General features: G+C 72.1%; 53 protein-coding genes and 2 pseudogenes (1 of these 55 cut by a window edge). 22 read left to right on the plus strand and 33 right to left on the minus strand.

Annotated features, from left to right (window positions below; all coding sequences use genetic code 11):
* Positions 1-332 precede the first annotated feature (332 nt).
* The 3 genes and pseudogenes from IH09_RS40870 to IH09_RS22055 form a co-directional block, all read right to left on the minus strand.
* Positions 333-803, minus strand: a pseudogene (locus tag IH09_RS40870) (hypothetical protein); the annotation flags it as partial.
* Positions 804-1,293: 490 nt separating this feature from the next.
* The gene (locus IH09_RS22050; protein ID WP_052859060.1) at positions 1,294-1,968 is read right to left on the minus strand and encodes an NUDIX domain-containing protein; all 675 of its coding nucleotides are present in this window, start codon (positions 1,966-1,968) and stop codon (positions 1,294-1,296) included.
* Positions 1,965-2,348, minus strand: a complete 384-nt coding sequence (locus IH09_RS22055; RefSeq protein WP_052859063.1) for an NUDIX hydrolase — start codon at positions 2,346-2,348, stop codon at positions 1,965-1,967. The genes IH09_RS22050 and IH09_RS22055 overlap by 4 nt, the downstream gene beginning before the upstream one ends.
* 48 nt (positions 2,349-2,396) lie before the next feature.
* On the opposite strand from IH09_RS22055, the gene IH09_RS22060 reads away from it, so the two are divergent.
* Positions 2,397-3,155 (plus strand): DeoR/GlpR family DNA-binding transcription regulator, encoded by a 759-nt coding sequence (locus tag IH09_RS22060; protein WP_052859065.1) that lies wholly within the window; start codon positions 2,397-2,399, stop codon positions 3,153-3,155.
* Positions 3,156-3,544: 389 nt separating this feature from the next.
* Here the strand turns inward: IH09_RS22060 and IH09_RS22065 are convergent, their stop codons facing one another.
* A complete protein-coding gene (locus IH09_RS22065) occupies positions 3,545-4,459 on the minus strand; it encodes an MmyB family transcriptional regulator (RefSeq protein WP_052859067.1) in 915 nt (304 codons plus the stop codon).
* 86 nt (positions 4,460-4,545) lie between these two features.
* On the opposite strand from IH09_RS22065, the gene IH09_RS22070 reads away from it, so the two are divergent.
* On the plus strand, positions 4,546-5,337 hold the full coding sequence (locus IH09_RS22070; protein WP_190233375.1) for an SDR family NAD(P)-dependent oxidoreductase: 792 nt from the start codon (positions 4,546-4,548) through the stop codon (positions 5,335-5,337).
* A 64-nt stretch (positions 5,338-5,401) separates the two neighbouring features.
* Here the strand turns inward: IH09_RS22070 and IH09_RS22075 are convergent, their stop codons facing one another.
* The gene (locus IH09_RS22075) at positions 5,402-5,986 is read right to left on the minus strand and encodes a short chain dehydrogenase (RefSeq protein ID WP_052859194.1); all 585 of its coding nucleotides are present in this window, start codon (positions 5,984-5,986) and stop codon (positions 5,402-5,404) included.
* Between the two features lie 404 nt (positions 5,987-6,390).
* Between IH09_RS22075 and IH09_RS22080 the strand changes: the two genes are divergently transcribed.
* A complete protein-coding gene (locus IH09_RS22080; protein WP_052859071.1) occupies positions 6,391-7,071 on the plus strand; it encodes a DUF4232 domain-containing protein in 681 nt (226 codons plus the stop codon).
* Positions 7,072-7,198: 127 nt separating this feature from the next.
* Here IH09_RS22080 and IH09_RS40080 read toward each other — a convergent pair whose 3' ends face one another.
* Positions 7,199-7,603, minus strand: coding sequence for a hypothetical protein (locus IH09_RS40080; RefSeq protein WP_205379264.1), 405 nt, complete (start codon positions 7,601-7,603; stop codon positions 7,199-7,201).
* Positions 7,604-7,943: 340 nt separating this feature from the next.
* On the opposite strand from IH09_RS40080, the gene IH09_RS22090 reads away from it, so the two are divergent.
* Entirely contained in the window at positions 7,944-8,399 is a 456-nt protein-coding gene (locus IH09_RS22090) for an SRPBCC family protein (protein ID WP_052859074.1), read from the plus strand.
* 34 nt (positions 8,400-8,433) lie between these two features.
* On the opposite strand, the gene IH09_RS22095 is transcribed toward IH09_RS22090, so the two are convergent.
* On the minus strand, positions 8,434-9,609 hold the full coding sequence (locus tag IH09_RS22095; protein ID WP_052859076.1) for a methyltransferase domain-containing protein: 1,176 nt from the start codon (positions 9,607-9,609) through the stop codon (positions 8,434-8,436).
* 136 nt (positions 9,610-9,745) lie between these two features.
* Between IH09_RS22095 and IH09_RS22100 the strand changes: the two genes are divergently transcribed.
* Complete coding sequence (locus IH09_RS22100; protein ID WP_052859077.1) at positions 9,746-10,540, plus strand: MBL fold metallo-hydrolase; 795 nt, start codon at positions 9,746-9,748, stop codon at positions 10,538-10,540.
* Between the two features lie 106 nt (positions 10,541-10,646).
* Here IH09_RS22100 and IH09_RS37695 read toward each other — a convergent pair whose 3' ends face one another.
* Together IH09_RS37695 and IH09_RS22110 are read right to left on the minus strand one after the other, a co-directional pair.
* Positions 10,647-11,105 (minus strand): DUF397 domain-containing protein, encoded by a 459-nt coding sequence (locus IH09_RS37695; protein ID WP_172450457.1) that lies wholly within the window; start codon positions 11,103-11,105, stop codon positions 10,647-10,649.
* Positions 11,095-11,928, minus strand: a complete 834-nt coding sequence (locus IH09_RS22110) for a helix-turn-helix domain-containing protein (RefSeq protein WP_052859079.1) — start codon at positions 11,926-11,928, stop codon at positions 11,095-11,097. The genes IH09_RS37695 and IH09_RS22110 overlap by 11 nt, the downstream gene beginning before the upstream one ends.
* A gap of 101 nt (positions 11,929-12,029) precedes the next feature.
* Here IH09_RS22110 and IH09_RS40085 point away from each other — a divergent pair, with 101 nt between their 5' ends.
* Positions 12,030-12,458: a hypothetical protein gene (locus IH09_RS40085; RefSeq protein ID WP_240150509.1), complete on the plus strand. Its 429-nt coding sequence runs from the start codon at positions 12,030-12,032 to the stop codon at positions 12,456-12,458.
* Between the two features lie 23 nt (positions 12,459-12,481).
* The gene (locus IH09_RS22120) at positions 12,482-12,664 is read left to right on the plus strand and encodes a hypothetical protein (RefSeq protein ID WP_052859081.1); all 183 of its coding nucleotides are present in this window, start codon (positions 12,482-12,484) and stop codon (positions 12,662-12,664) included.
* Positions 12,665-12,768: 104 nt separating this feature from the next.
* On the opposite strand, the gene IH09_RS22125 is transcribed toward IH09_RS22120, so the two are convergent.
* The 3 genes from IH09_RS22125 to IH09_RS22135 form a co-directional block, all read right to left on the minus strand.
* Positions 12,769-14,382, minus strand: coding sequence for a PTS transporter subunit EIIC (locus IH09_RS22125; protein WP_052859084.1), 1,614 nt, complete (start codon positions 14,380-14,382; stop codon positions 12,769-12,771).
* Between the two features lie 40 nt (positions 14,383-14,422).
* The gene (gene murQ, locus IH09_RS22130; RefSeq protein WP_052859086.1) at positions 14,423-15,361 is read right to left on the minus strand and encodes an N-acetylmuramic acid 6-phosphate etherase; all 939 of its coding nucleotides are present in this window, start codon (positions 15,359-15,361) and stop codon (positions 14,423-14,425) included.
* A gap of 140 nt (positions 15,362-15,501) precedes the next feature.
* Complete coding sequence (locus tag IH09_RS22135; protein ID WP_052859089.1) at positions 15,502-16,446, minus strand: MurR/RpiR family transcriptional regulator; 945 nt, start codon at positions 16,444-16,446, stop codon at positions 15,502-15,504.
* 129 nt (positions 16,447-16,575) lie between these two features.
* Between IH09_RS22135 and IH09_RS22140 the strand changes: the two genes are divergently transcribed.
* A complete protein-coding gene (locus IH09_RS22140; RefSeq protein ID WP_052859090.1) occupies positions 16,576-16,938 on the plus strand; it encodes a hypothetical protein in 363 nt (120 codons plus the stop codon).
* 65 nt (positions 16,939-17,003) lie between these two features.
* Complete coding sequence (locus IH09_RS22145) at positions 17,004-17,279, plus strand: DUF4031 domain-containing protein (RefSeq protein ID WP_052859092.1); 276 nt, start codon at positions 17,004-17,006, stop codon at positions 17,277-17,279.
* Positions 17,280-17,473: 194 nt separating this feature from the next.
* Here IH09_RS22145 and IH09_RS22150 read toward each other — a convergent pair whose 3' ends face one another.
* The 6 genes from IH09_RS22150 to IH09_RS22175 form a co-directional block, all read right to left on the minus strand.
* Positions 17,474-18,157: an FMN-dependent NADH-azoreductase gene (locus IH09_RS22150; RefSeq protein ID WP_052859094.1), complete on the minus strand. Its 684-nt coding sequence runs from the start codon at positions 18,155-18,157 to the stop codon at positions 17,474-17,476.
* A gap of 239 nt (positions 18,158-18,396) precedes the next feature.
* Positions 18,397-19,644: a Cmx/CmrA family chloramphenicol efflux MFS transporter gene (locus IH09_RS22155; RefSeq protein WP_052859097.1), complete on the minus strand. Its 1,248-nt coding sequence runs from the start codon at positions 19,642-19,644 to the stop codon at positions 18,397-18,399.
* A 157-nt stretch (positions 19,645-19,801) separates the two neighbouring features.
* Positions 19,802-20,473: an HD domain-containing protein gene (locus IH09_RS22160; protein ID WP_094793062.1), complete on the minus strand. Its 672-nt coding sequence runs from the start codon at positions 20,471-20,473 to the stop codon at positions 19,802-19,804.
* A 94-nt stretch (positions 20,474-20,567) separates the two neighbouring features.
* On the minus strand, positions 20,568-21,398 hold the full coding sequence (locus tag IH09_RS22165; RefSeq protein WP_318279517.1) for a transporter substrate-binding domain-containing protein: 831 nt from the start codon (positions 21,396-21,398) through the stop codon (positions 20,568-20,570).
* A gap of 233 nt (positions 21,399-21,631) precedes the next feature.
* Complete coding sequence (locus IH09_RS22170) at positions 21,632-22,360, minus strand: hypothetical protein (RefSeq protein WP_052859104.1); 729 nt, start codon at positions 22,358-22,360, stop codon at positions 21,632-21,634.
* Positions 22,357-22,857, minus strand: coding sequence for a hypothetical protein (locus IH09_RS22175; protein ID WP_052859106.1), 501 nt, complete (start codon positions 22,855-22,857; stop codon positions 22,357-22,359). The genes IH09_RS22170 and IH09_RS22175 overlap by 4 nt, the downstream gene beginning before the upstream one ends.
* A gap of 307 nt (positions 22,858-23,164) precedes the next feature.
* Here IH09_RS22175 and IH09_RS22180 point away from each other — a divergent pair, with 307 nt between their 5' ends.
* Both IH09_RS22180 and IH09_RS22185 read left to right on the plus strand, forming a co-directional pair.
* A complete protein-coding gene (locus tag IH09_RS22180) occupies positions 23,165-23,932 on the plus strand; it encodes a copper homeostasis protein CutC (RefSeq protein WP_052859108.1) in 768 nt (255 codons plus the stop codon).
* A 267-nt stretch (positions 23,933-24,199) separates the two neighbouring features.
* The gene (locus IH09_RS22185; RefSeq protein ID WP_052859200.1) at positions 24,200-25,198 is read left to right on the plus strand and encodes an AraC-like ligand-binding domain-containing protein; all 999 of its coding nucleotides are present in this window, start codon (positions 24,200-24,202) and stop codon (positions 25,196-25,198) included.
* 322 nt (positions 25,199-25,520) lie between these two features.
* On the opposite strand, the gene IH09_RS22190 is transcribed toward IH09_RS22185, so the two are convergent.
* Positions 25,521-26,819 carry an MFS transporter gene (locus tag IH09_RS22190; protein WP_244933851.1) on the minus strand — a complete coding sequence of 433 codons (1,299 nt, stop codon included), beginning with the start codon at positions 26,817-26,819 and terminating at the stop codon, positions 25,521-25,523.
* Between the two features lie 205 nt (positions 26,820-27,024).
* Between IH09_RS22190 and IH09_RS22195 the strand changes: the two genes are divergently transcribed.
* A complete protein-coding gene (locus tag IH09_RS22195; RefSeq protein WP_094791356.1) occupies positions 27,025-27,405 on the plus strand; it encodes an ArsR/SmtB family transcription factor in 381 nt (126 codons plus the stop codon).
* A gap of 111 nt (positions 27,406-27,516) precedes the next feature.
* Here the strand turns inward: IH09_RS22195 and IH09_RS22200 are convergent, their stop codons facing one another.
* Entirely contained in the window at positions 27,517-29,766 is a 2,250-nt protein-coding gene (locus IH09_RS22200) for a HelD family protein (RefSeq protein WP_052859219.1), read from the minus strand.
* A gap of 449 nt (positions 29,767-30,215) precedes the next feature.
* On the opposite strand from IH09_RS22200, the gene IH09_RS22205 reads away from it, so the two are divergent.
* Both IH09_RS22205 and IH09_RS22210 read left to right on the plus strand, forming a co-directional pair.
* Positions 30,216-30,434 (plus strand): hypothetical protein, encoded by a 219-nt coding sequence (locus IH09_RS22205; RefSeq protein ID WP_110952501.1) that lies wholly within the window; start codon positions 30,216-30,218, stop codon positions 30,432-30,434.
* A gap of 240 nt (positions 30,435-30,674) precedes the next feature.
* Positions 30,675-31,961, plus strand: a complete 1,287-nt coding sequence (locus IH09_RS22210; protein WP_052859112.1) for a glycosyltransferase 87 family protein — start codon at positions 30,675-30,677, stop codon at positions 31,959-31,961.
* A 404-nt stretch (positions 31,962-32,365) separates the two neighbouring features.
* Here the strand turns inward: IH09_RS22210 and IH09_RS22215 are convergent, their stop codons facing one another.
* The 4 genes from IH09_RS22215 to IH09_RS22230 all read right to left on the minus strand — a co-directional run bounded on the left by IH09_RS22215 (position 32,366) and on the right by IH09_RS22230 (position 36,637).
* Positions 32,366-34,051 carry a DNA repair helicase XPB gene (locus IH09_RS22215; protein WP_052859114.1) on the minus strand — a complete coding sequence of 562 codons (1,686 nt, stop codon included), beginning with the start codon at positions 34,049-34,051 and terminating at the stop codon, positions 32,366-32,368.
* 447 nt (positions 34,052-34,498) lie between these two features.
* Positions 34,499-35,044, minus strand: a complete 546-nt coding sequence (locus tag IH09_RS22220) for a GNAT family N-acetyltransferase (RefSeq protein WP_190233376.1) — start codon at positions 35,042-35,044, stop codon at positions 34,499-34,501.
* Between the two features lie 305 nt (positions 35,045-35,349).
* Positions 35,350-35,994 (minus strand): LysE family translocator, encoded by a 645-nt coding sequence (locus tag IH09_RS22225; protein ID WP_052859118.1) that lies wholly within the window; start codon positions 35,992-35,994, stop codon positions 35,350-35,352.
* A gap of 244 nt (positions 35,995-36,238) precedes the next feature.
* Entirely contained in the window at positions 36,239-36,637 is a 399-nt protein-coding gene (locus IH09_RS22230) for an ArsR/SmtB family transcription factor (protein WP_052859120.1), read from the minus strand.
* 94 nt (positions 36,638-36,731) lie between these two features.
* Here IH09_RS22230 and IH09_RS22235 point away from each other — a divergent pair, with 94 nt between their 5' ends.
* Complete coding sequence (locus tag IH09_RS22235) at positions 36,732-38,726, plus strand: heavy metal translocating P-type ATPase (RefSeq protein WP_052859122.1); 1,995 nt, start codon at positions 36,732-36,734, stop codon at positions 38,724-38,726.
* Between the two features lie 146 nt (positions 38,727-38,872).
* Here IH09_RS22235 and IH09_RS22240 read toward each other — a convergent pair whose 3' ends face one another.
* Positions 38,873-41,404 (minus strand): helicase C-terminal domain-containing protein, encoded by a 2,532-nt coding sequence (locus IH09_RS22240; protein WP_052859124.1) that lies wholly within the window; start codon positions 41,402-41,404, stop codon positions 38,873-38,875.
* A 175-nt stretch (positions 41,405-41,579) separates the two neighbouring features.
* Between IH09_RS22240 and IH09_RS22245 the strand changes: the two genes are divergently transcribed.
* Complete coding sequence (locus tag IH09_RS22245) at positions 41,580-42,899, plus strand: hypothetical protein (RefSeq protein WP_052859126.1); 1,320 nt, start codon at positions 41,580-41,582, stop codon at positions 42,897-42,899.
* Positions 42,900-42,980: 81 nt separating this feature from the next.
* On the opposite strand, the pseudogene IH09_RS40685 reads toward IH09_RS22245, so the two are convergent.
* Positions 42,981-43,634: pseudogene (locus IH09_RS40685) on the minus strand (hypothetical protein); the annotation flags it as partial.
* Positions 43,635-43,907: 273 nt separating this feature from the next.
* Between IH09_RS40685 and IH09_RS39235 the strand changes: the two are divergent.
* The gene (locus IH09_RS39235) at positions 43,908-44,597 is read left to right on the plus strand and encodes a DUF4870 domain-containing protein (protein WP_190233377.1); all 690 of its coding nucleotides are present in this window, start codon (positions 43,908-43,910) and stop codon (positions 44,595-44,597) included.
* Between the two features lie 596 nt (positions 44,598-45,193).
* Here the strand turns inward: IH09_RS39235 and IH09_RS22260 are convergent.
* The 3 genes from IH09_RS22260 to IH09_RS22270 form a co-directional block, all read right to left on the minus strand.
* A complete protein-coding gene (locus tag IH09_RS22260; RefSeq protein WP_240150511.1) occupies positions 45,194-47,551 on the minus strand; it encodes an ATP-binding protein in 2,358 nt (785 codons plus the stop codon).
* A 119-nt stretch (positions 47,552-47,670) separates the two neighbouring features.
* On the minus strand, positions 47,671-48,084 hold the full coding sequence (locus tag IH09_RS22265; RefSeq protein ID WP_052859131.1) for a hypothetical protein: 414 nt from the start codon (positions 48,082-48,084) through the stop codon (positions 47,671-47,673).
* Positions 48,081-48,311 carry a hypothetical protein gene (locus IH09_RS22270; RefSeq protein WP_052859132.1) on the minus strand — a complete coding sequence of 77 codons (231 nt, stop codon included), beginning with the start codon at positions 48,309-48,311 and terminating at the stop codon, positions 48,081-48,083. The genes IH09_RS22265 and IH09_RS22270 overlap by 4 nt, the downstream gene beginning before the upstream one ends.
* Before the next feature lie 141 nt (positions 48,312-48,452).
* On the opposite strand from IH09_RS22270, the gene IH09_RS22275 reads away from it, so the two are divergent.
* The 5 genes from IH09_RS22275 to IH09_RS22295 all read left to right on the plus strand — a co-directional run bounded on the left by IH09_RS22275 (position 48,453) and on the right by IH09_RS22295 (position 52,277).
* Entirely contained in the window at positions 48,453-49,274 is an 822-nt protein-coding gene (locus IH09_RS22275; RefSeq protein ID WP_052859135.1) for a helix-turn-helix domain-containing protein, read from the plus strand.
* Entirely contained in the window at positions 49,271-49,486 is a 216-nt protein-coding gene (locus IH09_RS22280) for a DUF397 domain-containing protein (RefSeq protein WP_052859137.1), read from the plus strand. Before IH09_RS22275 ends, IH09_RS22280 begins: the two co-directional genes overlap by 4 nt.
* 250 nt (positions 49,487-49,736) lie before the next feature.
* On the plus strand, positions 49,737-50,558 hold the full coding sequence (locus IH09_RS22285; RefSeq protein ID WP_052859139.1) for a lipase family protein: 822 nt from the start codon (positions 49,737-49,739) through the stop codon (positions 50,556-50,558).
* Between the two features lie 143 nt (positions 50,559-50,701).
* Positions 50,702-51,478: a GNAT family N-acetyltransferase gene (locus tag IH09_RS22290; RefSeq protein ID WP_110952506.1), complete on the plus strand. Its 777-nt coding sequence runs from the start codon at positions 50,702-50,704 to the stop codon at positions 51,476-51,478.
* Positions 51,479-51,668: 190 nt separating this feature from the next.
* Positions 51,669-52,277 (plus strand): CatB-related O-acetyltransferase, encoded by a 609-nt coding sequence (locus tag IH09_RS22295; protein ID WP_052859141.1) that lies wholly within the window; start codon positions 51,669-51,671, stop codon positions 52,275-52,277.
* Positions 52,278-52,332: 55 nt separating this feature from the next.
* Here IH09_RS22295 and IH09_RS22300 read toward each other — a convergent pair whose 3' ends face one another.
* From IH09_RS22300 to IH09_RS22315, 4 genes are all read right to left on the minus strand, one after another.
* Positions 52,333-53,376: an ABC transporter substrate-binding protein gene (locus tag IH09_RS22300; protein WP_052859144.1), complete on the minus strand. Its 1,044-nt coding sequence runs from the start codon at positions 53,374-53,376 to the stop codon at positions 52,333-52,335.
* Positions 53,377-53,435: 59 nt separating this feature from the next.
* A complete protein-coding gene (locus IH09_RS22305; protein WP_052859224.1) occupies positions 53,436-54,209 on the minus strand; it encodes an ATP-binding cassette domain-containing protein in 774 nt (257 codons plus the stop codon).
* A gap of 128 nt (positions 54,210-54,337) precedes the next feature.
* On the minus strand, positions 54,338-55,450 hold the full coding sequence (locus IH09_RS22310; RefSeq protein ID WP_052859146.1) for a FecCD family ABC transporter permease: 1,113 nt from the start codon (positions 55,448-55,450) through the stop codon (positions 54,338-54,340).
* On the minus strand, positions 55,447-55,804 hold the final stretch of the coding sequence (locus tag IH09_RS22315) for a FecCD family ABC transporter permease (RefSeq protein WP_052859148.1). 647 nt of this gene lie beyond the right edge of the window; only the last 358 of its 1,005 coding nucleotides appear in the window; the start codon falls outside the window, past its right edge; the stop codon is at positions 55,447-55,449. The genes IH09_RS22310 and IH09_RS22315 overlap by 4 nt, the downstream gene beginning before the upstream one ends.

Here is a 55,804-nt window from a genome sequence, read left to right on the forward strand (position 1 = left end):
GTCCTGCGGGGCGGGGTGGGGCGTGGGGGCTCCGGCTCCGGCTCCGGTTCCGGCTCCGGTTCCGCCCCTGCCCCTGCCCTTGCCCCTGCTCCTGGTTCCGATCCGGGGCGAGGGCCTGGCCCCGGATCGGGCTGCGGCCCCGACTCCGGCTGCGGCTCCGATTCAGGCTCCGGACCTGATTCAGGCTCCAGCTCCGGCGCTGGTTCTGGCCCCGATTCGGGCTCCGGTTCCGGCCCTGGCCCCGGCTTCGGTCCCCGTTCCCGAATCCGTTCTGGCTCCGGCCCTGGCCCTGGCCCCGCCCCCGGCTTCAGTTCCCGTACTCGCCCCAGTACCCGCCCCCGTTCCGGCCCCCGTTCCGGCTCCGGTTCCTCGGGGACGTCACCTGCGCTGACGGCCGCCCACCAGGGATCGTCGCGCGCCGTACGGGAGAAGTACGTACGGGTCACCCAGCGCGGACTGCCGGTGCCGCCCGTGCCGCCACGGACCTCCGTGATCCGGCGCAGATGCCCGGTCTCGGAGAGGAGGCGGAGCGCCGTACGCAGCGCGCACTGGCCGTAGTCCGGCAGCACCTTGGCCAGCGTCTTGACGGCGATGTCCGCGCCCTCGGGAAGCCGGTCGAGGTACGCGGCGATGGACGCCTCACGCGTCGGAAGGTGGGCGAAATCGGCCGGGCGACGCGGGCGTTGGTCCGGGGCGCTGCGTTTGCCGTAGCCGGGAGCGGCGGCGGGATGCGCGGGTGCGGGGACGGCTGCGGCTGCGGGTGCGCCTGCGGACGGGGCAGCGCTAAGGTCTTCGGTAGCCAAGAGATCGGGCCTTTACGATCTTGAAGGTCAGACCCCGGCCGGTGTTGGTAGCACCTGTCGGGGTTGTTTATTGCTGCGCACGCTAGACCGGTGCCACGGGGTGTGGCAAGCCGGTCACGAAACGTCATCAGTGTTGACAGGCGCGGGAGTTGGGGCGGGTGGGAGGGGGGTTCCACCGTCCCACCCATTCCTTGAAAACAGGGCTCGGAGCGCGGGGCCCGAAGCTCGACGCCCGAAGTCCGATGCCCGGAGCTCGGGGCTTGAGCGCCGGACCGGAGCGGGCGGCGGGTGGGGGCCGGCTCAGGAACGCCGGCGCGCGATCACCGGAGCCTCCCTCATCGCCCTGGTCCGATCCGGCGCCAGGTTCAAGAACGGCGTCCTGGTCGAGCGGGAGGAGGCCGGCGAGGCGGCATGACGGGCCCCTGCCCCAGCGGTCGGCTGATCAACGCGGCGCAGATCGGGCGGGGCAACGCCGCGGATGGGGGCGTTTTCAGCGGTCGCTCGTTGGGGCGAAGGGCCCGTCCAGGGCCGCCCATTGCAGGAGCAGGATGGTCTTGCCGTCGGTGATGCGTCCGTCGCGGGTCATGGCGAGGGCCTGGGCGAAGGGCAGTTCGAGGACTTCGATGTCCTCGCCGTCCTCCTCAAGTCCGCCGCCGGTCCCGGTCCGGTCGGCCGGTGTGTAGGGGGCGGCGAAGAAGTGGAGGCGTTCGGTGACGGAGCCGGGGCTCATGTAGGCGTCGAGGACATGGGTGAGCGGGCCGAGGGTGACGCCGAGCTCTTCGGCGCTCTCGCGTCGGATGGCGGCGGGCGGGTCGTCCGCGTCGAGCAGGCCCGCGGCGGCTTCGATGAGCATGCCGTCGGGGTGGTCATTGACATAGGCCGGGTAGCGGAACTGGCGCGTGAGCAGGACACAACCGCGTTCGGTGTCGTAGGGCAGGACGACGGCACCGTTGCCGCGGTCGTAGGTCTCACGCTGCTGGGTTTCCCAGCGTCCGTCGCGGCGGCGGTAGTCGAAGGTGGTGCGGCGCAGGACGTGCCAGCCCTGGGAGGTGAGTTCGATGTCGCGGACCCGGATGTCGGGGTTGCGGTCCAGGCCGCGTCCGGCCTGGTCGAGGCCGGTGCGGCCGCGGTGGTCGGGGGTGTCGATGCCCGAGCGGCTGATCACGCGGCCTCCCGCGGGGTGCGGCGGGGGATCTCGGCCACGTCGTGGTAGACGGGCAGGCCGCGGCGGCGGGCGGTGGCGACGTCCTGGTCGGCCCCGGCGGAGTTGCCGGGCAGGCGCAGTACGGCGTCGCAGCGCGCGAGCAGGCGATCGGCGGTCGGGTAGAGGACCTGGTCGGCGAGGGGTTCGGTGGGACCCGCGCCGGCGGAGCGCAGGACGGGCAGGGCGATCCACTCCCCGATCACGGGCAGGTGACCGGTGGCGAAGACGGGCCAGGCGGCGGCTTCGAGGCGGGCGAGGTTGGCGGCCATGGCCTGCGGGTCGCCGTCGGTGCCGGAGCGATAGGGGCCGGCGATGAGGATGAGCATGGGCTTGTCGGGCATGCGCGCTACGGTACATGCAGAAACGTGCAAGAACAGGAGAGAATACGGATGCTGGCTGCTGAACGGCGCGACCATCTGCTCGGCCTACTGGCCCGCGAGGGCAAGATCGTCGCCAAGGACGTCGCCGCCGGCCTGGGAATCTCCGAGGACAGCGTGCGGCGCGACCTGCGCGATCTTGCCGCCGAAGGACTGTGCCAGCGGGTCTACGGCGGCGCGTTGCCTGTCTCACCGGCGGCGGTGGACTACGCCGCCCGGCAGAGCGTGGCCCCGGACGGCAAGCGGAAGGTCGCCTCTGTGGCCGCCGCTCTGGTACGGCCGGGCGGCACGCTGATCCTCGACGGCGGCACCACCGCCCTCGCCGTCGCCCACGCACTCCCGCAGGACCTGGCCTGCACCGTGATCACTCACAGCCCGACGATCGCCGCGGCCCTGCTCGACCATCCGCAGGCGGAACTCTTCCTGCTCGGAGGCCGGATCTTCAAGCACTCGGCGGTCGCCTGCGGCGCCGCCGCGGTCGAGGCCGCGCAGAACATCTCCGCCGACCTCTGCCTGCTCGGCGTCACCGGCGTGCACCCCGAAGCGGGACTGACCACCGCAGACGCAGAGGAGGCCGCGATGAAGCGCGCCCTGGCCGCACGGGCCGCGGACACCTACATTCTCGCCTCCTCCGAGAAGATCGGCACCGCTTCACGGTTCCGCGTCCTGCCCTGGGAGAAAGTTAGCGGGCTGATCACCGACGCCGACCCTCACGACGCAGTCGTCGAGCAACTCAAAGCGCTCGGCCTGGAAGTCCTGCCAGCCGGCTGACAGCTACGAGCCAACACTGGATCGCGGACCGACTGGCGCGTGCCCAGCGCACCATCCCGCCACCACCATGGCTCAGCGATCCACAGGAATTGACAATTACTCCTTGCGAAGTGGCCGCCAGCGGAACGTGGAAGTGCTGTCGGTACGTGCCTGTCCGTAAATCGCAGGCGAGGCTGCTCGTGAGATGAACCTCTGCTCCGCCACTCTTACTCCGCCACTCTCGACAAGCCGCACCTCACCTCAGCGGATCTCTGTCGTCGCCACATCGCAGCAGCAGCATCGGAGAGCGAGAGCACATGCTGAGTGACTGGACTTCCTGCGCAGACGTTGAATACGCGACACCTCAACATGTGAGCCCACCAATCCACCGGGGGCCCATACGCGGCTATTCATACGCCAGGTATTCGCCTATCGGAGAGGGGATCAGACTCTGACCCGCTGCCCAAGCCGGGCACGTCCATCCGCTGAGTGCCGACCACGGACAGCAGACGCAGTGCCTCCGCCGACGGTGAGCCGGGGGCGGCGGTGTAAATGATGAGTTGCTGGTCGCGGTCGGCGATGTCCAGGACGTCGCAGCTGACGCTGACGGGGCCGACGAGGGGGTGTTCGAAGGTCTTGCAGAGGGTGGAGCGGGCGGTCACGTCGTGGGTGGCCCAGAGGCGGGCGAACTCCTCGCTGTGGGTGCGGAGTTCCGTGACCAGACCGGTCACCTCCGGGTCGCCGGGATAGCGGGCTGCGACGGCGCGCAGGTGCTGAGCCGAGGTCCGGGCGAACTCGTCCGCGTCCGAGACGCCGTACAGCCGCCGGCCGTGCGGGTACGGGCCGAGGAAGGCGCGCCGGATGAGGTTCCGGTCCCGGCGCGGCAGGGCGGAGAAGTCCTCCATCAGGGCGGCGGCCAGGTCGTTCCAGGCGATGACCTCGTACGTCGCCGACATCACGATCGCCGCGGCGTCCGGCAGCCGCCGCAGCAGGTCGACGATGCTCTGCCGTACCTCCCGCGAGGGCCCCGGCAGCGGTCCGGGCGGGGTGCCGGCGAGGTGGTAGAGGTGATCGCGTTCGGCGTCCGGCAGGCGCAGCGCGCGGGCGAGCTGGGCCAGCACCTCGCGGGAGGGGCGTGGGGCGCGGGCCTGCTCCATCCGCGTGTAGTACTCGGTCGAGATGAACGCCAGCTGCGCCACCTCCTCACGCCGCAGCCCCGGGGTGCGGCGCCGCACCCCGGCGGGCAGCCCCACGTCGGCGGGGGTGATGCGCTCGCGCCTGCTGCGCAGGAAGTCACCGAACTCTCGTCGTACTCGTCGATCCACCTCCCCAGTGTGCGCGGGCGCCGGGACGCCAGCCAGGTACTGCCGGTGCCTGGATGCGCGGAGCGGCCGGGCGCATGCTCGTCGGCATGAACAACACACCGATCACCTCCGCCGCAGCCTCGGGCCTGCTCACCGACAAGGCCGCCTTCATCACCGGTGCGGGTCGCGGCATCGGCGCCGCAGCGGCGCGGCTGTTCGCCCGGGAGGGGGCCCGGGTACTCCTCGCGGCACGTACGGAGGCCCAGCTCATGGCGGTGACGGAGGAGATACGGGCGGCCGGCGGCACCGCGGACTACGTGGTGTGCGACCTGGCCGACCCGGCGAGCGTCCGGGCCGCCGTCAACCGGGCCGTGGAGCTGTACGGCCGGCTCGACGTGGCCTTCAACAACGGCGCGACGGGTCAGCCGCCCGGCCCGATGGACCAGCTGTCGGAGGCCGATTTCGACGACGTCTGCGCTGTCAATCTCAAGGGCCCGTGGCTGGCCATGAACGCCGAGATAGCTGCCATCCGCGCTACCGCGAAGCGCGGAGCCATCGTCAACACCTCCAGCGTCGGCAGCCTGACGGGCAACCCCCAACTGCCCGTGTACGGCGCGACGAAGCGGGCGGTCAACAGCCTCACCGAGTCGGCAGCCGTCACCTACGGCCCGGAGGGCATCCGCGTCAACGCGATCGCGCCCGGCACCACGCTCACCGAGATGCTGCACGAGTGGGACGAGAGGTCGCCCGGCACCATCGAACAGCTCAACGCCCGGACCCCGCTGGGCCGCGCCGCCGATCCGGACGAGATCGCTCAGGCCGCCGCCTGGCTCCTCAGCGACCGTTCCTCCTATGTCACCGGCACGGTCCTCCGGGTCGACGGCGGTATGTACGCCTGAGGGAGGTCTGTCATCAGGCCCGCCGTTCTCACGAACGGCGGGCCATCGGCGTCAGGTCAGCTCTTCACGGGCGGAATGTCTGTCCCTGGGCGACGCCTTCGACGGCCGTCACATATGCCTGGGCGACTTCGGCGACGGGCGTGCCGCCGGTGTCGTCCGCGCCCATGCTCCGCAGGGTCTCCTTGATCCAGCCGGGGCTGATCAGGTTGATGCGCAGATCGCGGGGGAGTTCGCTCGCCGCGTTGCGGACGAAGCCCTCCAGCCCGGTGTTGATCAGCGCACCCAGCGAACCGCCGGGCAGCGGAGCGGTGAAGGTACCTCCGGTCAGCGTGATGGAGCCACCGGGTCGCAGATGGCGTACGGCTCGCCGGGCCAGCGCGACCTGGCCCAGCAGTTTGCCCCGCATCCCCGTGGCCATCTCCTGGTCGGTCGCCGACTCCAGCGAGACCAGGGGACCGTTGGCGGCGCAGCACACCACGGCGTCGAGGTCTCGCACCGTGTCGAAGACCGCGTCCAGCGTGGACGGATCGTCCAGATCCACCCGCAGTTGACCACTGCGCGATGCGCCGACCACCTGATGCGAAGCGTTCAGTGCGCTGACGACAGCGCTCCCGATGGTTCCTGTTGCGCCTATCACTAGTACCTTCACGGTGGTGAGCATGTCATCGGCGTCAAGGGAGCGCGCATCTTTTCTACGCCCGGAATCCAGGGAGCGGGGCGCGGAATCCGGAGCCCGGAGGCCGGGGTTCGGTGCCCGGCCCGTTCCGTCCGTGTCCCAGCACGCCGTTCCAGGCGAGGCGCGTTCTCCCAGGTCAGAGGTGATGGAAGCGTTCCTGCGTCCCTGATGTCCCGGCTCTCCTTGATCGGTCTTCCCGGGGCGGGTTTTCTCTAGGGGGCCGGTCACGAGGGGCCCGGTGATGAGGGGCCCGGTCACAGCGAACCTCATCCGCCGGACACGGCCTCACCACCCCCCACCGATCACGCCCACCGATCACATCCACCGAACTCGTCATCTCCAAGCACCACTTCATTCACGTCACCACGAGGGACTCCATGAACATCAAGCGCGCCACCAAGCCTCTGCTCGCCACCGTCACCCTGATCGGCGCCCTGTCCCTCACGGCCTGCAACATCGACATCAAGGAATCCGGCGGCGCGTCGGGCTCCTCGGCGTCCAACGCCCCGGCCGACAACGGCAACAGCGGTGGCAGTGGCAACGGCTCCAACGGCGGCAGCGGCAGTGGATCCGGCGGGAGCGGCGGCTCGAACGGTGGCAAGAGCCACGCCGGTGGCGGCAAGGTCGGCATCTGCCGCACCGCCAACCTGACCGTCACCGCCTCCGACAACACGACCGACAAGGAGACGGGCGTCGTCACCGTCGGGCTCAAGAACAAGGGCGGCAGCGACTGCTCCATCAGCGGCTTTGCGGGCGTCGACCTGAAGACGGGCGATGGCGACACCATCTCCGTGGACCGCAACGGCGACCAGGTCCACCCGGACATCCTCAAGAACGGCGAGTCCGCCGCCTTCAACATCACCTTCCCGTACAACAACACGGGCGGCAGCGGCGTACGCATCGCCAAGATCATGGTGACGGCCCCGAACGACACCTCGCAGGCCATCGTCGCCTGGCCCGCGGGTTCCCTGCCCGTCGACAACCCGGATGCCCCGAACAAGGGCGTGAAGCTGACGATCAGCCCGGCCACCAAGGCCAGCGACTCCCCGCGGGGCTGACGCACCCCCGGGATCCGTGCGGGGCGCCCGCGGGCCCGGCACACACAGAGCCCCGCTCCAGGTTCACCGGAGCGGGGCTTGGTGCGTGCCGGGGTGCGTGTTGCGGTGCGTGCCGACGTCTAACGTGTCACCACCGGTCGATGCCCATCGCCTTCGCCGCGCTGTGGATCGCGTTGTAGTGCGGAATCGACATATCCGACTTCTTCTGGTTCGCCGGAAGGTGCCGGTCGGCCTGCCGGAACTCGTCGCGCGCCGCGGCCAGCAGGCTGGTTCCGTAGCTGACCGGCACATCGTCCTTGCCGTGAACGGGATGCGATTTGGCCGCCGTCTGGCTCCCGGCGTTGGCCAGGATGCTCCGTGCCTGGTTGTACGCGGCCGGTTTGATCGTCTTCGGGTTGGCCGCTACCGCGTGCGAACTGGCCACCACAGGGGCGTTCTCGGTACCGATGGCGGCGGAAGCGGGGGCGACGGCCACTGCGATGGCTCCGACCGCTGCCGCTACGGCGAGCCCGGTCCGGACGATGAGTTTCATGCGATGCCTCTCTTGTACGGCGAAAGGATTCCGGTTGTTGCGGGAGGAATCCTTCCCGTCCGGGCAAAGGAGCTTTCGGCATCGCTGTCGAATGGTCCCTCGAACTTGATTCCTCGAATTTGGTTGCTCGGACTTGATCACGGGTTGCGGCGCGGTACGCCACTCGGCAACGGCCGCAGCATCGGGCATCGTTGTCCAGTAGGCCAACTGGCCCTCGCCCTAACGGGATTACCGTGTGCCCGGCCGACCGCTATCGCGTCTCCTCGGCCGGTGACGCGGCCCGCATCCACTCACGCCCGCATCCACTCACGCCCGAATCCAGTCACAGGAGCCCTCCACCATGCACACCTACGACGTCACAGTGACCACCACCGCCTCGCCGGAAATCGTCTGGAAGCTGCTGGTCGACGCCGCGAGCTGGCCGCGGTGGTCCAAGTTGGACAGTCTGGAAACGAAACGGTCGGCCGGCCTCGACCCCGGCGGCGACGACGCCGTCGGTGCCGTCCGGGCCTTCCGGACGGGACCCGTCGTGAGCGGGGAGCGGCTGACCGAGAAGGTCGAGCGACGACTCCTGGCCTACGAAGGCGCGTTCCACCCGGCGATGCGCAACTATCACGCGCGCATCGAGCTGACGCCGACAGCGAGCTCGGGCACGGTCATCCACTGGTACGGCGAGTACGAGACGAGCTGGCTGCTGCGCTGGGTCATGCCGCGCTTCCTCCGGAAGTTCATGCGGGGCACGGCGGAAGGGCTGGCCCGCTACGCCGAGGAGCCCGAGCCCGAGCCGGACCGGTGAGGCATAGGCCGCAGCCACGCCGCCGGTCCGCCCGTCACACCGGCCAGGAGTCGGCCGGATCGTCCAGCCACGCCCGCCGGCCTTCGGGCGTCACCGTGAGGCCGAACCGGGCGTGGTCCGGTTCGCCACGGCCGCCCCACCAGCGATGGGCCGCCTCCACCTCGTCCCACAGCCGGCGGGGACCGGACTGCCAGACGCGCGCCGTGTCCCCGTCCCGGAACTGCACGCACGCCCATGAGCGGTCCGTCAGCCCGTAGAACCACACCGGCCGCGCCCCGTCCCGCTTCTCCGCGACGACCTGGCAGCAGTCGCGCACGCGGAGTCCCAGCGCGAACCGCTGGGGGGCGAACCGCTCCCCGACGAACTCCGCTTCCGTGACGGCCGTGGACGACTCGTCGCCCTCGGCCACGCTGCCCGTGACGTACTCGCCGTGCACCACGGGCGGCAGGCGCTGCGCCCGGAGCTTCATGAACTCCACCGGCCCCGTGAACCTGCCCGACGCGCTGCCCCCGTCGTCGGCGACGACCAGCCGGGCCACGGCGTCGGCGTTGCTGTAGTGCGTGCCCCACGGGGTCACGATCACCGCGCCGGGGCGGCACTGCCGGACCCAGGCGAACGGGAGGGACCGCAGCCCGCAGGTGGCGATGATCCGGTCGTACGGAGCGCCCTCGGGGTGGCCCCGGAAGCCGTCGCCGTGGATGACGCGGACCGGCAGCCCGAACCGTTCGAGGGCCGCCCGCGCGGACTCGGCGACGGTGCCGTCCACCTCCACCGTCACGACGTTCTCCGCGCCGAGCCGGTGAGCCAGCAGCGCGGCGTTCCAACCGGTCCCGGTGCCGATCTCCAGCGCCCGGTGTGCCGGCCGTACGTCCAGGTCCCGGAGCATGCGGAACACGACGCCGGGCATGGACGCGGAGGAGGTGGGCACTTCCCCCGGCTCGGTCCCGGTGTGCCGGCCGTCGTCCCACTGCGTGACGACCGGGGCGTCGGATTCGGCGTACGCCTGCCACGCCGCCGGGTCATCCGCCCTGCTGACGGCGATGCTGCGGGCGGTACCCATGTCGAACGGCCACATGAGGCCGGGCAGGAACGCGGCGCGCGGTACGGCGGCGAACGCGGGTGCCCAGTCGGGCGACAGGGCGCCGTCGGAGACGAGGGAGCGTCCCAGCTCCGTACGACTGGGGTGTGCCTTGGGCGTGTTGGTGGTCACCGGCTCACGGTCTCAGACGTCTTCGTTGGACGCCGAGCCCAAGGCCCGCGAGTTCGCGCACCCGGCGGAATACCCCGCCGCGTCCAGCGGTTGCAGCCGTCGTTCTCAGACGGCGATTCGGCACGGGACGGTACGCATGGAGATCGGTGACATCGAAGTCCTTCCGATACGGGACGGGGTGGGGGTCGAGGCCGCGGCGGACATCCTGTCCCGTCCCGGTGTGGACGACCCGTGGGCCTGTCACCACGAGCACATGGAGGCGGACGGCACCCTGCGGTTGCCGTTCGGCGGTTTCTGCGTGCGTACCGGCGACCGGACGGTACTGGTCGATGCCGGTATGGGCCCGTACGACGACGGCAAGTACTCCGGGGGAGACATGCTGTCCTCCCTGGCCGCCGAAGGGATCGCCCCGGCGGACGTGACCGATGTGGTCTTCACCCACCTGCACGACGACCACATCGGCTGGGCCACGCGGGACGGCGTCGCCGTGTTCCCCGAGGCGACCTACCGCGTGCACCAGGCCGATTGGGAGCACTTCGTCACCGGTGAGAAGGCGCCGCCCGGCACGGTCGGGAAACTGTCGCCGCTCGGCAACCGCCTGGAGCTGTTCGACGCCGATTTCACGGTGGCGCCCGGTCTCGACGCCCGCCATGTGCCCGGCCACACGCCCGGTTCCACGGTGTACGTGCTCTCCTCCGGCGGCCGCCGCGCGCTGCTGCTCGGCGATGTGGTGCACTCGGTGGTCCAGTTCAGCGAGCGCGACTGGGAGGTGGTCTGGGACGTCGACCCGGCCGCCGCCTCGGCCGTACGCAACCGCATCGCGGACGAGTCCGCCGACACGGATGACCTGCTCGTCGGGGCGCATTTCCCGGACATGCGCTTCGGCCGGATCATCGCCGCCGACGGGAACCGCCGCTTCGTCGCCGTGTAGCCGTGCGGCGGATGCGGTGACCGCAACACGCGACACGCAACACGCAACACGCAACACGCGGCCCGGGGCTCGGTGTTCGAGCCCCGGGTCGGTGGGTGAGCAGGTGTCAGACGCTCTTCAGGCTGTCGCCCTTGACGCTGTCGACGAACGCCGACCAGGCCCCGCCCTGGAACACGAGCGCCGGACCGAGCGGCTGCTTGGAGTCCCGTACGGGGACGATGCCGGGGAAGTCATCGGCGACTTCGAGGCAGTTACCGCCGCTACCGCCGCTGTGGGTGGACTTGCGCCATTGGGCGGCGCCCGGAAAGCCGTGTGCCACCTCCAGGCAGTCGCCGCCATCGCCCCCGCTGTGGGTGGATTTACGCCACTGGGCTGCACCGGGGAAGTCGTGCCCGACTTCGAGGCAGTTGCCCCCGCTGGCATCGCTGTAGGTGGACTTGCGCCACTGGGCTGCGCCCGGGAAGTCCTGTGCGACCTCCAGGCAGTCGCCTCCGCTGCCTCCGCTGTAGCTGGACTTGCGCCAGTTCGCGGCGCTCAGGACGCTCGGGTCGTACTCACTGATCATGGGCAAATGCCTCCGCCGCTGACTCGATCAGGGCCAGAGACGCTTCCGGTGACAATGCGATGGCCCCGACGAGATCGTAGGACAGTTCATATTGCGCTACCGCTGCCGGATCGTCCACCAATCGTCCAGTGCTCAGACCCTGAAGGTAAGCCAGCGGGGGCGCATCGGTGAACGTCATCAGCTTCACAGGGCCTTCTAGTGCCATGTGCGCGCCCGCCGAGAACGGCATTACCTGCACGATGATCCGGTGCCGTCGGATGAGTGAGGCGATATGCCGCAGTGCCTCCGCCATGACCGCTGGGCCGCCAACGCTCCGACGTAGTACGGCCTCGTCAATCACGGGCCAGAACAGCGGGTTTGTTGGGTTGTCGAGGATTTGCGCCCGCTCCAGTCGGGCTGATACCAGTTCGTCGATTTCCTCTTCCGGCGCCGTCGGATGGTACGCACGGAAAACTGCCCGCGCGTACGCCTCCGTCTGGAGCAGGCCAGGGATCAGCAGCGGCGTGTACTCCTTGATGGTCACCGCAACAGCCTCGGCGTCCGCCGCCTCCGCGAAGTGATCCGGATACTTCGACTTCGTCGCGGCCTTGCAGTTCCGCTCGAAGTAACCGTCTGTCTTCAGGACCTCGTCAATCCGGAGGGCGTACTCCATCCGCATCCGCCGCGTCCCCGCCTCCAACTGGCCGATGAACGACCCGCTGACGAAGAGAGGGCTGCCCAATTGTTCCTGGGACAGCCCTGCCTTCTCCCGCTGGTGGCGTAGTTCGGCCCCGAGCATTGCGCGGGGTGATGAGGACGGGTCGAGTTTCTTTGGTCGGGTCATCGCAGCAACTCCCTGTAGCACACGTGTGGTTGTTGGGTCTGCGCCTCTGTCCAGATTAGCGGGGGAGCGACCACGCTGTGTGTGCAAGGCAAACACTCAGCGTGGAAGAGCTGAGCGTGGAAGAACTCGGTGCAGGGGAATCCGGCGTGGAAGAACTCGGCGTGGACGAACTCGGTGTGGAACGTATGGAGGGTGCGGCGATGGTGCGGGCGACGACGGCACGTGAGCGGGTGCGGGTGGCGGAGGTGGCGACCAAGGAACTGGGTTCCGTACTCCGGGCGTTGGGGATCACGCTGCCGTCGCTGGGCATCGATCCGGTGTCGCTCGCGAGCAGTTCCATGGCGCCGCTGGTCGAGCTGGGGCGCTGCAATCTCGCCACCGCCCATCGGCTCGCCGAGGTGCTGGCCACCTGTGTGCCGGGCGGTCCGGGGAGCGGGGCACCCGGCGGCGCGGAGGTCCGTACGGGGATCGGCGCGCAAGGTGGTGGGCAGGACGGGCCGCAGGTCGGCCCACGGGGGCAACGGCCGTGATTCCGGAGTGCGGCAGTTACGTCATGGACGGGCGGGACGGGCGGATCGGCGTGGTCATGGGCCATGAGGGGCCGTACGTCCAGCTGCGGCCGCCCGGGGGTGGCAAGGAGTGGGACTGCCCGCCGTACGCGTTGCGCGCGGCGGCGTCGTCGGCCGTGCTGACGGCCCGGGTCAAGGAGCTGAACTGGAAGAGCCGGATGCCGTGACGGGCGTCCCGCCGGGTGGGGCGTTCCGCCGGGTGGGGGTGGCGCCGCGCATCCGGCGGCGGTGCCCCCACCCGGCGGGATCGGGCGGGCGGGTGTACGTACGGTCAGACGCCCGCGGGTTGGGAGTCCGTGCCGGGCCGGTCGGACGCCGGGGCGGGGCCGTGGCCGGTGGCGGGGTCGGGAGCGGGGGAGCCGGGCGGCGGGGTGGCGCCGGTGGGCTCGGGGGTGGCGTTGAGGTCCGTCAGCATCTGCTTGCTGAAGCCGAAGAAGTACGTGGCCAGGAAGCCGATGACGTAGCCGACGAGCAGGCCGACGGCGTAGATGGCGATCGTGGTGCCGATGGCCTGATTGCCCTTGACCAGCGGGAAGAGGGCCCAGCCGGAGGGGCCGATGGCGGTGGAGCCGACGGCGTCACCGAGCTGGTTGAACAGGCCCACGAAGCCGCCGCCGAAGGCGCCGCCCACGCAGGCGGTGATGAAGGGGCGGCCGAGGGGCAGCGAGACACCGTAGATCAGCGGTTCGCCGACGCCCAGGAAACCGGCGGGGAGCGCGGACTTGATGGTCTTGCGCACCGAGCCGTTGCGCGGCAGGCGGAGGTAGACGGCGAGGGCCGCGCCGACCTGGCCCGCGCCCGCCATGGCGAGGATGGGCAGCAGGACGGTGTAGCCCTGCTCCTGGATGAGGGTGGTGTGGATCGGGATGAGGGCCTGGTGCAGGCCCAGCATGACCAGGGGGAGGAAGAGCCCGCCGAGGACGAAGCCGGCGAAGGCGCCGCCGGTCGCGAGGAGCCAGGTGGCGAAGGTGCCGATCGCGGTGGAGACCGCGCCCGCCACGTACATCAGGCCGAAGATCGTGACCAGGCCGGAGAGCAGGACCGTGAGCGTCGGGGTGACGAGGACGTCCAGCGCCTCGGGCACCCACCTGCGGCACCACTTCTCCACCTGGACGGCGAGCAGCGCGGCGGCCAGCGCGCCGAGCACACCGCCCTGTCCGGGCGAGAGCTTCTGGCCGAAGGCGGTGATGTTGGCGACGCCCGGGAAGACGATGATCGCGGCGACCGCGCCGCCGAGGATGGCGGTACCGCCGAACTCCTTGGCGGTGTTGTAGCCGACGAAGACGGCGATCAGCGACATGAAGCCGGAGGCCATCGCGGCGAGCGCCGGGACGACCGAGGGCAGCCAGCCGAGGTTCGTCAGCAGCCCGTTGATACCGGCGACGATGCCGCAGCCGATCAGGGCCGGGATCAGCGGGACGAAGATGTTGGCGATCCGGCGCAGGAAGAGCTTGACGGGCGTGGCGTTCTTGGCCTTCCGGCGGGCCTTGAGGGCGGCGCCCTGGGCGGCGAGTTCCTCGGCGCTGGTGGCGGTGGTGTGCGGGGGAGCGGGGGAGCCTGCCGGGTGCGGGTCTGCCGGGGCGGGGCCCTCGGGGGCGGCGGCGGCCGGTTCACCGGCGGTGGCGCGCGCCTCCTCGACCAGCCGCTCGAACTCCGGGGTGACCCGGGCGACCGTCCCGGGGCCCAGCACGATCTGGTACGTGTCGTCCTCGACCACACCCATGACGGCCGGCAGCGCCTTGAGCGCTTCGTCCTGGACCATGGAGCGGTGCTTGATACCGAGGCGGAGCCGGGTCATGCAGTGGGCGATGGAGGTGACGTTACGGGCGCCGCCGACGAGGGGGAGGATCGCGGCGGCGGTGGCGCGGTTCTTGTCTTCGGACATGTGCGGTGCCTTGCTGTGCGTGCAATGAGGGGGCTGGGGATCAGGGGGTCCGGGCGGCCTGGAGGGCGGCGCGGAGGTGGCCGTGCGAGTCGGCGAGGAGGCGGGCCGCGGCGGGCCCGTCGACCTCACCGAGGAGGGTCAGGATGGCGTTCTTCACCTCCCCGTCCGTCGCGGCGAGCGCGGCCTCGATCTCGTGGTCGGGGGCGCCGGTGGCGAGCGCGACGATGCGGCGCGAGCGGGCGCGCAGCTTCTCGTTGGAGGCGCGGACGTCGACCATCAGGTTTCCGTAGGTCTTGCCCAGCCGGATCATGGTGATGGTCGAGACCATGTTGAGCACCAGCTTCTGCGCGGTGCCGGCCTTCAGCCGGGTGGAGCCGGTGAGCAGCTCGGGGCCGACGACGACCTCGATGCCGTGGTCGGCGGCCGCGGCCAGTGCCGAACCGGCGTTGCAGGACAGGCCGACCGTCAGCGCGCCTAGGGCACGGGCATGCTCGACGGCACCGATGGCGTACGGGGTGCGGCCGGAGGCGGAGATGCCGACGACGGTGTCCCGGTCGGTCAGGCCGAGCGCGGTGAGGTCCGCGGCGGCCAGCTCCTTGCTGTCCTCGGCGCCCTCGACGGCGGTGACCATCGCGGACGGGCCGCCCGCGATCAGCCCGAGCACCTCGCCGGGGTCGGTGTTGAACGTCGGCGGGCATTCGCTGGCGTCCAGCACCCCGAGCCGGCCGGCCGTACCGGCGCCCGCGTAGATCAGCCGGCCGCCGTCGGCCATGCGGGCGGCGGCGCCGTCGATGGCGGCGGCGATCTGCGGGAGCTGCTCGGCGACGGCGGCGGGGACGGTGGCGTCCTCGTCGTTCATCGTCCGGGCGATCTCCAGGGTGGAGCGCCGGTCGATCTCGGCCAGCTCGGGCCGGAACGCCTCCGTGGTGAGCGTGTCCAGCTGGGCGCGGAGCTGGGCGTAGTCGGCGGTGGAAGTCATGGCGTGGCGGGCTCTTTCCGGACTCGTACGGCGGGGTGGCTCTGTGTGGGCGGTGAGCGTCGTGGTGCGTGGTGCCGGCGGTGGTGTGTGTGAGGTGCGGCGGGCGGTCGCTGGTCGGCGGTTGGGGGCCGGCGGCCGGTTCAGCGGCCGGAGCGTGGGGCGTGGCGGTGGGCGAGGGCTTCGTAGGACGCGGAGAGGGCGGGGGCCGCGGTCTCGTACGTACGCTGCGCGACGCCTATGAACAGGCAGTCCACGACCAGGAGCTGGCTCGTCCGGGACGACATGGCGGCCGGCCGCAGCTCGCTCTCGCGGGCGGTGGAGGTGGTCAGGACGAGGTCGGCGTACGAGGCGATCTCGCCGTCCGGGCGGCCGGTGATCGCGATCGTCGTCGCGCCGTGGTCGAAGGCGACCCGCAGGGGCTCTATGACGTCGGTCGTCCGCCCGGAGTGGGTGATCGCGATGGCGACGTCGCCGGTGCGCAGCTGCACGGCGTTGGTCACGGCGAGGTGCGGGTCGGCGTGCGCGTGGGCCATCAGACCGATGCGCAGCAGCTTCTGCGCGAGGTCCTGGCCCACGAGATTGGAGGCCCCGATGCCGTACACATCGATGCGGCGGGCCGCGACGAGGGCGCCGACGGCTGCTTCGAGCTGGGTGACGTCCAGCCCGGCGGCGGTGTCGGCCAGGCACTGCTGCTCCTCCTGGGCCAGCTTCGCGATGACATCGGTGAGGGAGTCGTCGACCGCTATGTCGGCGGTCACGACGGGCGCGCCGCCGGCCGCCTGCTGCGCGGCGAGCGCGGCGAGGGCCAGGCGCAGATCGCGGTAGCCGGGGTAGCCGAGCAACCGGGAGGTGCGCACGACGGTGGCCTCGCTGGTGCCCGTGAGCTCGGCGAGACCGGTGACGGTGAGGGCGGCGCAGCCCGCAGGGTCGCCCGCGACGGCCTCGGCGACCCGCTGCATGGAGCGGGTCATGGTCGGGCCGAGGGTGCGGACCTTGGCGGCCAGCGCGGCGGGGGCGGGCGGCGCCGGGGCCGGCCGGGTCTCGATGGACACGTCCTTGAAAGTTTCCTTCACGCTGCTGCTCACGACTGAAAAGTAATTTCAGCCATGCCTTCGCGTCAATACCCTTCGCGAGACCTGTGGACAGAGCGCACTCGCCCACCTCGGCCTGTGGACAACGTCGATGCCCGGCCGCGTCCGCGAGACAATGGCGGCATGGAGCTGGAACAGGCATTGCACGCCGCGCGGGCCCTGGTGCTCGCCGACCTGGTGGCGGACGAGGTCGCCGACGCCGACATCGTCTCGCTCGTCGAGGACGCGGTGGCGCACCGCAGGTGGTGGGTGGAGCAGTGGCCTGAAGGTGCGGCATTCGTCGCGGGACTGATAGCCCAGGACGTTCAGGACGCCCTCCTGGACCGGTACGGCCGCTGGCCGCTCTGCCCGGTGTGTACCGAATCCGGCGATCCGCACGCGCTCGAAGTGGAGCCGGAGTTGGGGCCTGATCCGCACTGGGTCTGCCCGAAGACGGCGATAGCGGTGGCGCGCGTGGGCCGGCTCGGTATGCCCGTGGAGAGCTGACATGACGAGCCCCGCCACGGCGAGCCCGGCCATGACGTGCCCCGCGGCGCTTCCGGAGGGCTGACGTGGCGATCTACATCGATCCGCCCACCTGGCCGGGGCACGGCCGGATGTGGTCGCACCTGGTCAGCGACGCCTCCTTCGACGAGCTGCACCACTTCGCGGCCGGTATCGGCACACCTCAGCGGGCCTTCGAGCGCGACCACTACGACCTGCCCGCGGAGCGTTACGGCGCCGCGGTCCGGGCCGGGGCGGTGGAGATCGGCAGCAAGGAACTCGTCCGCCGCCTGACGGCCGCCGGCCTGCGCCGCCCGAAGCACCGGCCGCCGCCGGGGGTGTGACGGCGCGGGCCCGGGGCGGGACCGGTGGCGGTCCGGGGCGAGAGGCTGCGGACCGGCGCGCCCTCCGGAGGTTCAACGGCCAGGTCCCGGCCCCGGAAGCACTCGGCCGCGGTCTCCCGGGGTCGGCGGCGCCCATGTGCGGCCACCGTCGCCCCCGGGAACCGTCACCGGCCCCATGAAACGGTCCCCGCCGCCTACCGGGCGGCGGCCAGCGCGGTCACCTCGGACCGGGCCGCGGCCAGCGAGTTCGCGGCAAACGGCCGGAAGTCGGCCAGGTGCGGGACGAGGCCGGCCATGGTCATCTCGGCGTTGACGAAATGGATGTTCTCCGCCGCCACCCCCTGCCGACCGAAGTACGCCCGCAGGTAGGGGTTTTGGAAGTCGCACGCCTCCAGCGGGGTGCCGGGTCCGTACGCGCCGCCCCGCGTGCTGATCACCACCACCCGCGTACCGTCCAGCAGGCCGGTCCCGGTATCCGGGTCGGTGAACGCCCCGGGGAAGCTCACCCGGTCGATCCATGCCTTCAGCGCCGCGGATATCGAGTAGTTGTACATCGGGGCACCGATCAGCACCGTGTCGGCCGCCAGGAGGTCGGCGATCAGCGGCCGGGTCAGCGCCCACTCCCGCTCCTCGGCCGGGCTCTCGGTCAGCGCGTCCACCTCGGCCGGTGGGACGAGGCCGTTGTGCTCCAGCCGTCGGCCGAGTGAGCAGTAGGCGGTATCCAGCGGCGGTACCGGGTCGGTGACCAGGTCCCGGTACCGGTAATCGGCCGGACCGTGCACGGACCGCCAGGTGTCCGCGAACAACGCGGTCAGCTGCCTGCCGATCGACTCCCCGGAACGATTGGCACCGGAATCCAGGTGCAGCAAGGACGGCATCGGTACTCCTGTCACGTCAACTGTGTTGCGTTCGTCAAGAGGGTGACGAAGCGGGACAGGGAAAGGTGACCGATGGACGAGCACGAGTCACCGGCGGAACGGGTCGAGGCACAGCGCGGCGGGCCGCGCGCGGTTTCCCGCGCAGGATCACCGAGTACGACGTGATTGCCGCGCTCTGCACCCCCGCGCCCTGCACCCTCAGCGACGCGGCCCAGCCGTCCTCGACCGGCAGAGCGGAATCAGCGCACGTCCACGCACTCCGGGACGCCGGCCGGTGCCGCCGACGAGGCGACGATGCGGGAGGTCCGGTCCGAGCGGTGCAGCCGGAAGGCGATGAAGGTGGTGAGGACGGCCACCGCCGCCAGGGCCGCGCCGGTCCAGGCCACCGACTTGTAGCCCCAGCCCGCGGAGATCGTCAGGCCGCCCAGCCAGGGGCCGAGGGTGTTGCCGATGTTGAAGGCGGCGGTGGTGGTCGCACCGGCCAGGGTCGGTGCGGCGTTCGCCACGTTGAACATCCGGGCGTTGAGCGCCGGCGCGGTGGTGAACGCCGTGACGCCCAGCATCAGCGAGAGCGCGATGGCGGCGACCGGACTCTGCGCGGTCAGCGCGAGGACGGCCAGGACGACCGTGGAGGAGGCGATACCGGCGAACAGCGTCCCGAACAGATGCGCGTCGGCGATCCGGCCGCCGACGAACGTACCGATCAGCGCGCCGACGCCGAAGAGCGCGAGCACCGTCGGCACCCAGCTCTCGGCGAGCCCGGCGGTCTCCGTCAGCAGCGGCGACAGGTAGGAGAACAGGGCGAAGACGGCCGCGCCGTTCATCGCGGTGGCGGTCAGCGCGAGCCAGACCTGCTTGTCCTGGTAGATGCGCAGTTCGCGGCGGAGCTGGGGGCGGTCGTCGCCGGTCGGCACGGCCGTTCGCGGCACCAGCGCGATCACCCCGACCAGGCCGACCACGGCCATACCCGCCACCGCCCAGAACGCCGACCGCCAGCCCGCGTGCTGGCCGAGCAGCGCACCGGCCGGGACGCCCGCGATGTTCGCGATGCTCAGCCCGCCGACCATCACCGCCATCGCACGGGCCCGCGCGGTCACCGGCACCAGCGATACGGCGACCGCCGCGCCGACCGCCCAGAACCCGGCGCAGGCCAGTGCACTGATCACCCGCGAGGCGAACAGCACCCCGTACGAAGGCGCCAGCGCGCCCGCTATCTGGCCGAGGCCGAAGACGGCGAGCAGCGCGATCAGGGTCGTACGGCGGGGCAGCCGCAGCGTGGCGGCGGCCAGTACGGGGGCGCCGACCACCATGCCGATCGCGAACGCCGAGACCAGCAGACCGGCCTGCGGAATGGAGACCCCCAGATCGCGGGCGAGGGGCTGGAGGATGCCGGAGAGCATGAATTCGCTCGTACCGAGCGCGAAAACGGACAGGCCGAGGACGTACACGGCGACGGGCATACGAGTGCGTTCGGATGGTGCAGGCATGTCAGCAAGGAACAGCGGGCCGGACCACGGCATTCCAGGTCAGGGGCGTCGCGGCGAGTGATGTACGCCATGGGCCCCCGGCCCGGGACGGTCGCGGGACGGGCCGCGGGCGGTGCGGCCGGGAGCCGGTGCGGCGCGCCGTCCGTGGCCTGGTGGCTCAGCCGTTGAGCAGGTCCAGTTCGGTGGCGAGGTTGCGGCGCGCGGTGTGCTCCCACCGGTCACGGCCCAGCGGGGTCCGGAACAGCTGCGGCAGGGCCAGGAGTTGGCGCAGTACGGCGGCCCGGCCCGCGGTGAAGTCGGGATCGGGCACGAACGCGTACTCCGCGCGGACCGCGGCGGCGTAGGCCGCGTACCGCTCGGGCGAACCGGCGAGCACGGCGAGGTCGGCATCGCACAGCACCTCGCCGTCCCGGTCGTCGGGCGCCGGGTCGTGGCTGACGGTGAGCCGCACCAGCCGGGCGACCTCGGCGGTCCGGGCCGCGCCGACGCCCAGCTCGGGCAGGGCGCGCTCGGCCAGGGCGGCGCTGCGCTCCTCGTTCTCGGAGCGGTCCGGGCGGTAGACCGCGTCGTGGAACCAGGCCGCCAACTGGACGGCGGCCAGATCGTCCGCGTACTCGGCGAGTTCGTCGACGCGGTCGAGGACCGCGGTCAGATGCTCCACCGTGTGGTAGCGGCGCTGCGGTTCGTTCCACCGGGCCAGGAGGTTGGCGGCGTACGGGGCGGGGTCGGCGCCCTCGGGGCCGCGGGCCGCGGCCACGGTGGCGGCCCAGCGCCGGCGCAGGCCCGGTGCCGGGTCGGTGGGGTGCGCCGTCGGGGACACGGGAGTCATACGGGCCATTGTGCCCCGGACGGATCATTACGCCCCGGAACGGACCCGGGGAAGGGACGGTCCGGGGCGGGGGCGGCCGACGGGGCGGCGGGTGTCAGGTCTTCGGCTCGTCCCGGCACGACAGGGCGTCGATCGTCTCGACCCGCGGCTTGTAGTCGGTCTCCCAGGTGGTGTCCGCCTTCGGGATCGACGGCAGGGACGTCGAGAAGTCGTGGCTCCAGGAATTGCTGGTCACGTACTTCCGCAGGGCGTCGCGCAGCCGCAGGCAGTCCTTGCGGTGGCCCTTGGCCATGGCGATGCCGTACTGGTTGGCGGAACCGAGAGTAATGCCGGGGATGACCTCGAAGTCCGGGTTCTCCTGGGTGATGCCGTAAAGGATCATCTGGTCGGTGGAGACCGCGTCGGCCTCTTTGTTCCGCAGGGCGCTGATGCAACTGGCGGCGTCTTCGCGCTCGTTGACGGCGATCCGCTGGTCGCCCTGTTTGTCCAGGGTGATCTTGGAGGTCGTCCCGGGCCAGGTGCAGACCCGCTTGCCGAAGAGGTCCTCGTATCTGTGCACCCGATTGCCCTTCGTGCGGACCATGACGCCCTGGAAGGTGGCGGCGTACGGCCCCGCGAAGTCCAGCTCCTTCATCCGGTCGGTGGTGATCGAGAACGTCGCGGCGACCAGGTCCTTCTTCTTGTCGGTGAGCACCGTCGTACGGTCCTCGGACGGGACGATCCCGAAGTCCGGCTCGACGCCCACCTCGCCCAGGATCTGCTGGGTGACGCTGATGTCGAAGCCGGAGAACTTGTACTTGTGCACCACCCCGGTGCCCGGCTGGTCGTTCTTCGCGCCGACCGAGACCCTGCCGTCCTTGAAGAGCGAGGCCGGTTCGGAGGAACCGCAGGCGGTCGCGGTCAGCGCGGCGACGGTGAGCACCACCGGGGCCAGGAGGGTGCGGTGCAGCGGGCGCCGGCGAGGCGGGCGTGACGGCCGCGGTGACCGGGCGGGGTGCGCCGGGTGCTCCTGATGTGCTGAGCGCTCCGGGTGCGCTGGACGTGCTGGATGTGCTGGGTGCTCCTGGCGATCCTCCGCCGTCGGCTTCATGGGCGTCCCCGTTCTCGTTCTCGTTCTCGTGCGCCAGGTGTCGTGCGTCGGGTTTCAGTCGTCGTGCGTCAGGTGTCGTGCAGGACCGCGCGCGCCGTCCGGACGTCCATCCGGCAGCCATGGGCGGTGTGCAGGGCCAGGTGGATCTCCACGCTGCTCGTCCGCGCGCCGAGGGTGAAGTCGACGGTGCCGCCGGGCCTGAGGTCCGTCTCCTGGGCCTCGACGCCCGAGACGAGCAGCGCGACGGTGGCCGAGGTGTCCTGGACGCAGGTCGGACCGGCCGGGTCGTGGTCCGTGAGGGCCAGCGTCAGCCGCAGCGCGTCGCGCGACTCCTTGAGGGCGGGTTCGCCGAGGCGCAGGGTGAGCGCGTTGTGCGGGCCGCCGTCCAGCGGCTGCCGGCCCTCCAGGCGCAGCTGTCCGGTCACATCGATCTCGCGGTGCGCGACGGCGTCCTGGAACGCCAGCCAGCCGCCCACGGTGGAGAGCACGGAGACCAGGGAGAGGGCGGCGATGACCGAGGTGTGGCGGGGCTTGCGGATGAGTACGCGGATGACGGCCGTGGCGAGGGCCACTCCGGCCAGGGAGCCCCACCCGGCGAACCCGCCGACCGGTCCGGCCGGCCGCAGGCTCGCGGCGGTCACCAGGGCGGCGCAGGCCAGCAGCAGCGGCAGCCAGCGGGCGCTCGGGTGCAGCACCCACTTGATGATCACGTTCTTGATGTCGTTGGCGGCGATGGAGTGGTCGCCGTGCGTGGTCGGGCTGTTGTGGGTCTCGCCGCCGCCCGCGGGGCGGGTCATACGCCGTCCTGGGCGGGCCCACCGCCCATGTTGATGTTTCCGTGGATCTCGCCGGCGGCGATGGAGCCCTGGCCGTACGCGGTCGGCGTGTTGTGCACGATCCGGATGTCCGTGGCGGAGGCCAGCCGCGAGACGTGATCCACCAGGTGGGCGGCGTCGCGGCGGTCGGCGGGGCCCGCCAGCCAGGCGGTCACCGCGGCGGACAGCAGCCGCCGCTCCTCGTCGTCGAGGCGGGTGAGCAGCTGGTCGAGGGCGTCGGCGCGGCGTACGTCGAGGAGTGGCTGCGCGGCGCCGCCGCCGAGTTCCGTACCGTCGGGCCCGGTGGCCTCGTCGGGTGCGCCGCGGTGCAGCAGCCGGCGGAAGAAGCCCTCGCCCGCCGTCACGGCGTGGTCGGCGATCCGCTCCTGGGCGGCGGTGATCACAGAGGCGCCGAGGCTGTTCGCCGCCAGCGCGAGATATGGAGCGATTTCGGCGGACACGGTCGCCAGGTCGGACATTTCGGCTCTCTCCCCGTTCGCGGGTCGCGGTGAAATACCACAACACCCTTACCGGAAAGGCGTGTTACCCGCCCGGGTGGCAAACCACACCCGTTCTTCCGTGGGGTTTGGCGACGCGGGAGGCGGGGGGACAGGGGTGGCGTGCCGAGGCGGTAGGGGTGGTTTCCGGCCGCGTACGGCATCGTTATGGCCCACGAATTGCTGACCAGCCCTTACGCTGGATATTGGACTAGACCTGTTGTCTGCTCGGCCTCGCGTCTCGTCTCGGTTCTATTCGTTTCGGTCGTCGTCGAAGGATTGGGGTCACATGAGCAAGCACGCACTCCTGGAGGTGATCGCGCTCGGTCCGCAGGACGCGATCGCCGCACAGGCCGGCGGAGCCGACCGCCTGGAACTGGTCACCGATATGGCGGCCGACGGGCTCACCCCGCCGCGGGCCGCCTTCGCGGCGATCCGGGCGGCCGTCGATATTCCGCTGCGGGTGATGCTGCGGGCCGCCGACGGCTTCGCGGCGGGCGATGTGGCGGCGCTGTGCGAGGACGCCGCGGCACTGCGGGCGGAGGGCGCCGACGAGTTCGTCCTCGGCTTCCTGACGCCCGACGGGCGGCCCGACCTGGACGCCGTACGGGCGCTGGCCGAGGTGATCGACGGCTGCCGCTGGACCTTCCACCGGGCCATCGACCGGGCCGCCGACCGGGACGCGCTGCGCAAGGAACTGGCTGTGTTCACCGGGGCCGCCGGGGTCGCCGGGCCCGGCGACCCGTCCGGTCCGGGCGGTCTCGACACCTACCTGACGGCCGGTGCCGTGGCGGGGGTCGATACGGGGCTGCCGACCCTGCTGGCCGAACAGGCCCGCACGGCGGCCGGTGAACCCGGGTACGCGCCGCGGATCCTGGTCGGCGGTGGGCTCACCCTCGGACAGCTGCCGACGCTGCGCGCGGCCGGCCTCGACGCGTTCCACATCGGCGGCGCGGCCCGCCCGGCCGGCTGGTCCGCTCCGGTGGACGCGGCGGCGGTACGGGAGTGGCGGGAGGCGCTGGACGGGGCGGTGGACGGAGCGGTGGCCGTGGGATAGGCCCGGCCGCCAGGGTGCGGGGGCCGCCGCGGTGGGGCGGCCCTCCTCATCTAGGATTCGGCTGCGGCCGGCGGGGCGTCGGCGGCCGCGCTGCGCCGCCCGTCACCAGGGGCGCGCAGGGGTTCCGCGGATCGACGATGGTGTGAATCCGAGGCGGATCGGGCGTTCATCGCCTGCTTGCCCGTAGCGGGTTTCCTGTCCGAGTGATCGCATGTGAGGGTCGTCGCCAAGCCCGTATTGATCAGGGGAGAGGCGAGGTGCCGGCCCGTGCTGAAAGAGACAGTCTTCCGGAGCGAGGAACTGCCTGCGGCGGATCGGTTCGAGGTCTGGCGCGAGCTCATCGGCCATACCCACGCACCCGTAGAAGTCGCCAGCGAATTTTCGGCAGAATATGATGCGCATTATCGCGTGCTGGAGCTCGGTGCGATTCGTGTATGGCCGGTGACCTGCCATCCGTTGCAGTTCCAGCGGACGGCGAAGCTGATCCGTCAATCCGATCCCGAGCAGTATCACCTCGCGCTTCCGCTGTCGGGCGTCAACCGGATGTCCTGGGATGACCAGAAATCCGAGTTCAACTCCTACGAATTGCACCTCTGTGACAGTTCGCGGATTTTCGAGCTGAACATGAACGCCGTCAATGATCACGGGTACTTCGCAGGGATGGGGGTTGATGTTCCCAAGGCGTTAATGCCGTTGTCGGCAGACCGGATGGACCGGCTGTTCGGACAGGGAATATCAGGGCGTGCGGGAATCGGTGGGCTCATGACCCAGTTCCTGCTCCAAATCGTCGAGAACAGCGCGTCGTACGAGCCTTCCGACGGGCCCCGTCTGGAGACGGTGCTGATAGATCTGCTCGCCGCGGTGTTCGCCCGTGCCCTCGATGACGACAGCGCCTGCCCGCCCGAATCGCATCAGCGTACTCTGACCCTGCGCATCAAGGCATTCATCCAACAGCACCTGCACGACCCCCAGTTGACCCCGCGCAACATCGCTGCCGCACACCACATCTCCGTCAGCTATCTGCACCGCCTCTTCCAGCAGGAAGGCGGCACGGTAGCCGGCAGGGTCCGCCACCAACGCCTGGAACGCGCCCGTCGCGATCTCGCCGACCCTGCCCAGCGGGCCATCCCGATCCACACCATCGCCGCCCGCTGGGGCTTCCCCCGCGCAGCCGACTTCAGCCGCGCCTTTCGCACCGCCTACGGCGTCCCGCCCCGGGACTACCGGCACCACGCCGTGCGGACAGCCGGCCGCGTCAACCAGTAGACGCATTGCGAAGCGGGAGTGGTCTCTGTGCTAATGACCCGGAGCGGTTTGCCGCGCATCATGGGAATGCGTTTTTGGAGCATTGGCCGGCCCAGAGGGGGTAATCGTGAGCCACAGGCGCGCCACTCTCATCCGACTGTGCAGGGAAGCGGTATTCCATGAGGGGGTTCATGGACGGTGCGACAAGTTATTACCGGACGTCGCAAAGCTATATGCGTGATGCGCCTGAACGGCCAGGGAAGCGCACCCCGGAGGGGTGGTGCGGGGCCACTTGCGGCGGGGACACGGGGGTGCTCCGCGGCATGGCCTCGCCCGTTACCGGTCACCTGGCGCCTGCCGAGTCCGTAACGCCCGCTGTGCCCGTGACACCCGTGGCGTCCGTAACGCCTGTGGTGCTCGGCGCGGTCGATGCCGCCGCCGTCCGGCCGGCCGGACGCCGGCGGGTCGTAACGGCGGACAGGGTGAGCGCGACGAGGGCCAGTGCGGCGGAGGCGAGCGGGAACCAGTGGGTGCCCAGGACGGTGATGGCCAGGCTGCCGGCGCCGCCGGCCGCGGCCATGCCCAGGTAGAGGGCGCTGCTGTTCAGTGAGATCAGCAGCGGTGCGGCGGGCGGGTCGAGGGAGACCAGGCGGTGCGGCAACGCGACCGAGACCGCCCAGCCCGCCAGCGGGGCGACGGCGGCGTAGACCAGCGCGCCCGGCATCGACCCGGAGAGCCAGGGAAGGGCGACGTAGACGGCCGCGACCACGGTGCTTCCGACGAGCAGTACGGTCCGTACGCCCAGCCGGTCCACGGCCCGGCCGCCCAGCCAGCTGCCGGCGACCGACGCGACGCCGGCGACCAGCAGGATCACGGTGAGCCGTCCCGCGTCGCCACCGGTCGCCGGGCGCATCGCCGTACCGAGATAGATGTAGACCAGGTTGAAGGCGAGCAGGAACACCAGGGTGGTGCTCGCGGCGCCCAGGGCGCGGCGGTCGCGCAGCGGGGCCAGCCGGGCGCGCAGACCGGGCGCGGCGGCCGGGGCCGGGAGGTCGCGCAGCAGCAGGGCGAGGCCGAGGAAGGCCGCGGCCCCGAGGGCGGCCACCAGCCACATGGTCAGCCGCCAGTCCGTACGCCCGATGTACGTGCCCAGGGGGACGCCGAGCGCGGTGGCCACCGTCATCCCGCCCAGGACCGTGGCGAGCGCCCGGCCGCGCCGCTCGGGCGGTACGAGGGTGGTGGCGACGGCGTTGGCGGTCGGGGTGTAGAGCGCGGCACCGGCCGCCGCTAGGACCCGGGTGGCCAGCAGGACCGGGTAGTTCTCGGCCACGGCGCTCAGGACGTTGGCCACGGTGAAGACGGTGAGCGCGGTCAGCAGCAGGCGGCGGCGCGGCCACCGGGCGGTGGCGGTGGCGAGGACCGGGGCGAGCAGCGCGTAGGAGAGGGCGAAGACGGTCACCATCTGGCCGGCCTCCTGGACGGAGACCTCCAGATCGCGGGCGACCAGGCCGAGAATTCCGGCCATCACCATGGAGTCGGTGCCCATGGCGAAGGCGCCGAGGGCCAGCAGGAGCAGCCGGAGCCGGGAGCGGGAACGCGGTTCGGAAGGCGGCTGGGGGTGGGGACGGGCATGCGGACGCACGGATGTTCCTCCCGGTACGCGCCGGACGGGCGCGACAGGTAAGTTTGATGTGCGTCAAACAATATGGACTGTTGGAAGGATGTCAAACGGTTCGGGGATCGGTGTGGCCGGTCCCGGGGCCGGTGCGGGAGCCCGTGCGGGCGGCGGTCCGGGAGTCGGTACGGTCGGTGGTGCGGCCGGCAGGACGGTCGGGACGGAGGCCGGGATGAACGACGCCGAGCCGCTGAAGCGGCCGGAAAACGAGATCGGCGACGGTGAGCTGCTGGAGCAGCCGGACGCCGCGGACATCGAGCTGGTGAAGGTGTTGCACGCGCTAGGCGACCCGACGCGGTTGCACCTCTTCCGGGTCTACGCGGACGGGGAGCGGTACAGCTGCTCCTCCGAGCGGCTGGGCGTCGGCCATCTGCACAAGTCGACGGTGTCGCACCATATGCGGATCATGCGCGAGGCCGGGATCACCGCCACCCGGGCCGTCGGGCGCAACCGCTACGTACGGCTGCGCCGCGCCGACCTCGACGCACGCTTTCCCGGCCTGGTGGAGACGCTCCTCAGGGCATACGAGGGGAACGCCCCTCAAGTCCCTTGAGGTTCAGGGGGCTTGAGGGGCGTAATGGCTCCGAGGGCCTCGGTAGGACGCGGGGGCTGGGGAGGACGCGGGGCCTGGGGGACGCGAGGGCCTGGGGGCGATGGCCCGCCCTCAGAGGAGGGCCGCCCCGGTCCCGTTCAGCTGCGCCGGCAGCGGGGCCGCGTGGATCACCATCAGGCCGGAGACGGGGCGGGTCAGGCTGACGTACAGCCGGCGCAACCCGGTGCGCTCGTCCGGTTCGCCGTCGACGATCGCCGCCGGCTCGTCCAGCACCACGTAGTCGTACTCCAGACCCTTGGCGAGCGTGGCGGGCACCAGCGTCAGCCGGGACTCGGCGGAGGTCTCCTCGCCGGGCGCCAGGCAGGTCACCCCGGTCGCCTCCAGGGCCGCGCGCAGCACCGGGACGCGGGCGTCGGCCGCGATCAGCCCGATCGACCCCTCCTTCGTCAGCGCCTCGTCGCAGGCCGCCAGGACGGCGGCGTCCAGATCGTCCGCCGCGACCGTACGGATCTCGAAGTCGCCCGCGGACTCGCGGATGGACGTGGCCTCCGTCAGATCGGGGGCGATGGCCGGCAGCAGCCGGGACGCGTACGCGATGACCTCGCGCGGCACCCGGAAGCCCTGGGTCAGCTCCTCGACGGCCGAACCCGGCTTGCCCAGATGGGCCAGCGCCTCCTCCCAGGTGTCGGTCGCCCACGGCGTCGTGCCCTGCGCGATATCGCCGAGGATCGTCGCCGAACCCGTCGTACAGCGGCGGCCCACCGCGCGGTACTGCATGGGGGAGAGGTCCTGCGCCTCGTCCAGGACCACATGCCCCAGCGAGTGCGTCCGCGTGATCAGATCCGTCGCCTCGTCGATCAGCACCGTGTCCGCGGCGGACCACTTGGCGCTCTTCGGGCTGCGGGCCGGTTTGGCCCACAGGATCGTCCGCTGCTCCTCGGGCGTCAGGATGTCCGCCGCCTGCTCGGCCAGGAACTCCGCGTCACCCAGCAGCCGCAGCACCAGCTTTGCCGGATCGACCGGCGGCCAGACCTCCTTGACCACGGCCTTCACGGCGGCGTTGCGGGCCACCGCGTCCTGCACCCGGTCGTCCGGCGCCTCGCCCGCCTGTTCCATCCGCACCAGTACGGCGTGCGCGATCCGCTGCGGCAGCGCCTCGCGCGCCGCCCCGTAGCGGATGTCGCGGTCCATCAACTCCCGTACGATCTCTTCCAGTTCATAGGCCGGGACGCGCCAGCGGCGGGAGCCGCGGACGACCATGCACGGCTCCACGGGCAGCGTGATGTGCGAGCGGACGGCCCGCCGCAGCACCTCGGCCATCCGCGCGTCACCCTTGACGGTCGCCGCGGCCGCGCCGTCCGTCCCGCGCACCTCGACATGCGCCACCAGGTCGTCGACCGTGGCCTGCTTGACCTCCAGCTCGCCCAGGGCCGGCAGCACCTGCTCGATGTAGTTCAGGAAGGAGCGGTTCGGGCCGATGACCAGGGTGCCGGAGCGGGCCAGCCGCTCCCGGTGCGCGTACAGCAGATACGCGACACGGTGCAGACCGACCGCCGTCTTCCCGGTGCCCGGCGCGCCCTGCACACAGACCGAGCCGCCGATCCCGGCGCGCACGATCTCGTCCTGCTCCGGCTGGATCGTCGCCACGATGTCCCGCATCGGGCCCACGCGCGGCCGCTCGATCTCCGACTGGAGCAGCCGGCTGGTCTGTGCGGCCTCCGCCGGATCGGTGAGGTGTTCGTCCTCGTACGCGGTCAGCTCGCCCGCCGTGTAGCCGAACCGGCGGCGCAGTTCGAGGTCCATCGGGTCCTTCTTGGAGGCCCGGTAGAACGGCTGGGAGACGGGTGCGCGCCAGTCGATGACCATGGGGTCGCCGCCGGCGTCGTGGACGTGCCGTCGCCCGATGTAGAAGTTCTCGCCCGTCCGCGGCCCGCCCGCGCCCTCGTCGGAGGCGCTGTCCGCCGCGCCCTTCGACGCGCCCTCGGCGAGACCGAGCCCCGGTGCGTGCAGGTAGTCGAGGCGGCCGAAGAAGAGCGGGGTGTGGGCGAGGTCGGCGAGGGCCTTGATCCGGGCGTCGATCTCGCCCTGGAGGACCTCGGCGTTGACCCAGTTCGCGGTGACGTCGGCGATGTTCAGCGCCTCGGCGTCCTCGCGCATGGCGCGCAGCGCGGCGCGGGAGGCGGCGAGGTGGGCGCGTTCGCGCTGGAGGGGGTCGGGGGCGGCGGGGCCGGCAGGGGGCGTTTCGGGCCGGTGGGCGGCCGGGCGGGGTACGTCGGGCCGGGGGCCGGCCGGCTGTGCGCCGCGGGTGGCGGGGGCGCCGCTCGGGTCGGTGGGGGGTGACGGGTGGGCGTGCGAGGGCACGGCGTTGCCTCCGGTGGGTGTCACACGGCGGGCGCGCGCCACGGAGAGCGGGCACGGCGGGCCGGTGGTCGGTGCGTAGGGCGGGTCGTCGGCGTGATGCGAAGGACCGGCCGGTTTCCGTCCGGTCGGCGGCACTCCTCGACGGGAGGCAGGGCAGACGCGCGATTGTAGTCAGCGGCTTTTCGGGGCGCCAACGAATATTTGGTGGTCGTGGCGATGTGGCGGCTGAAGTGGCTGCGGTGGCTGGAGCGGTTGTGGTGGCTGATGCGGTTGTGCTGGCTCTGGTGGTCGTGGTGCTCGTGGTGGTCGGGGTGTACTTGCGACGGATCCCTGAGGGGTGCCGTCCATCTCCCGTAGGGGATGGGTGGGCCCGCGGTCTGACTTCCGACCGATGCGGGATGGACCCGTGGGCCGATGTGCGGCGGTCACGTGAAAACCATCATGGAGTCATGAGCAGCGCAACGATTTCCTCCGCCATCGCACACCCGTCCTCCCTGCACCCGTCCTCCCTGCACCCGGCCAAGGGCGCCGCCGCCTTCGGCACCGACCCCGTCGCGGGCGCCGCCCCCGCGGACCGCCATGCCCTGGGAAACGCGTTCCGCGCGGTCGGAGTCTTCGCCGCGGCCGCGTTCGGCGTCCTGGTCATGGGCGAGTACGCGGACGATTGACGGCCGGATCCCGGATGGGAGGAGGGGGATGGACGGGCCCACCGGGGCGTCGCATATGTACCTGAACGCGTGCGCGCAGCGGCCGCGCTCGCCCAAACCATGCACAATCGCGCACAATCACACACAAGGAGTCGATCCCGAATAGACACCCGGGTGACCGGAATCCGTTACGGGCGGTCGGCCCCGATCCACTAGCGTCGCCGCAGAGAGCACGCTCAGGGCGACGAGGAGGGTCAGGAGATGTCTGCCGCCGACGGTAGGGGGACGTGGACGTGGAGGCAGACCAGGGCCCAGTGCCTCGCGAACCCACGCCGACTGGTGATAGCCGTCCTGCTGACCGTGGCATCGCTCGCCGGGGCGTGGGTGGTGTACACGTTCGTGAAGCTGCCGATGGCCGACATAGTCGTCTACCGCGCGGAGGGCGAGGCCGCCGCCACCGGCGGTGACCTGTACGGCTTCACCGTCACCAGATGGGCGCTGCCGGCCACCTACCCGCCGTTCGCCGCCCTGCTCTTCATCCCCACGACCTGGCTCTCGCTCGCCACGCTCAAAATCATCGGCGTCGTGGTCAACGCGGGGCTGCTCGCCCTGCTGATCCACCTCTCCTGCAAGGCCGCCGGAGTGCGCAGGTCCGCCTACACCGCGCCCGCCGTCCTCGGAGCCACCGCCCTCGGCGTCTGGCTCGAACCGGTCTTCCAGACCTTTGTCTTCGGCCAGGTCAACCTCGCCCTGGCCTGCCTGGTCCTGTGGGACCTCTCCCGCCCGGACGGTGCCCGCTTCAAGGGCCTCGCCACCGGCATAGCGGCCGGAATCAAGCTCACCCCCGCGATTTTCGCCGTCTATCTCCTCGTCACCGGCCGGGTGAAGGCCGCGCTCACCGCCCTCGCCGGGTTCGCCGGCTCGGTGCTGATCGGGCTCCTGGTGCTGCCCGGTGCGAGCGTCGAGTTCTGGACGCAGCGGATGTTCGAGACGGGCCGCGTCGGCAAGGCATGGATCGTCGACAACCAGTCCCTCCAGGGGCTGATGGCCCGAGTCCTGCACACCCCCGAGCCCGGCATCGTCTGGGCGGTCGCGGCGCTGCTCACCGCCGGGGCCGGGCTCTACGTCGCCCGGCGGGTCTACGTACGGCGCGGCCTGGACAACTGGGGCGTGCTCTGCACCGCCGTCACGGCCCTGCTCGTCTCGCCGATCAGCTGGTCCCACCACTGGGTCTGGTGCGTCCCGCTGATCGTCACGCTCGCCGCCCACGCCCGCGATGTCACCTGGCGCTGGGCGCTGGTCGGCGCGGTCACGCTGGTCTTCACCGCGCGCAGCCACTGGCTGGTCCCGCACGCCGGCGACCTCGACCTGCACCTGCCCTGGTGGCACCAGCCGTTCGCCGCGCCCTATCCGGTGCTCGGACTGGCCCTGCTGGCGGCGGTGGCCTGGTGGACGCGGTACGGCCCCGGCAGCCCCGGACAGCCGGGCCTGATCCCGCAGCCCCGCGCCGACCGGCCGCGACTGAGCACGGAGTCCCGGGCGGGCTGACCCCCGCCGGCCCCGGGCGGATGCCCTCCGCCGGAACGACGGCCCGCCCGGCGTCCGTGGGCTACGCAGCACGGGGCGCGCTCCTCGGGCGTGCCCGGCCCTCGGGCGTGCCCGGCCTCCCCAGACCTGCCTGGCCCTCAGGCGTGCCCGGCTCTCAGTGGTCCCCGCTCCTTAGGCGTGCCCGCCCTCAGAGGCTCCGGCCCTGAGGCGTGCCCTGCCTTCAGAGGTCTCCGCCCCTCGGGCGTGCCTGCCCCTCAGAGGTCCCCGCCCTCCCCAGCGTGCCTGGTCCTCAGGCGTGCCCACCCCCAGTGGTCCCCAGCCCTCAGCGGTCCCCGCCCCTCAGAGGTCCCTGCCCCTCAGACATGCCCGCTCCTCAGCCGTCCCCGCCCCCAGGCGCCCGCCCCTCAGATGTCCCCGCCCGTCACGACGCCCTCGTCCTCACCCTCGTCCTCGTGTGCCGCCAGCAGCTCGTGCGAGTCCACGATCCGGTACGCGTACCCCTGCTCGGCCAGGAAGCGCTGGCGGTGTGCCGCGAAGTCCTGGTCGATGGTGTCGCGCGCGACGACCGAATAGAACCGTGCCTCATGCCCGTCCGCCTTCGGCCGCAGCACCCGGCCCAGCCGCTGCGCCTCCTCCTGGCGTGAGCCGAAGGTGCCGGACACCTGGATCGCGACCGTCGCCTCCGGCAGGTCGATGGAGAAGTTCGCGACCTTCGAGACGACCAGGACGGAGATCTTGCCCTCCCGGAAGGCCCCGAACAGCTTCTCGCGCTGCGCGTTGGTCGTCTCGCCCTTGATCACCGGCGCGTCCAGCTGCTCGCCCAGCTCGTCCAGCTGGTCGATGTACTGCCCGATGACCAGCGTCTGCTCGCCCTGATGCTTACGGACCAGCGCCTCGGTGACCCGCTGCTTGCTTGCGGTGGTCGCACAGAAGCGGTACTTCTCCTCGGTCTCCGCCGTCGCGTACGCCAGCCGCTCCGAGTCGGTCAGGGTGACCCGCACCTCGACGCAGTCCGCGGGCGCGATGTACCCCTGCGCCTCGATCTCCTTCCACGGCGCGTCGAACCGCTTCGGCCCGATCAGCGAGAAGACGTCCGACTCCCGGCCGTCCTCCCGCACCAGCGTCGCGGTCAGCCCCAGCCGTCGCCGGGCCTGGAGATCGGCGGTGAACTTGAAGACCGGCGCGGGCAGCAGATGCACCTCGTCGTAGACGATCAGGCCCCAGTCGCGGGAGTCGAACAGCTCCAGGTGCGGGTAGACGCCCTTCCGCTTGGTCGTCAGCACCTGGTACGTGGCGATGGTGACCGGCCGGATCTCCTTCCTCGTCCCGCTGTACTCGCCGATCTCGTCCTCGGTCAGCGACGTCCGCTTCACCAGCTCGTGCTTCCACTGCCGCGCCGAGACCGTGTTCGTCACCAGGATCAGCGTGGTCGCCTTGGCCCGCGCCATCGCGCCCGCCCCGACCAGCGTCTTGCCCGCGCCACAGGGCAGTACGACGACACCGGAGCCGCCGTGCCAGAAGCCCTCCACGGCCTGCTGCTGATACGGCCGCAGCGCCCAGCCGTCCTCGGCCAGCTCGATCGGATGCGCCTCACCGTCGACGTAACCGGCCAGGTCCTCGGCCGGCCAGCCGAGCTTGAGCAGGGTCTGCTTGATCTGCCCGCGCTCGGAGGGGTGGACGGCGACGGTGTCCGGGTCCAGCCGCGCCCCGACCAGCGGCTGCACCTTCTTCGACCGCAGGATCTCCTCCAGCACCGGCCGGTCGGTGCTGGTCAGCACCAGCCCGTGGGCGGGGTGCTTGACGAGGGTGAGCCGCCCGTAACGGGACATCGTCTCGGCGATGTCCACGAGCAGCGCATGCGGCACCGGATACCGCGAGTACTCCACCAGCGCGTCCACGACCTGTTCGGCGTCGTGCCCGGCGGCCCGCGCGTTCCACAGACCCAGTGGCGTCACCCGGTACGTGTGGATGTGCTCGGGCGCCCGCTCCAGCTCCGCGAACGGGGCGATCACCCGCCGGCAGGCGTCCGCCAGCTCGTGATCCACCTCCAGAAGCAGCGTCTTGTCGCTCTGGACGATCAGGCAGGACACACATACCTCCGCGGATAGGAACGTCAGCGTGACAGACACCACACCTGCCACCACTACGGTTCGGGCGATGCCCCGTGCCCGTCGTTCGAAAGGCGTCCGACCGATGCGCCAGGAATGCGCGCGGCCCTCTACGTACGTCTTTCGCGGGAAACAGAAGAGTCTACCTCGGCGGGGCGTCGGCGTGCGGTGTGTGGCGTGTGACGTACGGGGTGGGGGGTGCGGCATACGGGGCGCGGGGCGCTGTGCGGGGGAAGGGGGGCAGGGGGCGCCCACGTCGGCGACTGAGCCGCCGGACCTCACCTCGTCCATGGGCCGGGCAGCGGCGAAGGCGATCACGGGCCGGGCGGTAACGAAGGCGATCACGGCCTTCGCGGTCTCGGTGGCTTCGGCGGCCTCGATGGTCTCGGCGGAACTGGAGTCCGGCACGACCGGCATACGTGTCCGTGTCTACCGGCCGGGCCACAGACGGAGCCCCGCCGGGATGATGCGTCGCTCACCCGGGCCGAGGTTCCGGTTGGCGTTCGCGGGTGTGCGGGGTGATTCGAAAGAGAATCCGAGTGCGCCGAGGAACTTCAGTCCGGGCTGCCAGCCCTCGGCCACCGAGGCGCCGACATCGGTACAGCCCTGTGACGCGAGTTCGCCCAGGAGCGCCGATGCGGTCAGCCGGCCCAGGCCGTGGCGCCGGTGAGCGGGGTGGACGAGGAACAAGCCGAGTGAGCAGCTCTCCGCCGTGGGATGCCGGAGCACGGCGTCGATCACGCCGACCACCCGGCCGTCGGCGGTGATCACGAGGAGGGCCTTGTCCTCGAAGGCCGCACCTTCGGGCAGGCCGTAGTAGAGGCTCTGGACGTCGCCAGGCGCCGCGGGCCGGCCGGTGGCGGCGACGAACCAGTCCTCCGCCGCGCCGAACAGCGCGAGCACATCGTTCTCGTCCCGGGGTTCGAGGTCCCTGACCTGGATCCGCTGGTTGCCGAGGCCGAGGTTCAGCAGCATGGCGCCCAATCTACGTTCCATGGGGTCGCACGGCTGGTAGCCGCTCTCGGAGCCGGGGTCCGGCGGTCTCAAGGGCCGATGCCGATGCGGATGTTGTCGACGCAACGGATCACCCCCTCCTGCGCGAAAGCCGGGAAAGGGACGTCTGCACGCTTGGCGGACACGGAGCTCCTGTACCTACCCGGGACAGGCTCAAACGGACAAGTCCCTCAGTGAGCCGCACAGTTGAAGCTCAGGAGGTCGCGGCTCAGGAGCGTTTCTCGCGCTTTAGGTCAGAGGGCTGATGTCCCGCTCCGTGAAGGTCCCTAGTCGGCGGGCCCCGTCGCCGCCACGGTCACGCCCAGGCCGATCATCGCGAAGCCGCCCACCCCGCCGACCATCGACATGCGGCGGTCCGAGCGGGCGAACCAGGAACGGGCCGCCGAGGCACCCAGGCCCCACAGGGTGTCCGTGATCAGGCCGATGGCGACCGGGAGCAGTCCCAACACCATCATCTGGAGGGGGACATGGCCCGCCGAGTGGTTCACGAACTGCGGCAGCATCGCCGCGAAGAAGACGAAGCCCTTCGGGTTGGTGACGCCCACGACAACACCGTCCAGGACGGTGCGCAGATCGCCGCGCCGCTCACCCGCCGGGGCCGCCAGATCCGCCGCGCGCATCTCCTTGCGGTGCCGGAACGCCTGCACGCCGAGGTAGACGAGATACGCCGCGCCGGCCAGCTTCACGGCCGTGAACGCCGCCATCGAACTCTCCACCACCGCGCCGAGGCCCCACGCCACGGCGGTCACCAGGAGGTACGAACCGGTCTGGTTGCCGAGGACCGTCGCGAGCGCCGTGCGGCGGCCGTGGGCGAGGGCTCTGCCGATCACGAACAGCACGCTCGGCCCCGGAATCGCGATCACCAGTAGCGACATCGCCGCGAACGCGAGAATGCTCTCCGTGGACACCATGTGTCCGCCACCTCCTGGATTGCTTTCCGGAGGTCATACAAACAGATGGCGGACCGTCCGCTCCAGGCTCGTTCCGTGTCGAAATCACCGGGCGCCGAGGGACCGGCCGGGCGCGACGCCACCGTGACGGTCGCCGCCTTCCCCGTTTTCGCGCTCGCCGCGACGGGTGAGGGGCTGGGCTGGAGCGGTTATGTACTCGGTCCCCGCCGGGAGCGGTGGGGTGCGTCGACGGGCGGCGTCATCCTCAGCGCGCGGCCGCCGGTTCGGCCGCTTCCGCGACGGCTTCGGCGGGGGTGTCGTGCAGGCCGAGGCGGAGGTGTTCCACGTGGTAGAGGGCCTGTTCGAGGAGTTCGGCGACGTGGTTGTCGTAGAGGCTGTAGACGATGGAGCGGCCGCGCCGTTCGCCGGTGACCAGGCCGAGGTTGCGCAGCAGCCGTAGCTGGTGGGAGCAGGCGGACTGCTCCATGCCCACGGCGCCGGCCAACTCGCCGGCCGCGCAGGGGCCCTCTTGCAGGCGGGCGAGGATGTACAGCCGCGAGGGTGTGGCCAGCGCCTGGAGGGTGGCGGCGACGTCGGCGGCGCCGGCCGTGTCCAGGCGCTCGCGGGGGGTGGCGGTGGTTGCGGCGTCGGCTCCATGTCCCATGGCACCATCCTAACGACAATGAATGAAGAGCTGTTCATGTGTTCCTGTATGGTGGTGGTGTTGCCGTCCCCAGCCCGTGAAGGGGCCTTTCGCCATGCCTTCCACCCTTACCGAACGCCCGGCTCCGGTTACGGCCGCGACGGCGCGCGACGCCGCCGCGCCCAAGCGGCGCACGCGGGTGCTCGCACTGGCCGAGGCCCGCTGGGCGGGCGCCTCCCTGGTGCTGTTCCTGATCGCGCTGTCGCTCCAGCTGACCGGCGCCCCGGCCGGGGCCTGGGGGCCGCTGTACGCGCTCACCTACCTCACGGGCGGCTGGGAGCCGGCCTGGGCGGGGGTGAAGCCCCTCAAGGACAAGACCCTGGACGTGGATCTGCTGATGGTCGTCGCCGCGATCGGCGCGGCCTCGATCGGGCAGGTGATGGACGGCGCGCTGCTGATCGTCATCTTCGCCACCTCCGGTGCCCTGGAGGCACTGGCCACCGCCCGCACCCAGGACGCGGTCCGCGGCCTCCTCGACCTCGCACCGGCCACCGCGACCCGCCTGGGTGACGGCGGCCGCGAGGAGACGGTCGCCACCGCCGGACTGGCCGTCGGCGACACCCTCCTCATCCGCCCCGGCGAGCGGATCGGCGCCGACGGCCGCGTCCTTGCCGGAGCGAGCGAAGTCGACCAGGCCACCATCACCGGCGAGCCCCTGCCGGTGGCCAAGCAGACCGGCGACGAGGTCTTCGCGGGCACCCTGAACGGCACCGGCGCGCTACGGGTCGAGGTCGAGCGGGACGCCGCCGACTCCGTGATCGCCCGGATCGTGGCCATGGTCGAGGAAGCCTCCGGGACCAAGGCCCCCACCCAGCTGTTCATCGAGAAGGTCGAACAGCGCTACTCCCTGGGCATGGTCGCCGCCACCCTGGCCGTCTTCGCGATCCCGCTGGGCTTCGGCGCCGACCTCACCAGCTCCCTGCTGCGCGCCATGACCTTCATGATCGTGGCCTCCCCGTGTGCCGTCGTACTGGCCACCATGCCGCCGCTGCTGTCCGCCATCGCCAACGCCGGACGCCACGGCGTCCTGGTCAAGTCCGCCGTCGTCATGGAGCGCCTCGGCCAGGTCGACACCGTCGCCCTGGACAAGACCGGCACCCTCACCGAAGGCACCCCCCGCGTCACCGACATCCGCCCCCTGGCCGGATCGGACCTCTCCGAGGACGCACTGCTCGCCCTGGCGGCCGCCGCCGAGCACCCCAGCGAACACCCCCTCGCGCGCGCTGTCGTCGACGCCGCCCGCACCCGCGGCCTCGACATCCCCGAGGTACGGGACTTCGACTCCGCCCCCGGCACCGGCGTGACCGCCACCGTCGACGGCGCCGCTGTCGCCGTCGGCGCCCCGGCCCGGCTCCTGGACGGCGCCACCGACGCGCGCTCCGCCGAAGCCGCGGCCCTCGCCGAGGAGTTGGAGAACGACGGCCGCACCACGGTGCTCGTCGCACGCGAGGGCGTCCCGGTCGGGATCCTCGGCGTCGCCGACCGGCTCCGCCCGGACGCCGCCGCCACCGTCACCGCCCTGACGGCGCTGACCGGTACCGCCCCGATGCTGGTGACCGGCGACAACCCGCGCGCCGCCGCCCGCCTCGCCGCCGAGGCCGGCATCGGTGACGTCCGCGCCGGGCTGCTGCCGCAGGACAAGGTCGCCGCCGTACGCGAGCAGGAGTCGGCCGGGCGCAGGACGCTGGTCGTCGGCGACGGTGTCAACGACGCCCCGGCGCTGGCCGCCGCCCACACCGGTATCGCCATGGGCCGCGCCGGATCCGACCTCGCCCTGGAGACCGCCGACGCCGTCATCGTCCGCGACGAACTCGCCACCGTCCCCAAGGTCATCGCCCTGTCCCGGGTGGCCCGCCGTCTGGTGGTGCAGAACCTGGTCATCGCCGGCGTGTTCATCACCGGCCTGGTCGTCTGGGACCTCGTCGCCAGCCTGCCGCTGCCGCTCGGCGTCCTCGGCCACGAGGGCTCCACCGTCATCGTCGGCCTCAACGGCCTGCGCCTGCTGCGCGACGCGGCCTGGAAGCGAGCCGGTGCCGGAGCCGTCAGATGAGCGGGCGCGCCTGACGGGCCGCCCCCACCGCGAAGACAGGGGCGGGTGTGAGGCCGTGGCCGCCGCTTCGCCCTCTCGGCCAGGGGCAGAAGACCGGGGCCGATTCGCGTGACCAGCCCGCCGCTCCGCCCGTCGACCCGCCCCCGTCAGACCGCCCCGTCCGCCAGTTCCGCCACCCCCGTGATGCGGTGCAGAGGGTAGGTGCGGACCTCGTCGGAGGTGTGGTCGTAGGCGGTGACGAAGCCGCCCTCGACGCGGACCGGGGCGATGACGCGCTGGCTGGCGGCGCCGTCGGCGTTGACGTAGCCGATCCACAGGGCGGACCCGGTGAGGACCGCGGCCTGCACGGTGGCGAGGGTTTCGGCGGAGGTGGTGCGGGGGAGGGCGCCGGGGCCCGGGGCGGCGGCGTGCTGGGGCTTGCGTTCGGCCGTGGCGGCGAGGTCGCCGGCGCGGATGGCGCGGACGGCCGCGTCGAGGAGGGCCGGGTCGGGGGCCGGGGGGCCGTCGGGGACCGGGGCGGGCGCGGTGCGCGGCGGGGTGCGGTAGGAGTCGGCGCGGGCGATCAGGACGTCGCCCTCGGCGGACTCGGCGGCCGGGGCGTAGCCCATCGCCCGCAGACCATCCAGGAGTTGGTCGGGGGAGGTCTGCGCGGCCAGCACGGTCGGGGCGAGGCGGCGCAGCCGGAGGGTGGCGGCGCGGCGGTCGGCGAGGATCTCGGCGAGCAGCGCGTCGTCGTCGCAGCGGACGTACGCGGCGGCCACGCCGATCCTCAACTGGCCGTGCTTACGGGCCACATCGTCGATGAGGTAGGCGAGCGGCTGGGGCACGGGCGTACGCGAGTGGGTGGCCAGGAACTCCTGGAGTTCGGCGGCGGAGCGGCCGGTGTCCAGGGCGCGGCGCACCGACGCGGGGGTGAAGCGGTAGACCGTCGCACCGCCCTTGGACTCGATGTCGGCGAGTACGCCGAGCGCCTCGGCGAGCGGCCGGAGCAGCGGGCCGGGGGCGACGGCGGTCAGATCCGCCTGGAGGAGGACATGGTCGAGGGGTTCGGGCAGCAGGGGGGCGAGGAGTGCGGCGGCGCGGGTGGCGGCGGCCCGGATCTCGGCGGAGGTGGGGACGGCGGAGGCCGGCGGAGTGCCGTCCTGGATCAGCGCGCGGCCGGGGGCGGCCAGCGCACCGCGCCCCGTGACGCCGAGCAACTCGGCCTCGGCGAGCGCCCATTGGGCGAGCCGGGAGCGCAGGTCGTCGGCGGGGAGGGCGGGGGATGCGGAGGGCGTGTGGGGGACGGTGCCGGCCCCGGGCTGCGTCCCGGTTCCGGCCGGGGCCGCCGACGCGCTGCGCAGCGGGCGTTCCCAGCGCAGCCGGGCCAGCAGCGCGGTGGGCGGTACGGAGCTGCCGGGCTGGAGAGTGCCGAGCAGGGCGAGCGCACGGCGGCGGACCTCGGGCGCGGCCGAGCGGTCGAGGTGCGGACCGAGGGCGGCGAGCGCGCGGCCCTTGGTGTCGGCGGTGCCCACCAGCCCCGGCGTACGGGTCGCGGACAGCCAGCCGGCCACCAGCCGCGCCCAGCGCTCCTCGTCGGGCAGCTGGAGCCAGTCCTCGGCGGCCGGGGTCGCCGCGTACCGCTCGTCGGCCTCCCCGTCGGAGGCCACCAGCCCCGCCGCGTAAGCGAGTTCGAGCCAGAAGGCGGCGAGCTGCTCGGTGGTGTCCAGGGCGGTCGCGGTCCGCTTGAGGTCGCGCACGCTCAGTCCGCCGGCCCGCAGTACGGCGGGCCCGCCGAGGTCCCACTCCTTGAGCAGCTCCTCGACGGTCGCCAGCGCCGTGAACGCCTGGCCCGCGGCGGCACCGTCCACCAGCCGCGGTTCGCGTTCGGTGACCGGGGAGAGCGCGGGCGGTACGGGCTCGGGGCCGCGGTGCGCCCGCCCGCCGCGCAGGTGGAGCGCGGCCTCCCGGGGCAGTACGACATGGCGCGTCCCCGCCGGCATCAGCAGCCCGCGGTCCAGCAGCCACTGGAGGTGCCCGGCCGGCCGGTCCGTGACACCGCCGTACGGCGGGCCCCACACCAGCTTGTCCAGGACCGCGGCCGACTCGGCCGGCGCGGCGGCGAGCAGTGCCGCCATACGGGTGCGGTCGCAGAAGAGCGCGGTGAGGGCGGCGACCGCGGTGACCGGGTCGTGGGTGGCCGGCAGCCCGGCCGCGGCGAGGATGTCCTGGAGCCGGCCGGGGGACATCCCGGCGGTGGCCTCGGCGACGCTCGGGCCGAGTCCGGTCGGCGAGGGGTGGGTGGCGCTCGGCGTGAGCAGTTCGCGGGCCGTCCGTACCAGCCGCAGCCGGTCGTCCGGGCCCCAGATCAGCGCCTGCGCGCGCAGCTCGGCGACGGCCCCGGGCAGCTCCGCGGTGACGGCCGCGTCCCCCGCGTCCCCGGCCATCAGCGCGCCGAGCGTCTCGTACGGGCACGGGTCGGGCGCCACCGCCAGCGCCTCGGCGGTCTGGAGCGTGAAGCGGTTCAGCCGCTCCACCGCGCGGACGACCGAGGCCCGCGTCCCGGCCCGGGTGGCCAGCTGGGTGATATCGCCCGGCACCGGGTTGAGCAGGTCGGGACGGGCCCGCAGCAGGCCGGTGAGGCCGCTGTCGGTGCGGGTCCGGAGCTCCTCGGCGAGGGTTCGGGGCGTATCAGTCATTCGTCCTACGGTAGCGGTGCCGGGGATCGGAGGGAGCCGCGCGCGGCGACGGTGCGGAGGGCGGCCGACTCCGCCGGAGTGGCCCGTACGCCGCCGCGGCCGCACGGTCCGGCGCCCGCCATCGGCCGAAGCGGTACCGTCGGTGCAGCAACCGGCGCACGTCGCAGGGGATTTCGTGGGGATCGAGAGCGATCAGCTCGTCTTTGACTATCTGAGCCGGGTGGGCGACCTGGCCCAGCAGCGGGGGCTGCCCTCCGGCGCGCGGATGCGGCTGGTGGCCACGCTGCGTGCCGAGATCGACGCGCAGCAGGCCGATTCGGTCTCCGGTGTGAAGCGGGTGCTGTCCCGGCTGGGGACGCCGGAGGCCGTGGTGACGGCCGCCGGGAGCGGGGACGGGGACGCCGGCGGGAGCGGGGACGGCGAAGGGGGCGGCCGGGCTCCGGCGGGCCCCGTGACGCCCGCGGACGGACACACCGCGCCGGACGACGACGGCGCTCCGGCCGCGCCTCCCACCACCCCCTCGCGCTTCTTCCCGCGGCCCGCCGAGCCGCCCGCGCCGCGGCCGAGCACCCGCGACAAGCTCGGCGGACTGGCCCGGCGCAGTGGGCTGACCGGCCGGATTCCCGCCCCCCGCGACGAGGCCACGGAGCCCCCGGCCGGCCGCCCGAGCTTCCTGAAGAAGGTCATCCGCCCCGAGCGGCCCGCCCCGCCCGCACCGCGGACCGCCTCGCCGCCGCACCTGGCGGGCCCGGACGAACTGGGCGACGCGGACGAGTCGCCCGACTGGTGGTCGGTGCAGGCGGACCCGTACGGGCCGGGCGAGACCGTGCCCGGGTTCGTCGGCGGCATCGAGATCGAGGAGATGCGGGAAGGGCTGACGGGCGACCGCCCGTTGTCGCTGCGGAAGGACGGGGACGGGGACGGGAAGGACGCCGGGGGCGACGAGCACGCCGAGCACGCCGAGGCTGAGCGGGACCCCGACGCCGAGGACGCCGAGGACGCCGAGGGCGAGGCGGACGGGACGAGGCCGCCGCTGCCCGGACTGCTGCGCCGCGCCCTCGCCCGGCGGCGCGGTGCGGCGGCCGGTGCCGAGGAGGCCGACGAGGCGGCCGACGCGGGGGCCGACGAGGCGGCCGAGGCGGACGGTTCGCTGATCGCGCGGCTGCGGCTGAGCCCCGTCCTCACGCTGGCCGCGCTGCTGCTGGTGGCCGGGGCGGTGCTGGGGTCGTGGCTGGCCCTGGTCGGCGGCTGGGCGCTCGCGTACGTATCGCGGCGGCTGACCCGGATCGAGGCGAAGTTCGCGGCGCTGGGCGTACCGGGCATCGCCGTCGGCGGCCTGATGGTCTGGATCTGGGGACGGTTCGACGGCCGGTGGGGCGAGCCGATCACGCAGGCCCGGCTGGGCCAGGAGCTCTTCGACGGGCTGCCGGTGATGGCCCGGGTCGCGGCCGTCGCCTCGGCCGCGTTCCTGGTGTGGCGGATGCGGCGCGCGTAGGGGCGCGGTGCCTGCGGGGTGCGAGGGCGGACCGAGGTACGCGGGCGGCGGTCACGCCCTCTGCGCGGCCAGGAACGGAAGGACGACGCAGGGCCTGGCCGAGGTCGACGCGGGCGGTGGTGCCGTCGCGGGTGATCTCGATACCGGCGGTACGGGTCCCGTCCGCGACCGGCCCGGTGCCGATCCGGGCGGTGAGCGGCCCCGGTGCGGTGTGGGCGAGCGGCAGGTCCTCGACGAGGGTGTGAGGGGCGGCGTAGTGGTCCCGCACCTCGGCGACGTATGTGACGGTGTCGACGGCGGCCGGGTCGGGGCGCCAGGTCAGCAGGTGCCGGGGGCGGTCAGGGGTGGCCGGCCGAGGACGGCGGGCAGGGCGGCGCCGCCGCCCGCCTCGAAGCCGTAACCGGCCTGGCCGGAGGTGCCGGTGACGACGTGCCGGGCGAAGTCCACGATGCTGGAGTGCCGGATCTGACGGACCAGCAGTTCGGTGAGGAACGCGTCGCGGGCCGGTTCGGTGTGCCGCAGCCCGGACGGGGTGACCAAGAGCGGAACGTCCTGCCAGTTGGTGAAGGGCAGCAGGGCGTCGCGCAGCAGGACCACCTGGTGCAGCCACTCGTTGTAGAGCTGCATCGCGACGGGCCCGCCGCGCCGGCCGAGGAACAGACCGGCCGCGGGAGGGGTGAGCGGATGGCCGTAGCAGTGGCTGCGGACGACCAGTGGTCCGGCGGGCAGCGGTATCCCTTTTCGCCGGGCTGCCGCCACCGCTGCCGTCGGGCCCGCAACCGGCCGGTGCGACCGCCCCGGTGGCGACCAGGGCAAGCGCGGTCGCCACGCGGGGCCATGGGTTCGGCGGGGGACGGGGCCACGGGTTCGACGATGTGAGTAGTTCTCCCGTATCCGAACAGCAGGTCCGTTGCCGACACTTGTCACGCGCCATATGTGCTCCCCACCGCGCTCCCCTCCGCGCTCCGTTCTCCCGTCTCCTCTCCGTCCTCCCACCCGGACAGGACCATGAACTCGACACCCAGTCCCGAGCAGGCCCCCCACGATGTGGCGAGGTGCGCCTGTCCCGCCTGCCAGCTCTTCCGCTACCAGCGGCAGTACGGCCCCGACCCCGGGCGCGCCCTGCCACCGCCCTACCCGCCTCCGGGCTACGGGGCACCGGGCCAGGAAACCCCCGGCCAGGGGCCGCCGAACCAGAGCATCCCCGGCTACGGGACGCATCCCGGCTACGGGACACCCCCTGGCTACGGGGCACCGCCCGGTTACGGGCCCCCGCCCCCGGGGTATGTCCCCCCGCCGCCGGGATATCTGCCCGCGCACAGCGCCGGCAGCGATCGGGCCGTCGCCGCGCTGGCCCACTGGACGCCGCTGGTCGTCGCGGTCGTCTTCGCGTTCGTCATCCCCGGTTTCTCGGTGTTCCTCTGCTTCGTGCCACCGCTGATCGTGATGACGACCGCGAAGTCCGAGTACGTCCGGAGCCATGCCCGCGAGGCGCTCAACTTCCAGCTCACCGTGCTGATCCCGGGAACGGTCATCCTGTTGCTGTCCCTGGCGGCGCGGGGGTTCGGGGGAGTGCTGAGCCTCGTCCTGTTCGTCTGCTGCCTGATCGTTCAGATCATGGCCGCGTTGAAGGCGGGCGGCGGCGAGCAGTTCCGGTACCCCGTCTGCCTCCGCTTCGTGAAGCAGACGAACGGGTGAGGAACGAGTGAGGAACGGGGGATGGGCGCGGATACGGCCCCGTACGCGGGGCAGGGCGCGACCCCGGAGAGGACGGATAGCCGATAGCGGAAGGTGACGGCATCACCGGCGATTCGCTCGGTGCGCCTGCTCGGCTGAATCGGCGAGTTTTACGCGCAGCCCGGGGAGTACGACCCCGGGCCGCGTGCTGTCTTTGCGCGGCGGTGCTACTCGCCCGTGGCGGAGCGCTCGCGCTCCTTCTTCCACGGGATGTGGATGGCGAGCAGGTCGCCCACCGAGCCGACCACGTTGAACGCGAGCAGGCCCACGCCTTTCAGCACTCGCACCGCGTAACCCGCAGCCTCTTCCATGTTCCGATCCCCTCGCATGCCCCCGTGGCTTATCTCGGTCATGGAGACGCTTTCCGCCGCCACTCGGTTGCCCGGGGGACATTTCACGAGCCGCCTTGCGGTTGCTCTCGGTCACGGGTGGGGACAGGGCGACGTCTGACATCTGATGCCCGGCGACAGATCACCATGACGGGGAATTCACGTCCCCGGCGGGAATTCACGTCCCCGGGCGGGGAATTCGGATCCCTTACGGGGGCACCCGATCCCTTACGGGGCACCCGACGCCGACTCCCCTCGCCGCCCCTCATGGACCCACACCGCCACCTGGGACCGGGAGGTGAAGCCGAGCTTGGCCAGGATGCGTTCGACGTGGTTCTCGGCGGTGCGCTGGGCGATCACGAGACTGGCGGCGATCTCCTTGTTGCTCAGGCCCAGGGCGACGAGGCCGGCGACTTCGCGTTCCCGCCGGGTGAGCGGCGCGTCCGGGCCCGTGTGCGCGGGGCGCCGGGGCGGGGGCGGGGCGGGCGCGGGTGCTTCCTCCAGTACGTAGGCCAGTGCGGCGGCGGGGCTGAACGCGGCGCCGCGCCGGACCGCCCGGTCGAACTCCCCGGCCGGCAGCGCCGCGCGCACCGCGTCCTCGCACCGCTGGTGGGACTCGGCCATGAAGGGCGCGGCGGAGAGCGTCCCGCCGATCGTCTCCCAGAGGGACCGGAGGATGCCGAGCAGATGGGCGGCGCGCCGGGTCGCGCCGGCCGCCTCCGCGCTCCAGGCCACCAGCTCCACGCACATCGCGATGTCCCACCAGTCATGGAACGGCCGCATGAGCCGGATCGCCTCGCGCGCCAGACCGTCGGTGGTGTCGCGGTCGCCGCCCAGCCACTGGAGGAGGCCCCGGGCGAACAGGGTGAGCGCCCTGAGCCACGATTCCCCGTGCGCCGAGGTGACCGCCTCGCACTCCCGGCACAGGGCCAGCGCCCGGTCGTGGTCGCCCAAGTGCCATACGGCGATGGCGAGTTTGACCGTGCATTCGGTGGCGCCGCCGAGATCGCCCAGCGCGCGGTGGCCGGTGGCGGCGGCCTCGAACAGCGCGGCCGCGCGCGGCAGATCCCAGCGGAACGCGGCGGCGAGCGCCTGGTGGTGCCGCGCCCAGGCGAGGGCGGAGGCGTCTTCGAGATGCTCGGCCGCCGCGCGGTATTCGTCCAGTGCGGGCAGCGCCTCCTCGATGGCGCCCTGCAGGACGCCGAGGTAGGCGTAGGTGCCCAGCGCCGTGGCGCGCGCCGAGCTCTGCGCGCGCTCGGCCGCCAGCAGCCGGTCGAGCCAGTGGCGCCCCTCGTGCAGGGACCCGAGGGTGATCCAGTAGTGGCGGGGGGTCACCGCCAGGCGCATCCCGGCCGCCGCCTCGCCGGGCTCCGTCAGGCAGTAGTCCAGGGCCACCCGCAGGTTGGCGTGGTCGAGGCGCAGCCGCGTGAACCACGCCGCCTGTTCCGGGCCGAACCACTGCGCCTGGGCCTGTGCCGTCAGGCCGAGGTAGTGATCACGGTGGCGGCGGCGGTACGCCGCGGCCGTGCCGGACGCGGCCAGCCGGTCCTGCCCGTACTCGCGGACGGTCTCCAGCATCCGGTACCGGGCGCGGCCACCGTGCTCGTGCCGGGTCAGTACGGACTTCTCCACCAGGCCGTCCACCACATCGACCAGCGCTTCCGCCGGCAGGTCGTCCGCCGCGCAGACGGCCGCCGCGGCCCCGAGGTCGAAGCCGCCCGAGAAGACCGAGACCCGGGCCCACAGGGCACGTTCCCGCTCCGTGCACAGCGCGTGGCTCCAGTCCATCAGCGCGCGCAGGGTCCGCTGCCGGGGCAGGGCGGTACGGCTGCCGAGCGTCAGCAGCGCGAAACGGTCCTCCAGGCGGGCGAGCATCTCGTCGAGGGTGAGGGTGCGCATCCTGGCCGCGGCGAGTTCGATCGCCAGGGGCAGCCCGTCCAGGCGCTGGACCAGCTGCGCCACCGCCTCGGCGTTGTCCTGGGTGACCTCGAACCCGGGCAGGACGGCCGCGGCGCGCCGGCCGAACAGCTCCACCGCCGGGCAGGTGAGCAGCTCCCGGACCGAGGGCCGACGGCTCGGGACCGGCGTCGGCAGCGGCGGCACCACGAACACCTGCTCCCCGGTGACGCCCAGCACGTGGCGGCTGGTCGTCAGCACGCGGATACCGGGCGCGGCCCGGAGCAGGGTGTCGGCCAAGCGCGCGCAGGCGTCGACGAGGTGCTCGCAGTTGTCCAGCACAAGCAGCAGCCGCCGGCCGCGGACATGGCCGGTGACCACGTCGAGGGTGGCGCGGCCGGACTGGTTCACCAGGCCCAGCGCGGTGGCCACGGTATGGGCCAGCAGCTTCGGGTCGCGCAGCCCGGCCAGCTCCACGACGCACACACCGTCGCGGAACGCCCGGGTGACCGTGGCGGCGGTACGCAGCGCCACCCGGGTCTTGCCGACGCCCCCGGCCCCCGTCAACGTGACCAGCCGCGACGCGGAGAGCAGCCGCCGCACCTCCGCGACCTCGGTGCGCCGCCCGACCAGGGCGGTGAGGTCGGCGGGAATCCCCGCCATCCCGCCCAGCGGTACCCCAGTTCCCATGGGCCCAACCTAGCCGGGGCGACCGACGGGCAGGGAGGCCGCGCGTCTCCCCGCCACTTTCCGCCGTGCCCGGGAGATGGCGGGGACCGTAGCGCGGGAGGTCTCACCGCCCCCGGGGCCTAGAGATAGAGCTGAGCCCCGCACGCCGCGCAGCACGTCTTGCCGCCCGACCGGCGGGTGGCGGCGTGCGCGCACAACTGCCGTCCCGCGTACGGTGCGACCGCGCCCGAGGCCGCACCCGGGACCGGGACCGGGATCGTTTCCGAGCAGGCGAAGGGCTGCCGGTCACCGCGGTACAGCGCGTCGCGCGCCATGGCGTCGAGCCACGCGATGTCGTCGGCACAGGCGTACAGGGCGACTTCGCCGCCCGGCAGCTTGGCCGACCCGACCCACATCACCCGCACCGCCTCGCGACGGCAGCCCAGCCAGCAGCGCGCGGTGAGCCACTCGTGGTGATCCTCCGGCTCGGGAAGCGGCGGCCATCGCCTCTCGGCGGGCAGCCGGAAGCGGGGCTCACGAACCTCGAAGTTCACCGTGCCCGGCCCTTGAGCGCGGCAGTGAGCCTCCGGGCCGTGTCGACGTTGCAGCGGCCCAAGTCCACCAAGGGCCGGAGAATCTCGCTGGTACACGACACCAGGTCGATGCCCAGCGACGGCAGCACGACGCCCACATCCCTGAGGGCGTCGCACAGCTCATCGCGCGCCTCCTCCGCCTCGTTGAATCCGTAGTGAACCGCCCTCGCACTGGCCGGTGTTGTCATAGTCATCGCTCCGTACGCCTCAGGTATCCGCCCTCGTCCGGGCGGCAATCACCATGTGTAGACCCAGCGTTGCCCTCCGCGCGTAGGCTTTCCAGGTGGCACTCGTTGACTTGGCAGCAAGTCAATGGAAGGGAAAGGCATATGGCCTACGCGGACGAACTCGACCCTTCGGCATCCGTTCTGTCGTTCTATGCGACAGACCTGCGACGCCGCCGCGAACTCGCCGGTATCTCCCAACGGGACCTGGCCAAACGCGCGCACATGGCCCCCTCGCTCCTCAACAAGATCGAGGCGACGAAGCGGCTGCCGACCAAGGATCTGTCCGAGCTCTGCGACGAGATCTTCGGGACGGGTGATCACTTTCAGCGGCTGTGGCCCCTGGTGATCAAGTATGCGTATCCGTCGTGGTTCCGGCCGTATGTGGACCTTGAGGAAGCGGCGACAATCATCCGGTCTTTCCAAGTCCAGGTAGTGCCAGGACTTTTGCAGACCGAGGACTATGCGCGAGCGGTGTTCTCAGCTCGACGGCCGGATACCGACCGCGTCGAGGAGCAGGTGACCGCCCGCATGGAGCGGCAGCACATCCTTGGGCGGAAGATTCCGCCCAAACTGTGGGTGGTGCTGGATGAGAACGTGTTGCGTCGCCGGATGGGCAGCCCCGAGACGATGCGGGCACAGCTTGAGCGTGTGATGAGTGCTGCTGACGCTCCCAGTAACGTCATCCAGGTCGTGCCGTACGACGCCGGTGAGCACGCGGGTGTTGCAGGACCGTTCGAAGTCCTCGCGTTGGACGAAGGGCCGGATGTGGTCTACGTAGACGGCTTCTTGCAAGGGCAGATCCTCGCTGAATCCGAACACGTCAGGGCGGCTGAGCGCGCCTATGATCTGCTTACGGCGGTAGCCCTGTCTCCTGGCCGGTCGATCGACCTGATTGCCGATGCGATGAAGGATCTGAGCCCATGACCAGTGCAAGCAGCCTGTCTCGTGCGTCTTGGCGCAAGTCCAGCTACAGCAGTGACAACGGGGGTTCCTGCGTCGAGGTCGCCGACGGCTTCCCGGGCGTTGTCCCGGTCCGTGACTCCAAGGACCCGCACGGCCCGGCGCTCGTCTTTCCGGCGGGCAGGTGGGCGTCGTTCGTTTCCTCGGTCAAGTGCGGGGAGTTCGCCGCCCTCTGACCCCCGCCTACCGTGAGCCCGCCACCGCTCCCGCAGTGGCGGGCTCACGGCTGTCCGGGCCGGGCGCAGCGTGGCACGGGCACTCCCCACGGCGGAGCCGTCCGGGGGACCAGCGGGTGTGTCGGCCCCACCCCTCGCGTAGGCCACCGCTATGACGGGGGTGGCGCCGTACGTACCGGCGTCCGCCGGCTTCGGGCGCGGTGCGTGTCCCGCCGGCCCTCTCAGATCCGCAACTGCGTAAGGATTCACCGTGGCCGTACCCATCGCGATCGATCACCTGACGGACGGCTACAGCCTGGAGCGTGCGTACTGGCTGGCGCAGGCGGCCGACCTGGCGTACAAGGACGAGGCCGCCATCGACCGGCAGGCCGGGGAGTGGGGCTTCGGCGAGGTCCGGCACCATAAGACGAGCTTCACGCCGCCCTTTCCGCTGGAGGACACCCAGGCGTACACGATGGCCGGTGACGACATGATCGTCACCGCGTTCCGCGGCACCGAACCGGCCCAGATCAAGGACTGGCTCTCGGATGTGGACACGCTGCCGAGCCCTGGTCCCGGCGGCACCGGGTTCGTCCACTACGGCTTCGCCAGGGCCCTGGAGTCGATCCTCCCCGCCGTCAAGGACGCGCTCGCGGAGCTGCGTACCAACGGGCAGAGCGTGTGGTTCACCGGGCACAGTCTGGGCGGTGCGCTGGCGATGCTCGCCGGGGCCCGGATGTATCTGGAGGACCCGCGGCTGGCCGCCGACGGGGTCTACACCTACGGGCAGCCCCGCACCTGTGACCGGCTGCTGGCCGCCGCGTACAACAAGGGCTTCAAGGACCGTATGTACCGCTTCGTCAACAACAACGACATCGTGCCGCAGCTCCCGCCCGAGCCCGTCTACACGCATGTCGAGGCGCTGCGCTACCTCGACTCCCAGGGCCGGGTCCGCGAGGCCATGCCGCTCGTCAGCGGCCTCACCGACCGCGCCAGGGGCCTGACCGCCGACGCCTTCGCGCCCGCCAGCGACGGCATCCGCGACCACTTCATGCGCAACTATCTCGCCGCCCTGGAGAAGAACCTCTCCTGACCCGGGCGGGTCCGGCCGGCAAATGGTGTGCGGGCCGCGGACCGGGCGTGATCTGATGAGCCGCCATGCACGAAAAAAGCGGAACAAGTGAGATGAGCGGGACGGCGGACGCCACCGGCAGTGACCCCGATCTGCTGCTCAAGATGGAGCGGAACCTCGCCGAGCACGCCTGTCATCTGCACCGGCAGATGGCGGGCCCGACCGTCACGGAGACGGACGGCCTCCTGATCGCCGACAGCGGGCTGGCCGACGACACCTTCAACATCGTCGCGGCGGCGCGGCTCTCCGCGGACACCGCCCCGGCCCGGGTCGCCGGGACCGTCCGGGCCCTGGCCGCCACCGGGCGCCCGTTCTCGTGGTGGGTGGGGCCCGCCTCCGCACCGGCGGATCTCGGCTCGCTCCTGGCGGACGCCGGCCTTGAGGCGTCCGAGACCGAGACGGGCATGTGGCGGGAGCTGTCGGCGGCCCCGCCGGAGCCGTACGCCGGGGGGCCGGACATCCGCCGGGTGACGACCCCCGGGCAACTCGCCGACTACGCGGCCGTCCTGGCCGCGAACTGGGACCCGCCGGCCGCCACCGTGCGCCGTTTCTTCGCCGAGGCCGCCGAGTGGGCCCTCGCTCCCGGTTGTCCCGCCCGCTATCTGGTCGGTTACGTGGCCGGCCGCCCGGTCTGCTCCGCCGAGGTCTTCCTCCACGCGGGAGTCGCCGGGATCTACAACATCGCGACCCTGGCGGCCGACCGGCGGCGCGGGTACGGCGGCGCCATCACCCTGGCGGCGCTGCGCACCGCGTACGAGGAGGGCCACCGCACCGTGGTCCTGCAAGCCTCCTCGGACGGTGAACCCGTATACCGCCGCCTCGGGTTCGAGGCGTGCGGGATGTTCACCGAGTACGCCATCGCCCCTCCCCGCACACCCTGAGACCACCGTGGTTCTCCGGGGCCGCCGGGTCGATCCGGGAGGGCCGCCGCCGGAGCGCCGGTGTACCGCCGGGAAATGCCGGTGCGCCGGCCCGGGGCGGTTGAGATCATGGTGGTCAACGCGTTCCCGGACAGTCTGGAGCAGTGCCGCCGTGAGTCCCGTTCCGCCCGACCCCTCGGTGCTCCACCCGATGCCCGAGCAGCCGCGTGTGGTGCTGCTGAAACCGCTGGTGACGTCCCCGCTGATCGAGGTGGGCGAGTACTCCTACTACGACGATCCGGACGACCCGACCGCCTTCGAGACCCGTAACGTCCTGTACCACTACGGTCCGGAGAAGCTGGTCATCGGGAAGTTCTGCGCGCTGGGCACGGGGGTGCGCTTCATCATGAACGGCGCCAACCACCGGATGGACGGCCCCTCGACGTTCCCCTTCCCCATCATGGGCGGCGCCTGGGCCGAGCATTTCGACGCCCTCACCGGACTGCCCGGCCGCGGGGACACCGTGGTCGGCAACGACGTCTGGTTCGGCTACCGCACCACGGTCATGCCCGGTGTCCGCATCGGCCACGGCGCGATCATCGCCTCCGGATCCGTCGTGGTGGACGACGTCCCCGACTACGGCATCGTCGGCGGCAACCCGGCCCGGCTCATCCGCACCCGCTACAGCGAGGCGGACATCGCCCGGCTGCTCGCCGTCGCCTGGTGGGACTGGCCGGCCGAACACCTCGGCCGGCATCTGCGGACCGTCATGACCGGCGGTATCGACGACCTCGAAGCGGCGGCCCCGCCCGGACGGTGACGACCCGTCATCGCCCCACGGGGAGGCGGCGGCCCGGTGAGGCCCGCGCCCCGCCTCAGCCCTTCTTCACCAGCCGCTGCCGCACCTCGTCCAGGATCTTGTCGGCGGCCGTGTAGCCGATGCCCTGGATCCACAGCTGGTCGTCGACGCGGAAGGACTTGCCGCCCTTGACGGCGGTCATGTTCTTCCAGAGCGCGCCGCCGGTGATCTCCGCCTCCTTGGACTTCTGCGGGCTGCCGTACGTCGCGTAGAAGACCACGTTCGCATCGGCCTTGTTGGCCTGTTCGGGGCTGATCTCGGTCATCAGGCCGTCCTTGGCGCCGTCGACGACGTCGGTGGGGCCGGTGCCGATGTCGGCGAGGACGGTGCCGATGTAGCTGCGGCAGCCGTAGATGCGGGTGTCCGCGCCCTCGATGAAGCGGACGACGTTCGTCCGCAGCTGCTTCGCCTTGGCGGCGCCGCCCAGCGCCTCGGTGACCTGCCGGGCGTGCGCCTCGTACGCGGCGACCGCCTGCTTCGCCTCGGGGATCTTGCCGAGCGCGTCGGCGTGGGTGGCGAAGTTCTGCTTCCACGGATAGCCGGTGCTCTCGGTCAGCACCGTCGGCGCGATCTTCTTGAGCGCGTCGTAGCGCACCCCGTCGCGGACCTTGCTGGAGAGGATCAGATCGGGCTTGAGGGCGGCGACCGCCTCCAGGTTCGGGGCGCCGATCTTGCCGACGTCCTCGATACCGGCGACCTCATCCTTGGACAGGTAGTCCAGGAAGCCGGTGGCGACGTCCGAGCGGGTGGCGCCGACCGGTCTGACGCCCAGGGTGACGGCGGAGTCCAGTTCGGCGGTGTCCAGCACGACGACCCGTTTCGGGGCGGCCGGCACCTGCACGCCGCCCATCGCCGTCCGCACCGTGTGCGGCGCGCCGGGCGACGGCTCCGCCCAGGCCGTCGTGGGCTGCTTGGGGCAGTCGGCGGCCTCGAAGACGCCGCCCGAGCCGGAGGTGGCGCCGCCGTCGCCGGACCCGCAGGCGGTCAGGACGAGGGAGGCGGCGAGCGCACCGGCCGCGGCGACGGCGGTGCGGCGCGTGAAGGCTGCGGAGCGGGACATGGCGTGCCCTTTCGGCGGACGGGAGGGGAGGGGACGGACGCGGGCGGAGGCAGCCGGTGTCAGGTCCGCGGGGACTGCCAGGGGCGGCCCGGGACGACCAGCGGGGAGCCGGTCACCGGGTCGGGCACCACGACCGAGTCCAGGCCGAACACCTCACGGACCAGCTCCGCGGTGACCACCTCGGCGGGGTGCCCCTGGGCGATGATCCGGCCCGCCTTCATCGCCACCAGGTGGTCGGCGTAGCGGGCGGCCTGGTTGAGATCGTGCAGCACGGCGACGACGGTACGCCCCCGGTCGTGGTTCAACTGCCGTACGAGGTCCAGCACCTCGACCTGGTGGGCGATGTCGAGGTAGGTGGTCGGCTCGTCCAGCAGCAGCAGTTCGGTCTCCTGGGCGAGCGCCATCGCGATCCACACCCGCTGCCGCTGGCCGCCGGAGAGCTCGTCCACCGCGCGGTCGGCCAGCTCCGCCACGTCCGTGCGCGCCATCGCCTCCGTCACCGCGCGCTCGTCGTCCGCCGACCACTGCTGCCACCAGCTCTGGTGCGGCTGCCGGCCGCGGGCGACCAGATCGCCGACGGTGATCGCCTCCGGTGCGACGGGCGTCTGCGGCAGCAGCCCGACGGACTGGGCGATCCGCTTGGTGGGGATGCGCGCCAGGTCCGTACCGTCCAGGAGCACCGCCCCGCGGCGCGGCCGCAGCAGCCGGCCCAGGGCGCGCAGCAGCGTGGACTTGCCGCAGGCGTTGGGGCCGACGACGATCGTGACGGCGCCGTGCGGGATGTCCAGATCCAGGCCGTCGACGACCGTGCGGTCCTCGTAGGCGAGCGTCAGATCGCGCGCGGTGAGCCTGCTCGGGGAGCCCTCGCCGCGGCCCGCGGGCCGGTCCGCCCGGGGGCCCGCGTCGTGGTCCGCCTCCCGGGCTCCGGGTGCCCGCCGCTGGACGCTCTCGCCGGTCTCGGTCACGCTTTTCCTCCTGCGGCACGGCCGCGGTCGCGGTGGCCCCTGACGATGAGCCAGATCAGATACGGGGCGCCGACGGCGGCGGTCAGCACGCCCACCGGCAGCTCGGTCGGCGCGAGGACCTTGCGCGCCAGCAGGTCGCCCAGGACGACGATGAACGCGCCGAGCAGCGCCGAGCACAGCAGCGGGATCTGCGCGGTACGGGTCATCCGGCGGGCGATCTGCGGCGCCAGCAGCGCCACGAAGTCCACCGGGCCCGCCGCGCCGGTCGCCATCGACGCCAGGATCACGCCGACCGCGACCAGCCCGAGGCGGGTGCGGTTCAGCCGGGCGCCGAGCGCGGTCGCCGTGTCGTCGTCCAGGGAGACGGTCCGCTGGGCGCGCGCCGCCCACAGCACGAACGGCAGCAGCACCAGCAGCGCCCAGCCCAGCGGCGCCGCCTCCGCCCAGCCGCGCCCGTTGAGCGAACCGGTCATCCACACCTGGGCCTGCTGGGCGACCAGATAGTCGCCCTTGGTCAGGAAGAGGTGGGTGACCGAGCGCAGCGCGACCGCGAAACCGATACCGATCAGCACGAAGCGGGTGGCGTGCAGTCCGCCGCGCCACGCGAAGAGATAGACCAGCCCGGCCGCCAGCAGCCCGCCCGCCACCGACAGATACGGCAGCACGCCGTACGAGGTGATGCCCAAGGTCATCGAGCCGACCGTCAGCGCGCCCGCGCCCTGGGTGACGCCGATGATGTCGGGGCTGGCCAGCGGGTTGCGGGCGACCGTCTGGATCAGCGCACCGGCGACGCCGAAGGCCGCGCCGGCCAGCAGCCCGACGACCATCCGCGGCAGCCGCAGCGTCCCGACGACCAGCTCCTGCCCGGACGGCTGCCCCAGCAGCACTTTGAGCACCTCGGACGGCGCGACGAAGCTCTCCCCGACGCAGAGGTACGCCACGCTCACCGCGGCCAGCAGGACGGCCAGGACGAGGGCGACCACGGCCGCCCGCCGGTGCAGCAGGAAGGAGCCGCGGCCGGCCCGGAGCAGGGCGTAGCCCGTGGGGCGCGCCGTACGCGCGGGGGCCGCGGGCACGGCGGGCGCCGGGGGAGTGACGGGCGCGCTCATGCCGCCACCGCCTTCCGCCGGACCAGCGTGACCAGGAAGGGCACCCCGATCAGGGCGGTCATCACGCCCGCCGGGACCTCCGAGGGCGGGAAGACGATCCGCCCGATGGTGTCCGAGACCAGCACGATGACGGGCCCCAGCAGCGCCGCCATCGGCAGCAGCCAGCGGTGGTCGCTGCCCACGACGGCGCGGGCGAGGTGCGGGACGGCGAGGCCGACGAAGGCGATCGGGCCGGCCGCCGCCACGCCCGCGCCGGTCAGGACCGTCGCGCCGAGCCCGCCCACGATCCGTACCGTCGCGACCTTCTGGCCGAGCCCCCTGGCGACGTCCTCGCCGAGCGCCAGCGCGTCCAGG

This window comes from Streptomyces celluloflavus (assembly GCA_000720995.1).
Taxonomy (GTDB): Bacteria; Actinomycetota; Actinomycetes; order Streptomycetales; family Streptomycetaceae; genus Streptomyces; species Streptomyces celluloflavus.

What these genes read in the sequence shown, in the direction of transcription:
- IH09_RS22275 (WP_052859135.1), top strand. Translation starts at nt 48,453, where the DNA reads ATGGCCTACGCGGACGAACTCGACCCTTCGGCATCCGTTCTGTCGTTC.
- IH09_RS22160 (WP_094793062.1), bottom strand. Translation starts at nt 20,473, where the DNA reads ATGACTCCCGTGTCCCCGACGGCGCACCCCACCGACCCGGCACCGGGC.
- IH09_RS22220 (WP_190233376.1), bottom strand. Translation starts at nt 35,044, where the DNA reads ATGCTGCTGAACCTCGGCCTCGGCAACCAGCGGATCCAGGTCAGGGAC.
- IH09_RS22230 (WP_052859120.1), bottom strand. Translation starts at nt 36,637, where the DNA reads ATGGGACATGGAGCCGACGCCGCAACCACCGCCACCCCCCGCGAGCGC.
- IH09_RS22270 (WP_052859132.1), bottom strand. Translation starts at nt 48,311, where the DNA reads ATGACAACACCGGCCAGTGCGAGGGCGGTTCACTACGGATTCAACGAG.
- IH09_RS22235 (WP_052859122.1), top strand. Translation starts at nt 36,732, where the DNA reads ATGCCTTCCACCCTTACCGAACGCCCGGCTCCGGTTACGGCCGCGACG.
- IH09_RS22195 (WP_094791356.1), top strand. Translation starts at nt 27,025, where the DNA reads ATGAACGACGCCGAGCCGCTGAAGCGGCCGGAAAACGAGATCGGCGAC.
- IH09_RS22120 (WP_052859081.1), top strand. Translation starts at nt 12,482, where the DNA reads ATGGACGGGCGGGACGGGCGGATCGGCGTGGTCATGGGCCATGAGGGG.
- IH09_RS22060 (WP_052859065.1), top strand. Translation starts at nt 2,397, where the DNA reads ATGCTGGCTGCTGAACGGCGCGACCATCTGCTCGGCCTACTGGCCCGC.
- IH09_RS22205 (WP_110952501.1), top strand. Translation starts at nt 30,216, where the DNA reads ATGAGCAGCGCAACGATTTCCTCCGCCATCGCACACCCGTCCTCCCTG.
- IH09_RS22140 (WP_052859090.1), top strand. Translation starts at nt 16,576, where the DNA reads ATGGAGCTGGAACAGGCATTGCACGCCGCGCGGGCCCTGGTGCTCGCC.
- IH09_RS22100 (WP_052859077.1), top strand. Translation starts at nt 9,746, where the DNA reads ATGGAGATCGGTGACATCGAAGTCCTTCCGATACGGGACGGGGTGGGG.
- IH09_RS22175 (WP_052859106.1), bottom strand. Translation starts at nt 22,857, where the DNA reads ATGTCCGACCTGGCGACCGTGTCCGCCGAAATCGCTCCATATCTCGCG.
- IH09_RS22300 (WP_052859144.1), bottom strand. Translation starts at nt 53,376, where the DNA reads ATGTCCCGCTCCGCAGCCTTCACGCGCCGCACCGCCGTCGCCGCGGCC.
- murQ (WP_052859086.1), bottom strand. Translation starts at nt 15,361, where the DNA reads ATGACTTCCACCGCCGACTACGCCCAGCTCCGCGCCCAGCTGGACACG.
- IH09_RS22090 (WP_052859074.1), top strand. Translation starts at nt 7,944, where the DNA reads ATGCACACCTACGACGTCACAGTGACCACCACCGCCTCGCCGGAAATC.
- IH09_RS22260 (WP_240150511.1), bottom strand. Translation starts at nt 47,551, where the DNA reads ATGGGAACTGGGGTACCGCTGGGCGGGATGGCGGGGATTCCCGCCGAC.
- IH09_RS22170 (WP_052859104.1), bottom strand. Translation starts at nt 22,360, where the DNA reads ATGACCCGCCCCGCGGGCGGCGGCGAGACCCACAACAGCCCGACCACG.
- IH09_RS22240 (WP_052859124.1), bottom strand. Translation starts at nt 41,404, where the DNA reads ATGACTGATACGCCCCGAACCCTCGCCGAGGAGCTCCGGACCCGCACC.
- IH09_RS22280 (WP_052859137.1), top strand. Translation starts at nt 49,271, where the DNA reads ATGACCAGTGCAAGCAGCCTGTCTCGTGCGTCTTGGCGCAAGTCCAGC.
- IH09_RS22150 (WP_052859094.1), bottom strand. Translation starts at nt 18,157, where the DNA reads ATGCCGTCCTTGCTGCACCTGGATTCCGGTGCCAATCGTTCCGGGGAG.
- IH09_RS37695 (WP_172450457.1), bottom strand. Translation starts at nt 11,105, where the DNA reads ATGATCAGTGAGTACGACCCGAGCGTCCTGAGCGCCGCGAACTGGCGC.
- IH09_RS22110 (WP_052859079.1), bottom strand. Translation starts at nt 11,928, where the DNA reads ATGACCCGACCAAAGAAACTCGACCCGTCCTCATCACCCCGCGCAATG.
- IH09_RS22155 (WP_052859097.1), bottom strand. Translation starts at nt 19,644, where the DNA reads ATGCCTGCACCATCCGAACGCACTCGTATGCCCGTCGCCGTGTACGTC.
- IH09_RS22295 (WP_052859141.1), top strand. Translation starts at nt 51,669, where the DNA reads ATGCCCGAGCAGCCGCGTGTGGTGCTGCTGAAACCGCTGGTGACGTCC.
- IH09_RS22070 (WP_190233375.1), top strand. Translation starts at nt 4,546, where the DNA reads ATGAACAACACACCGATCACCTCCGCCGCAGCCTCGGGCCTGCTCACC.
- IH09_RS22290 (WP_110952506.1), top strand. Translation starts at nt 50,702, where the DNA reads ATGGAGCGGAACCTCGCCGAGCACGCCTGTCATCTGCACCGGCAGATG.
- IH09_RS22180 (WP_052859108.1), top strand. Translation starts at nt 23,165, where the DNA reads ATGAGCAAGCACGCACTCCTGGAGGTGATCGCGCTCGGTCCGCAGGAC.
- IH09_RS22080 (WP_052859071.1), top strand. Translation starts at nt 6,391, where the DNA reads ATGAACATCAAGCGCGCCACCAAGCCTCTGCTCGCCACCGTCACCCTG.
- IH09_RS40080 (WP_205379264.1), bottom strand. Translation starts at nt 7,603, where the DNA reads ATGAAACTCATCGTCCGGACCGGGCTCGCCGTAGCGGCAGCGGTCGGA.
- IH09_RS22225 (WP_052859118.1), bottom strand. Translation starts at nt 35,994, where the DNA reads ATGGTGTCCACGGAGAGCATTCTCGCGTTCGCGGCGATGTCGCTACTG.
- IH09_RS39235 (WP_190233377.1), top strand. Translation starts at nt 43,908, where the DNA reads ATGAACTCGACACCCAGTCCCGAGCAGGCCCCCCACGATGTGGCGAGG.
- IH09_RS22210 (WP_052859112.1), top strand. Translation starts at nt 30,675, where the DNA reads ATGTCTGCCGCCGACGGTAGGGGGACGTGGACGTGGAGGCAGACCAGG.
- IH09_RS22055 (WP_052859063.1), bottom strand. Translation starts at nt 2,348, where the DNA reads ATGCCCGACAAGCCCATGCTCATCCTCATCGCCGGCCCCTATCGCTCC.
- IH09_RS22310 (WP_052859146.1), bottom strand. Translation starts at nt 55,450, where the DNA reads ATGAGCGCGCCCGTCACTCCCCCGGCGCCCGCCGTGCCCGCGGCCCCC.
- IH09_RS22125 (WP_052859084.1), bottom strand. Translation starts at nt 14,382, where the DNA reads ATGTCCGAAGACAAGAACCGCGCCACCGCCGCCGCGATCCTCCCCCTC.